Genomic DNA, 53,593 nt, shown 5'->3' on the forward strand with positions numbered 1-53,593 from the left:
GGTCCGCGGCGAGACCAGGATGAACGGCGCCACCTCGCCCTTGGTCATCAGGGCCTTGAGCTGCTTGTTGACGTCCAGCGTGCCGAACCACGCCTTGGCCGAACCCGGGTAGCCGGGCAGCAGTTCGACCACGGGGAACTTCTTGTCCGCGAACGCCGGGTCCTTGTACTGCGGCGGCAGCCACACGTAGACCTCGGCCTCGACGGCCGACTGCGGACCCTTGAGGGTGGTCTCCTGGACGCCCTCGCCCATCTTGCCGTCCGAGGCGGGCTCGAACTTGGTGAGCAGCTTGACCTCGGGCGCGGGCGGCGGCGCCGGCTCGCGGGCCTCGGTCACGTGGCCGCCGCCGGTGCCGAGGAAGTCGTCCCAGGTGTCGTAGAGGCTGTTCGCGTTGTTGACCATCACGAAGACCATCAGGATGGCCGTCGCCTGGCAGGTCACCAGCATGAACAGCCGCGCGACGATCTTGACCGGTTTGGGTCCGGGGATGCGGTTCCACGCGATCATGGCCGCCGCGACGGCGGCGATCGCGAGCACGATGGTCGTTATATAGAAGGGCGTACCGGTCAGGCTCACTGTGGTCTTCCAGGGTGATTCAGCGACGGTCCGGACACGGTCAGTCGGTGGTGGGTGGGGACATGTGTCGGCCGAGCCAGCCGAGCAGGTCGGGGATCATCCGCTTGAAATGCGAGGTGAGATGCCTGCCACCGGGCTGCTCGTAGTACTCGATGCGCACGGGTGGCGCCGCCTTGGCGACGAAGGCCTTGACCAGCCGGACCTCGGCCGGATCCCCGCCGCCCGCGGTCGCGAGCACGTCGATCCCGGCCTTGCCCGCCGCGATGAGCTGATCCGGGCTGTTGGCGAGCCGTTCGGCCTCGTGGCCCTTCCACAGCGGCGAATCCGGGTTGAAGTAGCCGTCGATCGGCACCGCGACCTTGAACTGCTCCGGGTGTCGGAGTGCGAGCTTGACGCTGCAGAACGCGCCCGTGGACGCGCCCATCACACCCCATCCGGCCGGGTCGCGGAGCGTGCGGAAGTTGGCCTTGACCAGGTCGGGGATGTCCTGCGCCATCCAGGTGCCCATCTTCGGCTGACCCGGGATGTCGCTGCACTCCAGGCTGCGCTTCTCGTCCTTCTCCAGGTTCTGCACCGGCATCACCATGATGAACGGATGCGTCCGGCCGGCCTTGGCCTCCTGCACGTTCAGTTCCTGGATCGGCAACTGGTTGTCGGTCCAGGTGTTGTAGCCATTGCTCTGGCCACCCGCGTACAGGGTGAGCACCGGGAAGCCGTGCTTCGCGTAGGCCGGGTCGTGGTACTCCGGAGGCAGCCACACCCACACCTTGCCGGTGACCCCCGACTTGGGGCCCGTGTACGAGGTCATCAGGATCGGCCCGACCGAAGTGGTCGTGGCGGTCGTGAAGTTCGTGGCAGGTCCGGTCGGCGTGACGACCTTGCTCGGCAGCGCGGGCTTCGCGGGCGGGTTCACCGGGTGGCCGCCGGACTGGGTCGGCGCGCTCGTGGACTTGGCGTTCTCCGCCGATGAGTCGCCGGACGAGCCGCACGCGGACGCGGTCACCGCGACGAGTACGGCACCGGCCAGTGCCGTCGCGCGACGACGGCGTGCGGAAAGGGAGTTCAAGGGAAGGGCTCCGGCAGGCGTTCAGGGGGTGGTGCTGTTGACAAAAACGACCCTAACCGGACGGCGAGACGGTCCTTCGACGGCTCTGTAACAGCCGTCCATCGATCGGTGGGACGAAAACAGCGTTTTCGTGATTTTACCGTGACCGAATCACTCCTTCGGTCGAGCACCGAGTGACATTCGGCGACGGCGGGGGTACCGGCGGAGACGCCCACGACGCCAGACAGGAGTCGCGTTTGTCTCTCACCGCACCCGTTCCGCGACCACCTTCGCCGGATTCGAGCCCGAGTTCGAGGTCGGCACCGATCCCGTCCACCCACGGACTGCGCGCGACGCTCGTGGTGGCGGTCGTGATGCTGCTCCTGATCGCGATCCCGTACCTGCTCAACCGCTCCGTCGTCGGGGCCGCGCCGGTGCACCTCGGCCAGGTGGTCACACTGGGCACGTTCCGGTACCACCCGGCACCCGGCTGGCAGATCGACCGGGGCGCTTCCCAGGCCGATCTGGTCAGCGTGTTGGTCAAGGGCGCGACGAGGTACCGGCTGACCCCGCTGGGTCGGCAATCCTCGGCGGCGAACGCGTTCAAGGCGGCGGCGCGGCGCTACGAGGCGACCGGGCGCGGGCGAGTCGGTGGCGATCCGGCCTCGGTGACCACCGCGCGCGGGCTCACCGGCCTGGTCGCGCCGATCAGCGGGAACACCGTGGCCGGCACGCTCACCGTGCTGGTCGGCGGCGGCCAGGGACTGGGCGTCTCGCTCACCGCGCGGCACACCGCGCCGCTGACCGAGGCGATCGCCGACGACGTGGTGACCATGCTCGACTCGGTGGAGGTGGTCGAGTCGTGAGCGTGGCTCCGCTGACCGACCGCCGGGGCCGGCGGGACGCGGGCAGCATCGTGCGGCCGGCGAGCGCGGCGTTCTGGCTGTATCCGATCGTGCTCGCGCCGGCCGCGGCGAGCGTGGTGCCCAACTTCATCCGGCTGTCCTCGGCGGCACCCTCCGGCGCGCTCGTACTGAGCGTGGTCATCCACACGATGTGGCTGATCCCGGCGCTCGCGGTGATCACCCACCTGGACCTGTTCGAGCGCGAGCCGCTGTCGTTCTGCGTGGCCGCCGTGTTGTGGGGCGGCGTGGTGGCGACCGGCTTCGCGCTCGTGGCCAACGACAACCTGCTCAGCTATCTGTCCAAGCTGGATCCCGCGTTCGCCACCGACTGGGGCGCCTCGATCTCGGCGCCGATCGTCGAGGAGACGCTCAAGCTGCTCGGCGTGGTGGTGCTGATCCTGATCAACCGACGAGTCTTCGAGAGCGTGCTCGACGGCTTCGTCTTCGGCGCGCTGGTCGGCCTGGGCTTCCAGGTGGTCGAGAACGTGATGTACGCGCTGAACGCCGCGATCCAGGCCGGCGAGACCTGGACCGGCGGGATCGTGGCCAGCTTCTTCGTCCGCGCCATCGTCAACGGGTTGTGGAGCCACGCGGCGTTCACCGCGATGACCGGCGCGGGTGTCGCGTACGTGGTGGTCGGGGTGCGGCGGCCGCTCGGGGTGCGGCTCGCGGCGGCCGGCGCGCTGTACGCGGTGGCGTGGGGCCTGCACTTCGTGAACAACTCGCCGCTCCTGGAGATCGTCCTGGGGCGCACCGACTGGTACCTGACCATCGTGCAGATCGTGCTCAACGGTCTGGTGGTGCTCGCCATCGCGAGCTTCGTCTATCGGCTCGCGGCCCGGCAGGAGTACCGCTGGTTCGCACACGCCGTGGGCGACGAGCCGGAACTGTTGCCGCTGCGCGAACTGGCCGCGCTCGCCTCGAACAAGACCCGCAAGGAGGCGGTGGAGGCGGCCCGACGCGAGCACGGCCGCAAGGCGGCCCGGGCGCAGAGCCGCTTGCAGCGCGCCCAGCTCGGCTACGGCGTCGCGCTGGCCAGGTCCACCGATCCGGACAACGACCCGGGTGTGGCCCGCTGGCACCGCCGGATCGACCGGGCCCGGGCCCAGGTGGTGGCCGCCGACGCGGAACCGCCCGACGCTCCCGACGCGCCGACGGCACACGCGAGAGTGCGCGGCGAACCCGACGCGCCGTAGCGCGCGTCGTCGGAGCCCGCGCTCGGTCGGGGCGGAAGCCGGAAGCCGACCCCGGCATCGGCGCCCGACCGGCCGTCGATGCCGGACCCGGCACCGCTGCCGACGCGTGGCGGGCTCTGCCCGGCCGAGTCAGCGGCAGGTGCGCGAGTCCGGCGCGGTACCGGCATCGGTCTGCCGAGGCCATTCGGTGTCCGGTGACCACTCGGCCGCGTCGAGGTCGGCGACGCCGTCCTCGCGCAGCAGGTCCCTGGGTGCGGTGCTGAGGTCGCGACGGCCGAGCGAGCGCACCACCAGGAGCACGGTCAAGCCGAGCAGACACGCGGACACGGCGAGCACGACGAGTCCGTCCATGGCGCTCCTCCCTACCTACATCTATAGGGCAGTTGCCCTCCATGGTCCCGTGCGAAGCCGGAGTTGTGAACCCGACCCCGGATGAACACCGGGCGACGGCTGTCGCGGCGGGCGGTCACCGGGCGTCCGGGGGATCACTGTCGGCCATGACCCGACGTTGTCGCTCGGTGCCCGTGTCGAAGAACGCGTCGAGGTACTCGGTCGGTTCCAGCGGGCTGTCCCGGGCCAGCGAGAAGACCTCCGTACCGTGTCCGACCTGCGCGTCGAACAGCCGGAACGCCTGCGCGAGACCCAGGTATTCGGCGTCGTTCACGTCGCGGGCGTATTCCAGCGCGTCCGCCTCGGCCAGCGCGATGGCCTCATCCAAGTCGGCGGCGCGCCACAGCGTGATGCGTTCCTCGTAGATGTCCGGCTGATGGCGGAACAGACAGCGCACGGAGTGCCAGGCGGGATCCTCGGCGGGGGTCGGGGCGTCAGTGGATTCGGTCACGCGGCCGAGTGTGCCGGCGCCCGGTCACGGGTTCGGCACGTTTGCCGGTCGAAGGGGTACGCCGGCGCTCCCGGAACCGGGCGGCCGGTGCCCGGTCGTTGCGGGGTTCGGGCGGGGCACCCGGTGACAATGGCCGGATGCGCGCACCGATCGAAGCCATGGACCGCAACCTTGCCGAGCACGCGTGCCACCTGCATCGGGTCACTCCCGGGATGCGGGTGGACGAGGACGACCGGGTGGTCCTCGCGGACAGCGGTCTGGCGCACGATTCGTACAACATCGTCGCGGGCGCGCGGCTGACCGCCGAGACGGTCGACGCGGCCGTCGAGCGCACGGTGCGCCGGATCGCGGCGACCGGGCGGCCGTTCTCGTGGTGGGTCACCCGGGGGTCGCGGCCGACGGACCTGGCCGAGCGGCTGGTGGCACACGGCCTGCCGGTCAACGAGACCGAGGTGGCCATGTGGGCGCGGTGGACCCGGAGCACGCCCGCCGAGGCCGCGCCGCCGGCCGGGTTGCGGATCGAACCGGTGCGCACGCGCACGGGGTTGCTCGACTTCGCCGAGGTGTTGTCGACGCTGTGGACGCCGTCCGCGGGTGATGTCGTGCGGTTCGTCGAACTGACCGCCGAGGCCGCGCTCGCATCGGCCGCGCGCTACCTGGTCGGGTACCTGGACGACCGGCCGGTGGCCACCGCCGAGGTGTTCGCGCACGCCGGTGTCGCGGGCGTGTACAACATCGCGACGTTGGCCACCCACCGCATGCGCGGGTACGGCGCGGCCCTGACCCGGGCCGCGCTGGACACGGCGGTCGACGAGGGGCATTCGGTCGCGGTGCTCCAGGCGTCGGCGGCCGGCGAACCGGTGTACCGGAAGCTGGGCTTCGAGGCACTCGGGCCGGTCACCGAGCACGCGTTCGCGAGGTGAGCGCGCGGGGCGAGCGTGAACCGGACGCGGGCCGACCGCGGGCCGAACCCGGACGCACGCGGGCCGGATCGACGCGTCGCCGGACAACGTGCGCTCCGACGACGCGCGGCCCGGATCGGTCCTACTTGAGCAGTTCCGGGTGCAGGGCCTCGACCATCCGGCGCATCCCGTCCCGCCAGTGCACGGTGGTGCGGCCGGTGATTTCGTGCATCCGGGTCAGGTCCAGCGTGACCGAGTCGATGGTCGCGTCGGTGGCGTTGAACTCGGGTGTCACGCCGGTGAGTTCAGCCAGGTAGCCGCACCATTCCTCGATGCTCACCGGGTCGCTGCCGCCCCAGTTGACGGTGGTGACCTCGGGTGTGGCCGCCGCGAACAGCGCGGGCAGCGTGCCGGCGATGTCGTCCACGTGGATCGGGTGGTAGACGCTCGGGGCGTTGGTGTGCACGTCGACGGGCGCGCCGCCGAGCATCATCTCCAAGTGGATGCCGGGCCAGCCACCGTTGTCGCCGTAGGGCACCGACAGGCGGGCGATCGTGGTCGGCAGCGCGAACCGGCGCGCACCCCAGCGGGCGGCGCCCTCGGCGGCGATCTTGCAGATGCTGTACGTCTCCAGGAACGACCACACGCCGTGGTTGTCTCCCAGAGCAGCGCTTTCCCTCAGTTCCTTGTGGCCGGCGGGCTGGTAGACGGCGGTGGAGGAGCAGTGCAGGAAGGCCCGGGCGGCCTGGTGATGCTCCATCAGGGACAGTACGCCGCCCGCGTTCGCGTCCAGGTCCACGTTCCAGTCGCCGTTCTTGGCCACGGCGAAGTTGACCACGTAGTCGGCGTCGGCGGGCAGCGCCGCGACGTCGCCGGCGGCCAGGTCGATCTTCACGCACGTGACGCCCGCGGCCTCCAGGCGCTCGCGGGCCTCGTCGTCGTGGAAGCGGGCGGCGCCGTACACGTCGTTGTCCCGGGCGAGGATCTTGGCGACCGGTTCGGCGACTTGGCCGGTGACACCGGTGACGACGATCTTCGCGCCGGTGAGGGTCGATGCCATGGGGACAACCTCCGTGCGGGTCGCTGCGCTGTGCGTGGGGCCGGATTCCGCCGCGAGTTCGGCGGACGCCGGTGGGGCCGGGTGGGTTCGGCCCGCGGTCGTGGTGTCCGGTGCACGGATCGTCCGAGGACGCCGGGCGGCCGGGTGTGCCGGCACGTTAGTGCAGGATGCGATCAGGGGGAAGGGAGGGAACGAGGGGCTTCCCTTATCCGCGGACGAATGCGGAACGGGTCTTCTCGGTTGGGCGTCTTCGGACGCGGGGGGATCGACGTTCGGGGGCAGCCATGAGTGTGACGGGGCACTGCCGACTATGTGGGACTCCGGTGGCGGACGAGCGCCACGGATACTGCGAGGGGCCGCTGTGCGGGGCCGATCTGGCCGGGCAGCGGGTGGGCGATCCGGCCCTCGCGGTGCAGGTCGGATTCGAACGGGCGCGGATCGCGGCCACCCCCGGGGAGGTGGTGGAGGCTCGGTTGCTGGTGCGCAATCGCGGGGGCGGGGCCGAGCGGTTCCGGGTCCGGGTGTTCGACCAGGAGCGGGTCGCGGTGGTGGAGCCGGAGCCGGGCGCGCCGATCGGCCCGGGCGCGGAGGTGGTGTGGACCGTGCGCTATCGGGTCCCGCGCGAGAGTGGTCCGATGGGCGCGGGGGCGTTCGCCGGCGCGGCCGGGCCGTATCACGCGGCGGTGCGGGCCGAGGCGGTACGCGACGGGCGGGTGGGCGCGGCGGCGGTGCTCGACGTACGCGTTCGCGACGAGGCCGAGCGGGCCGGGCCGGAGCCGGGCGGTGACCGGGCGCTCGGCGTGCCCGGTCGGGTGCATGGCGCGCGCCCGGGCCCCGCCAGGCGGGGACGCCGCCCTTGAGCGGCCGGGCCCGGGTCTGGCCGTAGCCCGCGCGCGGCCGGTGCAGGTCGCGCGCGAGTTGCCGGCCCGCATCCCGTACCGCGTTCGCACCGGCGTCGGTAGCCGCGGTGTATCGATGCCATCCGCTGCTCGTAACCGTCCACCGGGCCCTCTACGTGGGCGCCGTACGCCATCGGGCGGGACGACACCAACAGCGGGGCCGCGGCCGGCTCGTCGACCGGGACGAGCTTGCGGGTCCCCGCCACCGACAGGCGCAGCGACGGCCGCACGGACTCGGGTACATCCAGGCGCAGCGCGTCCCATGCGCCGGCCGGACGGGTGAGATTCGTGCGATCCATGCGGTGATTCCAGGAAGGCCGGCAACATGTCCGGAATGAAGGCATCGCTGTGGTTCACCTGGACCCTTTCGGGTTCCGGCTGGGCCGACTGCACCATCGCCGACACCACCGGGGAGGCGCAGTTGGTCGTCTCCTACATCACCGACGCGCCCGCGGAACTGATCGACGCGGCGACCCGGCTCGCGCTCGGCGAACCGGGCGACCACAAGGTGATGTTCGAGGCCGAACCCAACGGCTATCTGTGGCACCTGAGCCCGGACGGCGACGCGGTGGACATCAGGATCGTCGAATACGCCGACGCATCGATGCGGAACCGGCCCGGCGAGGTGTTGTGGGAGGCGCGCCACCCGATCGAACTGCTCGCGCGGAGCGTACTGCGCGGATTCGACCGGGTGGACTTCGACCTCGGCGAGGACCGCTGGTACGCGGACTGGCGGCGGCCGTTCCCCCGTCGCGAGCTGGAGGCCCTGCGCACGGCGTGGCACAAGCTCCGGTTGTGAGCGCGCGGTGGGCGCCGGGGCGTCGGATTTCCGCGAGCAGGGGTGGTCGAGTGGGGGCGTGGTGCGACGCTTGGGGGCATGACCGCGCCTCGTGATCCATCCGCTTCGGCCGTGACCGTCCATACCGGCGGTGCGCTGTGGCCCACGCCGGGGCAGTTGCGGGCCGAACTCCCGGAGGGGGCGCGGGAGGAGTTCGAGGTCGAGTACGGCCGGGCCCTGGAGCACGCGCGCGACGCGGGCGATCTGGCCCTGCTCGCGCACGTGTTGCTCCCGTGGCAGCGGCGGCTCGTGCATCACCGGAACGGCGACCACGAGGCCGTGTTGGAGCGGGCCCGGCGGATCCGGGAGGGCGATCTGTCCGGGGTCGTCCGGCCCCGGGTGGACCGGTTGTTCCGGGCGCAGCGGTGAGCTATGGCGTCGAGTACCACGTCGAGGCCGAGGCGATTCGGCGCACTCTGCCGACCGCCGCCCGCCGGGCCTGGATCGAACTGGAGCGGCGACTGCGCCACGACCCGTGGAACGCGGGCGCGCGGATGAGCGGTGGCCTCAAGGACACCCTGGAGGCGGCCTTCGCGGCGCACGGCTTCGCGACGTACATCGTGCAGGAGAACCGGGTGATGGTGAGTGTGATCAACCTGGTGTGGATCGGGTGACGGGCGGGTCGGTCGGCTCGGCCTCCCGGGTCTACCGGGTCCCTCGGCTTCCCTGGCTCCGCCGGCTTGCCTCGGTCGGCTGGGCGGTTCGATCGGCTCAGTCGGCTCTGAGGGTGAAGTGGTGGGTGGGGAAGGTCAGCGGGATGTCGGTCGGGCCGGTCGGGCAGGCCGCGCGCAGGGTGCCGGTCGGAGTCAGGGCGAGGGTGCCGGCGCGGAAGGACTCCGGTACCTGGAAGGCGAGTTCGACCGAGGCGGCGTAGAGGTCCGGCTGCGGGGAGGCGTTCAGAACCGGGACGCGACGGCCGTCGGGCAGCCGCAGCACCACCTCGTCGGCGAGCTTGTGGCCGTAGGCGAAGGTGCAACGGGCCGGGTCCGCACCGGAACCGGAACCGGAGTCGGGGTGGGCCGTCGGGCGCAGGGCCGCGTGCAGGCCGATCAGGACGAACATCGTGCCCTTCGGGGCGGTGCCGACCTTGGGCAGCCGGTCGGTGATCCGCGGCGGCTCGGGCGAAGTGGTGACGCCGACCGCCACCTCGAAGGTGATCGACCGGCCCTGCCACGGGACCGTGGCGGACACGACGCCGTCGGTGTAGCCGGTGACGGCTCGGTCCGGCGCCGCGGCCGCGGTGTCGCCGCACGCCGCGCAGCCGGCGGCGGCGAGCAGGGCAAGGGCCGACAGTTGCGCCGTGCCGCGTCGCGCGGGCACATTCGGCCGTCGCCTGGGCACGCGGTCCCTCCTCGATCCTGGTCGCCGCCCATGCAACCAGGGGTTCGGCCGAGGGGACACCTTTGCGGGCGGATCGGCGGGAAGTCCCTCACCGGGCACGGCCCGGCGCACGAGCGGCGGACCCCGGAAGGCCGAGCCGGTGGGCGGGGCGCCGGGACGGCGGTTTCCGGGTGTCATATCGTCTGGAATCCGTCGCTCACAGCGCCGGGGGAACGGGAACGGGAGAAAGCGAACGATGACGGAGCACGAACTGCTTGCCGAACGGTTCGAGGAGAACCGCAGCCATCTGCGGGCGGTGGCGTATCGCATGCTCGGCTCGCTCAGTGAGGCGGAGGACGCCGTCCAGGAGGCCTGGCTGCGCCTGGACCGCTCCGACATCAGCGATGTGCACAACCTCGGCGGCTGGCTGACCACGGTCGTCGGGCGGGTCTGCCTGGACATGCTGCGCTCGCGCAAGTCCCGGCGCGAGGACATGTGGGACACGCACGTGCCGGACCCGATCGTCTCGCACGCGGAGGGGGCCGACCCCGAGGAGCTCGCGGTCCTCGCCGACTCGGTCGGGCTGGCGATGCTGGTCGTGCTGGACACGCTGCCCCCCGCCGAGCGGCTCGCCTTCGTGCTGCACGACATGTTCGCGATGCCGTTCGACGACATCGCGCCGATCGTGGACAAGTCGACCGCGGCGACCCGGCAGCTCGCCAGCCGTGCCCGGCGTCGGGTGCAGGGCGCGGCGCCGGAGCCGGATCTGCCGCGTCAGCGCCGCGTCGTGGACGCCTTCCTGGCCGCCTCCCGGGCCGGCGACTTCCAGGCCCTGCTGGACCTGCTCGACCCCGACGTCCTGCTCCGTGCCGACACCGGCAGCGGCCCGATCGGTGTCTCCCAACTGGTCCGCGGCGCCCGCGCGGTGGTCGAGCAGGCGCTCACCTTCGCGCGCTTCGCGCAGTACGCCCGACCCGTGCTCATCAACGGGGCTCCGGGTCTGCTGAACGCGCCGGGCGGCAAGGCGTTCGGGGTGATGGACTTCACCATCGTGGGTGACAAGATCGTCGAGATCAACATCCTCGCCGACCCCGCCCGCCTGGCCCGTCCGGACATCAAGGACGTGGTCGGACCGGGAGACCCGGCCGAGTTGCGCGCCCTGGGGCTGCCCACGGAGTAGGCGCGAGGCGGCCGGGAGGGTTCGCGTACGAGCGGGTCGGCAACGGAGCGTCGCCGACCCGCTCGCGGACGCTCGGTTCGGCGCGGTCCGTTTCGGCTCGGTCGGGCTACCCCGGTGTGCCCGGGGTGATCAGGCCGCTCTCGTAGGCGAAGACCACCGCCTGGGCGCGGTCGCGCAGGTCGAGCTTGTCCAGGATCCGGCTCACGTGCGTCTTGACCGTCTGTTCGGCGAGCACGAGGTGGGCGGCGATCTCGCCGTTGGAGCGGCCCTGCGCGATCAGCCCGAGCACCTCGGTCTCGCGCGGGGTGAGGGTGCCCAGGCGGGTCGAACTCGCACGTGTGATCGGCCGGTTGCGAGCGAAGTCGGCGATCAGCCGACGGGTGATCGAGGGCGCCAGGAGGGCGTCCCCGGCCGCGACGATCCGCACGGCGGCGATCAGATCGGCGGGGGAGGCGTCCTTGAGCAGGAAGCCGCTCGCACCCGCGCGCAGCGCCTCGTACACGTAGTCGTCGATGTCGAACGTGGTCAGCATCAACACCCTGGGCATCGCGTCGAACGCGTCGCGTTCGCCGAGCAGTTCGCGGGTCGCGGCCAGGCCGTCCAGGATCGGCATCCGCACGTCCATCAGGACCACGTCCGGCCGGGTCTCCCGGGTCAGCCGGACCGCCTCGCGCCCGTCGGCGGCCTCGCCGACCACCTCCAGGTCCGGCTGGGCGGCGAGCAGCGCGGCGAAGCCGGCACGGATCATCGCCTGGTCGTCGGCGATCACTACGGTGGTCATGCCGCTCCGGGGGTGGTCGGGGCCGACGTGGCGTCGGCCGGCGGTAGGGGAAGCATGGCAGCGACCCGGAAGCCGCCGTCCTCCAACGCCCCGGTGTGCAACTCGCCGGCCAGCATCGCGACCCGCTCGCGCATGCCGATCAGGCCCTGGCCGGTGCCGGTCGGGCCGGAATCCTCGACCGGCCCGCGCGGCTCCACGGGCCTGCCGGCCGCTCCGGGAGCGGAGTTGACCACGGTCAGCCGCAGCGCCGAGGCGTCCGCGGTCACGGTGACCCGTACCGAGGCGCCCGGGGCGTGCCGGACCACGTTGCTGAGCGACTCCTGGATCAACCGGTACGCGGAGAGTTGTACGCCCACCGGGATTCGGTCCGGCGCGGGCACGGAGTCCTCGATCGACAGATGCGCCTCCAGGCCGGCCCGATGCGCGGTCTCGATCAGTACGGGCAATTCGGCCAGACCCGGTTGCGGGCTGTGCTCGGCGCCGGCGTCCGCGTCCTGGCGCAGCACGTGCAGCAGGCGGCGCATCTCGGTGAGCGAGCGGCGTGCCTCGGCGGCGATCGTGCCGAACTCGGTGACGGCCGCGGGCGGCAGGTCGACGATGCGATACGGCGCGCTGTCCGCCTGAACGGTGATCACCGACATGTGGTGGGCCACCACGTCGTGCAACTCGCGGGCGATCCTGGTGCGTTCCTCCAGGAGGGTGCGCCGGGCGTGTTCGGCCTGGCTGATCTCCTCGACCCGGACCAGTCGGCGCTGCACGGCACTTCGGCTGCCGATCGCCTCGGCGGTGAGTGGGGCGAGGGCGGACAGGACGGCTATCGGCAGCAGTTCGTCGACGTCGATCGGACTGCGGGTGAGCATCAGCACCGTGCCGGCCGCGAGCAGCACCAGCCACAGGACGACCAGCACCCGACGCGGCGCCCGCAGCGCGATCACGCTCAGGACGACGACCAGCGAGAACACCGAGGTCACCGCCCACGGCCACGGCTCGGAGTCGGACACCGGGTGGGTCGGCACCGCCGTCGCGATCGCCGCGGTCAGCGCCAACCACCAGGCAGCCGGCGGGCGATACAGGCACAGCAGCACCGGGACCGCGCGGGCGATGGCGGAGACGGTCGCGCCCGCGGCCGACACGTCGTAGTGCTGGTACAGGTCGAGCCAACCGGCCACGCCGATCAGCAGCGCGGTCAGCGACAACACCCGCCTCGCGCGGCGGGTGTTGGGCAGCGGGGCCACCGAGTCCAGGGACAACGCCTCGCGGAGCGTGGCCAGGACGGTCGGCGGTCGAACGATCTTCACGGTTGGTGATGCTATGCCCGGATGGACCGATCGGTCGGGCGGGGCGAGGGCGGTGTCCATCGCGGTCTCCGGGGCGGGAGCGGGAGCGGGCGGGCGAGTGCCTGCGTGGCGGTCAGGTCCGCGGCCCGAACGTTCGGCGGGCCACGGTCGCCGGTACGTCGGTGAGCGCCTTGATCAGGCACAGACACACCGCGAAGAAGGCGAGGCCGCCGATCGCGTGCACGGTCCAGACACCGGCCAGGGTCGGCCCGCCCCACGCGTCGTGGTAGTCGGTGTCGCCGTACCAGATCGGGTAGGTCAGGTTGCGCAGGGTGTTGCCGTACGCGTACCCGGCCAGGATCAGCGTCGGGATGCCCAGTGCGGCGTCGAGCACGCCGTCCCGGAGCACCCGGAGCGGGCCGGGGCCGGGCCGTCCGGTCGTCTCGTCCGACTTTGTGTCCAGGAACCGCCGGGCCGCCGCGAGCCGCACGCGGGCCGCGCGGGCGGGCCGGCCGCCGAGCACCAGGCCGATGCTCAGCAGACCGAGCGGCAGCGCGATCAGCGCGTACATCGAGCGCCGACCGGCCTCGCGCACCGAACCGGGCGCGAAGCGGCGGATCGTGCGGCGCGTCGTGCGCCGGCTCGGGGAGCGGGCGAGGGTTGCGGCGGCGGGGTGAGCGGTCGTGGATGTCATGGCGCAGTCCTCGGGGCTGTGCCCGCGAGCCGCGCGGGCGGGGCGATACCGGCGCGGGTGCGGCCGGTTTCGGCGTGTTCCCCAAGGTAGGAGTCGGGCCCCGCGGGGGCATCACACCGCGGCGCCAACTCCGGAGTGATACCCCGGTAGGGGGTCGGGGGCTGCGCGGTGGGGCCGAGGATGCCGACGCGACGGCGCTCCGGAGTCGGCGCGCTCGAACCCGTGTCGGTGCCGCGGTCGAAGTGCGGGAAACGACGCGACCGCCGGGTCGACGACCCGGCGGTCCGGTCCGGCCGCACTGTGCCGGGAGAAGCAGGCGGCCCGCCGAGATCGAGGCGGCCGCGGAGACCGGGACTCTGGGCCCCGTACATTTCACTGCCCTTGAAGGCTCCATGGAGTATCCGCGGCCTGCGCACCGGAAGGCCGCGGAAACCGTAGCGTGGCCCGCCGATTCGGGGCCAGGCGATTTCCTCCGGCGGGCCGGTCCACCCGGCTGCTCGGCCGGTGCCGCTCCGTCGGCCGAGTGCTCTCCGCGCGCGACGCCGGGCCGACCGCAGGCGCCCGAGGGTCAGCCCCGGCGACGTCCGACGCGATGGTCAGGACGAGGGCACCTGAGTCTCGGTGTCCTGCTTGGCGTAGTGCTCGCGCTCGCGCCGGTCCGCGCGCAGGATGCCGCGGATCACGAAGGTGAAACCGACCGCCACGACGAGGAAAGGGGTGAGTTCGGCGAGGGCGCCGAGGGCGTTCAACACGATGACTCCCAAAGGTGGTGCAGCCGGCCGACCACGCCACCGGCGACACCGATCGCGCGAACCGGACCCGGCTCGCTCCGCCGTTCGTCCTCCGAACGGCGCCACAACACTACCGCCCGCCCCCGCGTCAACCGCCGGCGACCACCGGTCCATGGCGGGTGGTGCCGGCGCGGACCGGTACGACGCCGAGCACACCCCGCGCGGTCAACGCGGGCCGCCGGCGGCCTCGGTGAAGCGGCGCAGGTCCTCGACGTGCGCACCCCAGCCGTCGCGGTGCGCGGCGGCCAGGCTCGGGCCGTCCCGGAGGCGACTCCAGCTGGTCTCGCGGACTTGGACCTGGGTGCCCGGACGAGCCCGGGCCGGCTCGATGGTCACCGTCGTGGACATCGCCCAGTCGTCGTCGGCCCAGGTGAAGCGCAGCAGGCGGCACGGTTCCAGTGCCCGGACCCGGCCGGTGGTCAACCGGGCCTCGCCGTCCGCTCCGCTCCAGCGCTCGCTGAGCCGACCGCCGACCCGCGCGTCCAAGTCGAGATAGCGCCACCACATCGCGCGCGTGTCCGCGTCCACGAGGGCATGCCAGACCGCCTCGGCAGGCGCGGCGATCACGACACTGACCTCGACGAGCGGTTCACGGACCATTCACCAACGGTAGATCTCGTCAACGTTCGCGTCAGCCTGCGGACGGTCCGCGAAAGGTCCGCTGAAGGTCAAGAATGCGCCGTGCGCGCGCCCTGTGCGCCTCCTCGGCCGAAGCCCGCCGCCCGAGCGGGCGGACGCCGGGCGTGAAGATGGACGGATTACCGAAAGTTCGGCTTTGTCGGGAATGCGATTCGGCTTGAACGTCCGCCCCGCGGCACCGCTACGCCCATCCGTGAATCGTTCGATTGGCGATCACCTCGGATGGGGAACGCACAGCCACAGGTGCGTATCGCGCATCGCCGGCCACCGGGAGGAATCCGCCCATGCCCCACCCGCCGATCGCAGCTCTGCGAAGCGCGTTCACCGCGTCCGCCAAACCGGGCAGCGAGGACTGGCCCACGCTCGCCGACTTCACCGCGTTCGCCGCGGCCGGCCGCGCCTGCGGCCGAGCGCCGCTGATCGGCCTGCCCGGGTGGACCTGCGACGACGCCGCGCGGGTCCTGGCGCTGGCCGAATTGGCCGCGCGTACGCCCGAGTGTGACCTGTCCGCGCACCTGCGCACCCTGTACTGGCGCGGCGACGCGCACGAACGTCGAGCCGTGTTGCGGGCCTTGCCCTACCTCGCGGTGTCCGAGCGTGATCCGGCCCTGGCCGGCGCGCTCGTCGAGGACGCGCTGCGCACCGGCGACCCGCAACTGATCGCCGCCGCCCGCTTCGCGGAGGTCGTCGCCGGCCCGGAACCGGCGGAGTCGGCACGATCGGACGCATCGCAAGGAGCGCAAGGATTGGATGGTTCGGACCGGGCGGTGGTGCAGCCGCGCCGGGCGGAACGGTCCGAACAGGCGGAGCAGTCCGTACAGCCGGTGCAGCCCGGCTAGCGCGTCCCGGGCCGGCCGACACGGTGCGGACCCGCCGGTGCGGAGCGAACCGCACCGGCGGGTCCGCACCATGCCGGCGACCGGGCACGGTCGCCGGGTGGGGACCGCCGAATCCGTCGGCCCGCAGCGGCCCGGCCGGGCGTGTGCTCGTGGCGGATCGCCGCGGGTACTTGTGGCGTGCCGGGTGCGCCGACCAGGCTTGACGTCGTCGAAGGAGGGGGAAGGCGATGCGACGCAGGAAGGCGTTGGCCGTGCTCGCGACCCCGGCGCTGATCGGCCTGGGAGCGGGCACCGGCCGGGCGGGTGGGCAACCGGTGGCGGAACGCATCGCCGGCGCGCTGGGCGGCGACCTCGAGGTGCGCGGGCGCGAACACGGCTCCGGCTGGACCCGGACCCGGCTGGAAGTACGGGACGCGGCGGTGCCGTTGGTGGTGGACGTGGTCGCCGACACCCGACACCTGCCGCGCCGGCTCGTTTACCTGCTGCCCGGCGGCGGCCTCGACTTCTCCTCGAACTTCTTCACCCCCACCGCCCACAACCTCACCCATCACCTGCGCGAACGCGGCTACCTGGTGATCGGCGTCTCGCCGCGCGAAAACGACGCGACGGCCGCCGACCTCGGCCCCGCGTGGGGCCTGGCCGCGCACAAGCGGGACGCGCGCAAGGTGATCGACGCGGTCGACGCGGCGCTGCGGGTGCCCTACGACCTGCTCGGCCACTCCGCCGGCGCCGCGCTCGCGCTCGACCTCGCGGCGGACCGATCGCCCAGGCTGCGCCGGGTGATGGTGCTGGACACCACCGGGCCGTACGAGGGCGAACTCGCGGTACGGGCCGCGCGGACCAGGGTCGCGCTCGACCGCGAACTCGCCGCCGGCAGCTACGCGAGCGACCCGGGACTGAAGGGCCTGCTCGCGCGGGCGGTCGGCGACCCGAACGGCGCCTCGCCGGTACCGCGACCCGTCGACCCGGGCACCCGCTTCACCAACGCGGCACTCGCGCACTTCGCGCTGATCCACACGAACAGCCTGCCGGGGCTCACCAACTGGGTCTACGAACAGGGCTTCGCCGCAGGCGACTTCACGTTCGGCGCGACGCCCGACCAGGACCGGTTCGCGCTCGCGCACGCGCCGCTGTCGGTGTGGGCCGAGGCCGGCGCCCGGTTCGGCGGCGGCCTGATCCCCACCGCGCTGATGCGCGACCTCACCGCGATCTGGGCCGGCGAGGACTCGGTGTATCGCATCGACTGGTCGGCCATCGACGCCGAGGTCACCTGGGTGAACACCGCCCTGGGACGCGGCGACCACCCCCGGGGCGCGGAACTGATCCGGGCCGGCGGCAACCCGAAGGTGGGCTTCACCGTCGTGGCGAACTACGGCCACGGCGACGCGACCTGGAGCCGCACGGCCGACGTCGACGTGTGGCGGCACCTGGTCTGACGAGGGATCCGGCCGGTTCGGCCGCAGGGCGGGTACGGGCCCGCCCGACGGCCGAACCAGGACCGGCTCAGGCCGCGAGTTCGTCCAGCGCCGTCGACCACGACGCGCACAGGGATTCCGCCAGCTCGCCCGGCAGGGCCGTGTCGACCGTGGCGCTCACGTACAACGTGTCCTCGAACGTGCCCAGGAACACTCCGAACGGCACACCCCGGGGCACACCGCCGAAGGGGACCGCACCCACCATCGAGGACCCGCGGAACGCGTACGGCCGGCGCAGCCACCCCTGAGCCGGCTCCGCCGCCACGTCCACCTGCCATGGCGACATCGCCGCGCGCAGCCCCCAGCGCACGCCCGACGCCGCGGGCGTCTGCGCGATCAGCGCCAGGCGCCGCGCGGGGTCCGCCTGGTCGCAGGGCAGCCGGACCCGGGTCGGCCGGGCGTGGCTGCCCGGTTCCGCACGGGCCCAGCCGCCGGCGGCGGACGGTACGAGGGCCCAGACCGGCTTCGGCCCGCGTCGCCACGGGACGCCCGGGCAATCCCGCAGCGCGCCGGTGAGGGCGGCGAGGAACAGCGCGTCCGGCTCGGCGCCCGTGTCGTGTACCGCCGCGCGCAGCCGCTTGGCGTCCAGGCCCAGCCAGGCCATCCGACGGGTACCGGTCAGCCCGCGCGTCGCGAACGGCCGCGTGCTCGGCGGAACCAGGCAGCGCAGCCGCTCGCCCGCGCCGAGCTCGTTCATCCCGGCCGCAGGCGTCGGGGCGGTGTCGATCGGCTCCACCCCGAACAGGCGCCGACCGACCTCGACCACCGACGCGCCGTCCAGCAGCGACCGATGAGCCTTGAAGACCACCGCCCACTCGTCCGCCGCGTACCCGTGCACGAGTCGGGCCTCCCACAGCGGCCGATCCCGAGGCAGCCGATCCGCGAGTGCTTCGTCGACGGCGGCGCCCAGGCGGTTCACGCCGGCCGGGTGCACGTGCACGTGCCGGGCCAGGTCGAGCGCTCCGCGCCGCCGGTACGCGCCGTCCACGCGATAGGCCAGCACCGGCACCCGCCACAGCCGGGCTGCGATCCCCTCGCGCAGATCCTCGACGCGCGGCGCGAGGCCGCGAAAACGCAGGACGCCGCCGAGCTCAAGTGCGTCGACCCGGTCCGCGCGGCCGTGCTCCCGATACACGTTCTCCGCCGCGTGGGCGCGCCGACCGCCGCGGCCGGGCCGGACGCAGTCCACGAGGTAGTCGCGATCCACGCCGATCCTCGAACGCGGCTCACCGAGCAGCGCGCGCACGCCCGAGTCGTCGTAGCCACGACGGTGTGTCAGATACGGCGTGAACGCCGTGTGCGCCTCGGCGAGCCGTTCCACCCCGGTCGGCCGCTCCGGCGGTTGGTCGACGAACCGCAGCCGGACCGGCAGGAATTCGGCGAGCACCTCGCGGACAACCCCGATCGGGACGTCGTGCGGATGCCGTACGTGGTAGACGTCCACGCCCCCGGAACCGGCGAGATCGGCGAGCCGGGTCATCACCCGCGCGGCCTCGTGCACGGGGACGAAATTGAGCCGGCCGTCCGGCGCCGCGGCCAGCCGCAACACCGGCCGCACCCGGCGCGGCAACCGGGCGGCCCAACCCAGGGCCGCGCAGCCTCCGGTCGCCTCCGCGCGTTCGACCATGTACCGCAGAACGTTTCCGGGCAGACCGGGCCGGTCGGAGACCAATGTGGTCGGCCGCAGGATCATCGCCGAGCGTCCGCACCGCGCGGCCCAGTCCCGCACGAGCACCTCGGCCTCGTACTTGGACCGCTCGTAGTCGTTCTCGAAACCACCCGAATAGTCGGGGAGTTCCTCCTTCACCGTGCCATCGCGCCGGCCGCCGGCCACGTACGCCGTGCTGATGTGCAGCACGCGCGGACGACGCCGGCCGACCTCGGCCAACTCCAACAGGTGTCGGGTGCCTTCGACGTTGGTCGGGCGCAACTCGGCCAACGGCGCGTCGATCCGGGAATCGCCGGCGCAGTGCCAGATCACGTCGACCGAGTCGGCCAGCGAGGCGAAGTCCGCCCGCGTCAGGCCCAGTCGGGGCAGCGTCAGGTCGGTCTCGACGATCCGCAGCCGTTCGGGGAGTCGCCGCACCAACTCGTCGGGAGCGGCGGAGACTTCCAGAAAGGCCCGAATCCGGTCGATCGCGCCGCGCGAACCCGCGTGGGCCAGGACGGTGATCGTACGGTGCCGGTCGAGCAGTTCGCGGAGCAGATGGAGACCGAGGAATCCGGTGGCTCCGGTGATGGCGACGCGCATGGCTCAGCAAACTCCTTGCAGGTTTTCCCGATTGGCCTGACGAGGCGTCACGTCGACGGTGTCGACGCGCGGCGAGTCCGGCCCGATGGCGCGCCGCGCCGGGGCATGCGTGGTCAATGTCTTCCCTGGGACGAGTGGGTTTCGTCAGGACGCTAGTCGCCGGATGGCCGGCACCCGGGCGGTATTGGGCCAACCGGTGTCGGCGTCACCCGATCGGGTTCGCGATCGTGGTCGCGGGATGATGCGGGGCCGACCGTGGTGTCGGCCGTGGTGTCGACCGGGACCCAACGATTGTGCCGTGGTCGGGCGGCGGATACCCCCGAAAGAAGCTTTCTTGACTGTTTTCGCGCGGGGGTACCGGTCGGGGGCACTACGGTCTGGAGCGGGGCGAGCGCCCGGGCCGGGCCCGAGGCATGCCGGGACCACAGGGGGCATACGCGGATGGACACTTCCCAGGCCGGGGCCACGGTGGCCGCGGTGGGAGCGATGGATTACGGCAGCCACTGCTGCTTCGTGTCGGCCGACGAGGCGGTGGTCCGGCTCGCGGTGCACAGCTACGTGCGGGACGGGTTGTCCGCCGACGAGCGGGTGATGTGCCTGCTCGGCCGGCGCGATCGATCCTGGCTGATGAGTACGCTGTCCCAAGGACCCACGCGGCCGGCCGAACGCGAGGCCGACGGCTCGCTGGTGGTCGTCGATGTCGGCCGAACACCGCTGTGGGAAGGTGAGTTCACGCCCGAGGGGATGGCGCAGACGTTCTTCGCGGCGGTGGACCAGGCGCTCGAGGACGGCTATCGGGGCCTGCGGGTGTGCGGTGACATGACGTGGGGCCGAGCCGGTGGCGTCGGGTACGACGAACTGCACGAGTTCGAGCGGCTCGCCGGCCTGGGCCTGCCCGGCCGCCGGGCGATGGGGATCTGCCTGTACGACCCGCGCGAGTTCAGCTCGGTGCAGATCGACGCCCAGGAACGATTACACCCGATCGTCGCGGGCACCGGGCGGGCCCGTCCGCCCAGCCTGCAGGTCACCGACACGACCAAGGGGCTGCGGCTGATCGGCGAGGCCGACGTGGCGACCCTGGGTCTGTTGGAGGAGGCGTTGCGGCGGGCCGCCGCGCAGCCGGGACGCGATCTGGTGGTCGACCTGTCCGCGCTGGAGTTCGCCGACCTGAGCACGATGGAAACGTTGTACCGGGCCGCCGCGGCGCTGGGCCCGCACCGGCGACTGGTCCTGCGCGCCGCCGGGCCGGCCGTACGCAAGGTGGTCGACCTGCTCGGCTGGAGCGGTGCCGGTGGCCTGATCGTGGACGGGGACCGACCGTCCGGCGAGCGTAGTGGGGGAACGCAGTGACCGGCCCGAACCGCGACCGCGCCCGCTCCGGTACCGGGGGCCCGGTGGAGGTGCTGCCGTTCGGCGCGTCGGACCTGTGCCTGGTGCGTGCCGTGGTGCGTCGGCACGCCGACGCGGTGGGCCTGGCCGACGACCGCCCCGACTGTCTGGTGCTCGCGGTGCACGAGATCGCCGCGTGCGCGGTCACGAACGGCTCGAAGCCGGCCCTGTTGCGATGTGTGCCCCGGGCGGGCCGGGTGGTCTGTGAGATCCACGCGAGCCGTGAGGAACAGAACGGCTGCCGACGGCGGAGTTTTCCGCGGCTGACCGACAAGCACGAGACCCCGGGGCGGGGATTGTGGATCGCCCGCGCGTTGTGCGACGAGGTCGAAGTGGCCGAGTGTGCCGAGGGTGTGGTCGTGCGGATCACGATGCACCTGGGCACGTCGGCGGGCGCGGCATCCCCCGAGGCGAGCGGTCGACCCCAGGCGGGAGGTCGAGCGGACGTGAGCGGTCGAGTGGACGCGGGCGGTCGACCGGAGGTGGAGGAGACCGCGGCGGCTTCGGGGCCGACCTCGATCGACCCCGACGGCCGCCGCAATTCGATGGGCCCGCCGCCTGCGGTGTGACACCGTCGATCGCGATGACGGACGAACGGGCGATTACGGTCGAGCAGGGGATGGCGGCCGAACAGGCCATGGTGGGCGAGTGCGCGGTGGCGGACGCACAGGTCATGGCGCGTGGGCGCGTGATGCCGCTCGGGCCGGCGATGCCGGACGGGCGCACGATCGAGTGGGCGGTGGGGTCGGGCGCGGCGGCGGTGGCAGCAGGGCCGGAGCGGACGGCGATCTTCGAGGCGGTGCGCGCGGACCGGGACGGACCGATGACGCGTGTGCTGCTGGGACTCGCGGACGCGGGAGCGGTCGAGATGCGCGTGCGTGCCATCGAACTGCTGTGCTCGTTGCGCGAGTTCGGACGAACCTGGCCGATTGTCGCCGAGCGTGCCGCGGCGTATGTGGTGGACCCGGAGCCTGCCGTCCGGATGGCGGCGGCACCGCTGTTCGTGGCGACGGGCGAGGTCGAGGAGGTTTCGGCGCGGCTGCCGGGGTCCGCCGATCCGGCGGTGCGGATGGCGGGCGTGAACGCCCTGCTCGGGACCGGTGACAGGTTCGCGGCCCTGTTCACGACGCTGTCGGAGGATGGCGACCCGACGGTCCGGGTGCCGGCGGTGCTCGGGTTGTCGGGCGCGGAGGGTGTTCCGTGGGCCCGGTCTCGTGCGCTGAACGACGCGATCCTGGCGGACCTGCCGGCGGCGGTGGACCGGATCGGCCTCGACGCTCGCTCGTGGGGCTCGACTTGGGCGTGGCGCCTGGCCCGCAACGACCACGAGGACGAATGCCACCGCGTCGTGAGGACGTTGCTCGCCGCCGAGGAGGAGGGCGTGCGGTGGGTCGGGGTGGAGATGGCGGCGGCGGCCGTCCGGCTGTGGCGGACCGGGCCGGTCGAGATCCTGCCCGCCCTGGCCGAGGTCGCGGCCGGCGCGGGTCCGGCCTTGCGCGAGGAGACGCTGCGGGTGTTGCGGCTGTCGGGTGATCTGTGGCGGGCCGCGGCCGAACGGTGGGCGGCGGGTACGGGTGAGGCGGACCGGCTAACGGCGCGCGAACTGGGCGAGCCACCGCGAGTCGACGCGGCCGTACCGGAGTTGCATGCGGTCTTCGCCGCCCGGCGGGTGGTGGGCGGGCGCGCCGGCGTCGACGCGTGGTTGGCGGAACAGCCGATCGAGGTGGTCGAGTCGCGGCGCAGGGCCGCTCGGGCACTGATCGGGTTGATGGCGTGCGGCGGCTTGACGGAACGTCAAGGCCGGCAGGCGATGAGCCTGTTCGAGCGTGGATCGGTGCTCAAGTACGAGTTGGCGAGCGTCGTTTGGCGAGTGCACGGTGTCGTGGACGCCGGGATCGCCGATCGTCTCGTCGGGGAATTTGCCGCGGTGGTCGGGGACCAGTACGTGGGGGCGCACGCGCTTCCGGTGCTTGCCGACATGGGCCGGCACGCGGCCGGCGCGCTGCCGAGGCTGACCACGTTGATCGACGCCCGGCGCCGACTTCCGGTGAACGAACCCGACACGGAGGCCGAGATCCGCTTCGACGAAACCAGGCGAGCCCAACTGATCGTTGTCCGTGATCGGATCGCCACCGACATCCCGTAGGGTCCTTCCGGGGCTCGTGCGGACATCTGTACGAAGTCGGAAGCGGACAAGGGGAGATGGGCATGCCGATAGGCAGGGTCGCCGTGGTCGGCGGAAGTATCACGGGCTGCGCGTTCGCGCTGGCGGCGGCGCGCGGCGGGGCCGAGGTCACCGTGTACGAGCGCACCACCGGCGAACTCGCCGATCGAGGTGTGGGCATCGCGCTGCACGTGGACCGTTACGTGGAGTTGGAGGCCGCCGGCTATGTCGACGACACCACCCCGTGGCGGGACGTGGTCGGGCGCAAATGGCTCGTCGACGACGGCGGTTCCGCGCGGGGCCGCTTGTTGTGGGACCAGTCGGCCGCGTTCCGGGTCTACAACTGGGGCCAGTTGTGGCAGGGGTTGCGCCGCCGGGTGCCGGCCGAGGTGGACTATCGCGGCGGTACGCCGGTCACCCTCGGCGCGGACGGCGACGTGGTGCTGCCGGACGGCACCCGGGAGCGCTACGACGTGGTGGTCGGCGCCGACGGATACGGCTCCGCCGTACGGACCGCGCTGTTCCCCGCCGCGGTACCGCAGTACGCGGGTTATGCGATGTGGCGCGGGAGTGTTCCGTGGGAGCACGAGCCGATCGACCACCTGATCTCGATCTGCATCCCGAACGGCCAAGGCGTCATGTACCGCATCCCGAGCAGCACGGGCGACCGCATGTCGTGGGGCCTGTACAGCGCGGTCGGCGGCACGGCCGACCCCCGGCCGGGGCTGCTCGCGCTGGTCCGCAAGTACTTCCCGCCGTTCTGGGCCGACCTGGTGACCGCCACCCCGGAGAGCGAGACGTTGATCCAGCCGATCAACGACCTGGTGGTGGACGCGTACACGAGCGGTCGCACGCTGGTCGCGGGCGACGCGGCGGCGATCGCACGTCCGCATGTGGCGAGCGGTGCGGTCAAGGGCATCCAGGACGCGGTGGCGTTCGAGAGCGCGTGCCTGGCGGTGGGGCCGAACGGGTCGTGGGACGACGTGCTGGCGCGCTATCAGGCGGACCGCTATCCGGCGGGCGCGGACCTGGTCCGGGTCGCCCGGGCGATGGGCTACGCGATGGTCGAGGACACGCCGGACTGGACCACGATGACGCCCGAGCGCATGGTCGACTGGTGGGCCGCCCAGCACGCGGACGACGGCTTCGGCGGACACGCGTTGGGGGCGTCGATCGGCACTCGGTGACGACGGCGGTGCGTCGGCGGCGCGATGCCCGCGCGATGCCTGCGGTCGGGCACGTCCGCCGACATCGTCCGGGAATCGGGCGATGTCGGGGGAGGGAGTGGTCGGAGTGCCGCGTGCCCGCTCGGGTCAGGAACCGTCCTCGAGGTTCCAGCCGATCACTCGCTCGGGGTGGATCCGCAACACCTCGTTGCTGAAGAAGTCGGCTGCGAACGGCGGTTCGTGGTCGCGGAGCAGCTCGGCCCGGCCGCGGATCTCGACGCCGCGACCCCAGCCCGGCCGATAGGCCCCCGGCTCGTCCGGCGTCATGTCGTCCACGACGAACGCCACCGCCGGATTGCGCTCGGCGTTGCGCCACTTCTGGCTCGTGCTGAGCTTGGGTCCGCCGATGTCGACGGTCCCGTCCTCGTTCAGCCGAAACCCGACGGGCCGCACCTGCGGCACGCCGTTCGGGCCGACAGTGGCCAATCGGCCCAGGCCCTGCCCGATCAGGTACGTACGTTCGACCTCGGTGTAGATCGCCATGTTCGCCGCGCTCCGTCCGTGTGGGCCGGGGCTCCCGAGGCCCCGGATGCTCGTCTGGAGCCTAGAAGTTCAAGTCGCCTTGATGTCAAGGCTCGATGGCTTGGGCGGGCGGGCGGGCGGATGGATGCGTGGGTGGTGGGTGGGTGCGCGTTGGGCGCGTTGGGTGCAGGGTGCCGGCCGACCTCAGGCTTCTTCCAGCACCGTTCGGATGACGTGTCGGGCGTTGCGGGTCATGGTCGGGTTGGTGGTGCGGTAGTACGGCAGGGCGATCAGGGCCTGGGAGAGCGTTCGGCCCCGGCCGCGCCGCCAGGTCGCGTCGTCCACGTCGAGTGCGTTGCGAAAGGTCTTTCCGGCCTCGATCGGCAGCAGGTTCCAGGCCGGGAACAGGTCGCAGGCCGGATCGCCCACGCCCAGGCAGCCGAAGTCGATCACCGAGGTCAGCCTGCCGCGATCGTCCACCAGGAGATTTCCCGGCATCAGGTCGGCGTGCAGCCACACCGGCGGCCCGTCCCAGGCGGGCGCCCGGAGTGCGTCCTCCCATACGGCGGTCACCGCATCGCAGTCGATGCCCTCGTCCGGGATCGTGCGCAATGCCTCGATCGCCGCCCGGGTCGAGGTGTCGAGTGCGGTCAGCGGCCCGCCGCGATGGGCCCGCGGTGCGCCGGGCAGGGTGATGCCTCGCATGGCCGTCACGAAGCCGGCCAGATCCTCGGCGAGCGCCGTGGGCTGGGTCAGCGCCCCGGCCTCGGGGTTGGCGCCCGGCTGCCACCGGTAGATCGACCACGACCACGGGTAGCCTTCGGCCGGCTCTCCGGCGCCGAGCACCTCCGGGATGGCCGTCGGTAGCAAGGGCGCGAGTCGAGGCAGCCACTCCCGTTCGAGGGCCACGTCCCCGGCACCGCCCTTCACCAGCGGCAGCCGTACGACCAGGTTCGGTCCGAGCCGGTACATGGCGTTGACCGTGCCGCCGGAGGGGAATCGCCGTACGGCCGTCGCGGACCATTGGGGGAACTGCCCGGCGAGCAGCCGCCGTACCAGGTCCTCGTCGACGGGGTGCAGATCGGGATGCATCGGGGCGGTGCTCATGGATGGCCATCCGACCGGCGGCGGGGGCGAGCGTCAAACCATTTCCGGCCGGCGGCGCGACGAGGCGCGGCGCCGGCCGGTTGGTTGTGGCTCGGGCAGGTTCGGCCCGGAGGGCGGTTCGGCCACTGGTGCGGTGCTCGCCGGGGGCTTTGCTCGATGGGCGGTTCGCTCGCCGGGCGCTTTGCTCGCCTTCGCTCGCCGGCGGTTCGCTCACTCGGGGTCGAGCGAGCCCTCCCACAGGAGCCGTTCGTGTCCGCGCGGGTCCGGGACGATCTCGTTCACCGGCTCGTTGTCTCGGCGGAAGGTCATGACCGGGCGCTGTGTCGTGTCGTACGCGGGCCAGTCCGTCGGTGCGCCGGTCAGGATGAACTCCACCCAGCGCCGGTGCATTTCGTCGGCGAGATCGCGGGGAGGACTGACGACGAGTTCGTCCACGCCGGAGGCGTCGAGGGATTGCCAGATGAACGGGATCTCCGCGATGTGGCATGCCCCGAAGGGCCGGGAGTCCTCGCGCGTCTTGGGCGAACGCCGGCCGAACTCGTATACGTGGGTGGTGGCGGAGGATGGCTTCGACACTCTCGGCCTGACCGAGGTGCATGCCACCGTGGCCGCGTCGAACGATGCCTCGCTGGTCCTGCTGGACAGAATCGGCTTCGAGCATGTCCGCGACATCGAAGAGGACGACGGCCACATCACCCGCGTGTTGACCCGCCGTGCGACGGCGATCGAGAACGCGCCGCTCGGCCAATAGGGACCGGCCTGCCCTGGTGACCGTTCAGCGGTGAGGGCAGGCGAGTTGGTGGAGGATTTCCTGGGTCAGGAGGTCCTCGCGGCCCTTCAAGGCGTCCGCCGGTTGTGGGTTCAGGGGGAAGACCATTTCCGCCGCGACGTTGTCCTGGACGATTCGGGCCAGGTTGTCGAGGGCGACGTGGATGGGGTCGGTGGGTGGTTGGGCCGTCTGGAGGTCGATCAGGTGTGAGTCGGCCCTTGCGGGGTCCATGAAGTGTTTGACGATGATCGAGTTCTGGTTCTGGGCGGACGTCGTCCAGATGGACAGGACGACGATGTACAGGCCGGGCCAGTCCGCTCGGCCGACCTTGTCCCGCCAGCGCCCCATGAGGGCTTCCACGCCCTCGATCTGGGCGCGGGACGCGTGCTTGATGTTGGTTTCGATGGCGTCGTTCAAGCCGCCTGTGAAGGTCTCGAAAGACGCCATGTCGAACGAGCCGCGCCGCGCCGACTCGTCGATGAACTCGATCGCGGCGTCGAGGATCCGTACGCAGGACGCTTCGAGTTCGCGCGCCATGCGCGCGTTGCCGAGCTGCCGCCGGGCGGTGGTCAGGGTGGCACCGAAGTCCTGAAGCGGGCTGATCCATCCGTTCGTTCCCGGGCCCTTGAACGCCACCATGTCCAGGTCGTGCTGGTCGAGGCGGGCGGAGCTGGGGAGTTCCGGGATTCGGCGGCTCAGATACGGCGCGATGATCGAGTAGATGCCCAGGGGCGCGTGGGCGACCGACTTGGCCAGCTCGAACATGTCGGAGACGGGGTGCAAGGACTCCCGCTCGCCGTTGTGGATGAGCGTGTACCGGCCGCCCCGGTAATCGTTCTCGATGACGATGACCGGGCCGAGCTGCTTGATCACCTCGGCCCGGAGCGCGTCGTAGCTCTCACGCATGGCGGTGTCGATCGCGAAGATCGCTTCGCGGGCCCGCAGTTCCGGTGCCGGCCCCGGATCGCCCGTCGCCGCGGACGCGGTCCGGGTGCCGCCGAGATACGCGCCGGCACCGACCGCGGTGGCGATGCCGAGGAATCGTCTGCGTGTGCTCCTGCTCCGCCCCCACAAGCCGTTCGGAACGATCCCACCCGACCCCGAAGTTCCCATGCCGACTCAACGGCGACGCGATCTCCTAGGACACGGCCCGACCGCCGAACCTCCGAGAGCCGTCCGGCGGAACCTGGTCGATGGCCGTCAAAAGGCTGCCCACCAGCGGGCTGTCGTCCTCCTTACGCCACGCGACGGCGACCCGGGTGCGGGGTGCGTCCGGGTCGATGGTGCGGAAGGCGACGCCCCTGAGGCGGATGCGTCGGATGCTCGCCGGGGCCAGGGACACCCCCAGGCCGGTTTCCACCAGGGCGCAGACGGTCTGCCATTCCACCGTGTGCCGGGTCACCTGTGGTGAAGCCCGACGCGGTGCACAGGCCGATGATCCGGTTGTAACGAGCCGTGTTGGCCGGTGCTGCGCCGCTGCTTCGGCGAAGTGCGACCGGCCGCCACGATGTTGATGTGCGGCCTTGCCGATCCCCGGATGAGGATCGAGATCGAGGTGTACGCGCGGCGGGCCATCGCGTAGTGGCCCGCCGCCCGTGGGGTGGCCGCGCGTGGATCGGGGGGTGGGCCCGAGGGACCGCCTCCTCGGGCTCAGCCGGAGTGGTCGGAGTCGTTGAAGGCGTCGATGTCGCCGAAGGAAAGGGCGATGCGGCGGCGCTCGCGGTCCATTTCGGTGATGGTCACACGTACTCTCTCGCCCGCTTCGACCGCCGGGTCGGCGGGTCCGGGCATACCGTCAATCGCGCGCGTGGCGTCAACCGGGCGCCCGTGGAGCGGATTTCGGCTCCGCCGGCGAGCCGGTGCCAGCGAAACGCGTTGCCTATGCGGTGCTCTTCCAGAAGCTCCGGGCCTCGGGCGGCGACCAGTTCGCTCAGTTCGGCCCGGAGTCCGTCGTCCGCGGTGCGATCGTCGGAATGGAACCCGTTCGCCACCGGATTGTCGATCGCCAGGCGATGGATGGCGGCGTCGAGGGCGAATCCGGCTGTCGCGGCGGTGTACGCGGTCGCGATGGCCTCGCGCGCGTCGTGCCGGATGCGGGTGCGGGTGGGAATACGGCCGGAGGTCGAGTTTGCCGCGGCCGGGTCGTACGGAGTGATGCGGTCCACGAAAGGCGCCATGTCAGCGCCCGGTGCGGCTCGAAGGTGCCCTGAGGGCCGGTCGCGGGTGGACAAGGAGAATGATCACCGGCGCAGCGTAGTGGCATGGGGCGGACGACGACCAGCCATTGCGACGCTGGGCCGTATGGGGATGGCATGTCCCCGATCGGGTGGTAACAACCGGGAGGTATGGCGAGTTCGGGGCCCGGGTCAGGAGCATGGCGGCGTCGCGGCAGATCGCCGTTGCCGTCTCGATTATCTCGAGTGCTTCGATTGTGGAGTAACCCATGATGCGCATGCGTACCCTGGCGCTCGCCGCCGCTCTGTCCCTTACCGCCCTGTTGCTGCCGGCGACGAGTGCGAGTGCGGCGCCGGCCGCGCCGCCGTCCTGCAACGACGGCTCGGTGTGCTTCTGGACCGGGGAGGGTTTCCACGGCAACACGTGGGAGTGGACCGCGCGCAGTGGCTACCGCGATATGCCGCCGGCCTTCCACGATCACGTCGGATCCGCCGTCGCGAGCACCAGGGCCTGTTTCATCAACTGGAGCCCGGTGGAGAAGCGCGACGTGTTCAACGGTGACTGGCGCTCGAAGTACCTCGGCGACTTCGGCGGTCGGATCGACGGTGTCGGGCCGGGCGCCTGCTGAGGTCTGTTGCGGTGGCAACGGCCGGTGTCCGAGGGGCACCGGCCGTTGCGTGGGCGAATTCGGGCTCGACCTTGGCCCCGGTCGCCGCCTTGGCCTCCGTTCTCGGCCTCGGCCTCGGCCTCGGCCTCAGTCGCGGACCGGCACCGTTACCGTGGACGGGTCGTTCGCCGGTGACGAGAAGGCGAGTCCGGCGGCGAACGGGTTGTGCTCCAGGTACAGCGGGTCGACGGTGTCCACCACGACCGCCAGGCGGTGGCCCGCCGGGACGTCGTAGGCCGTCGCGAACATGTCGATGTCGACCGGGAAGGCCACACCCGGCGTCCTGCCGTGGAAGCTCAGCGGCGAGTGGGTCACCAATTTGCCGATACCCAGCGGGCCGACGTCGTACAGGTAGGCGAAGATCGTTCCGCTTTCGTGCGACGCGGTGACGGTGGTGTGCAGCTTGGTTGTACCGCGCACCTTCGTCTGCGTGTCGTAGCGGTCGCTCTGCCACACGCCCGCGAACGCCCTGGGCAGCAGCGGGATCGAGGCGACCGGCGGGACCTGGAGGAACTGGTCGAGGATGCTGGACAGGAAGATCGTGCCGCCGTTCGCCCCGGAGTCGATGTTCGCCAGGACGCGCTGGGTTCCGTTGAGCGCGATGGTGCGGGTCGAGGACGGTACGGCCGCCCAGCTCGAAAAGCCCTCGTAACCGCCCTCACCTGTACGGGACTTGAGCTGCACGGGCTGCTCGCGGTCGATGCCGTTGTCGACGCCCTTGAGGTGGTGGTCGAACCAGCGGGTCGAGTCGGCCCACATGTCGTTGGGAAGTCCGAACAGGCCGCCCGCCTCGGCGGTGGCGTGGTCGCCCGGACGGAATTCCAGTCGCTTGGGGCCGGTCAACTTCCCATAGAAGTCGGCGTATTGGTTCGGCGGGAAGAGCGAGTCGCCCCACGCGTTGCCGAGCATGATCGCGGCGCCGTTGGCGTTGATCCGGTCGAGGTAGGTCGCGGGTGAGCGCTTGGCGCCCCACGCGATCATCTCCGCCTCCTTGGCCAGGTTGCCGGAGAGGAAGTTCTTCAGGATCTCGGTGAGTTCGGCGCTGGGACGACCGGTGAGGAAACCGGCACCGCCCAACAGCGTGGCGGCCTGGGCGTGTTCGGTGCGACCGCTGTAGATGGAGTCGATCAGGTCGGCCCAGCCGCTCATCGCGACCACGGCCTTGATCCTGGGATCGAACGCGGACGCGAGCAGGCTGATCCCGGCGCCGTAGGAGACGCCGGCCATGCCTATCCGGGCCGGATCCGCGGGCGTGTTGGCCAGCGCCCAGTCGATCACCCTGGACGCGTCGGCGATGTCCTTCGGGCCGGCCGTCTCGATCTCGCCGCCGGACTGCCAGAAGCCGCGCGAGTTGTAACCGACCACGACATAGCCCTTGTCCGCGAGCTTTTGCGCGGGGACGACGTACTCGATCTGGGGCATCGCCCAACTGGTCGGCAGCACCACGATCGGGTAGCGGGTGCCGGGGGCGCCGCCGGTCGGGGTGGTCACGTTGGCGGCGAGCTTGGTGCCGCCGTCGCCGGGGATGTCGACGAAGCGCAGGGACGTCCCGGCGGCGGTCTGCACGGCGGCCGCCGGGGCGCGAGCGACGGTGGTGCCGGCCGAGGCGGCCGGACCGAGGGCGGTCCCGGCGAGAATCGCGGCCGAGACGACGGCGACCGCACGAGCGCGTGGGCGCACACCAGCGCGTGGGCGCATGCGGAATTGACCCATGAGGGTCTCCTGACGTCATGGTCGGGGCGTGGCCCGACCAGCGGGAATGCGTGGCGAAGCGACGCCCTGGGACGGCGTCGGAGGGTGACTCACGAGTAAGTTACGCGCCGGTAAACCAAGACGGAAGAGCCATGGACCGCTCCGCTGCGGCAACCGGAAGGTTCGGCTGCGCGCCCGCCGGACACACCACCGGAAGCAACGGTTCCGGCACGAGGAGGCACCGCCGGCGAAGCGACGGGGTGCCCGAGGGGCGGGCGGGGAGGTGTGTCGATAGACCGGCGGAGTGGCGGAGTGGCGGGCGCGGTTGGTGGGGTGGTGGGGGCGGGAGTGAAGTGGTCTATCGGCGAACCGGTGGGGTGGTGGAGCAGCGGGTCGATCGGGCGATCGGGCTGTGATGCGCCCGGACGGTGGGCAGCGGCGTGGGCGGGTCGACGTGCCGGCGGTGTGGTGGGTCGGGTGGGGGGTGGAGTGGTGGCATGGGGCGGTGGGATTCGGCCGCGGTTGTGATGGCGCGTTCGTTGGGGCGAGTTCGTGCCCCGGTACCGTGGTTTCGGCGTGCGGGGGCTAGCGGGGGGTGGGCGTGGAGGATGTCGACGCGGAGACGCGGCGGGCTCGGGAGCGGGGTGAACGCGGTCGGGCGCGGTGCGCCGAGGCGTTGGCGGCCGAGTCGGGCGAGGGCGGCCCGGACGCCGTGCGGGAGTTGTTCGCCGAGGCGATCGAGTTGCTGACCGAGGCACTCGGCACGCTCGACGGCGCCGACGCCCGGTGGCCGGAATTCGCCTACGTGGCGGGCGTCGCGTACGCCGCGAGCGCGGCACCCGTCGGCGACTGTCGGGCCTGGGACCAGGCGCGGCTCTGCTTCCGGCGCGCGGATCGGGCCGCGCCGGCGGATGCCCACCTGCTCCGGGCCGCCGCGCAGGTGGCCTCGGCCCGGATCGGGCTCGACCCGCGCGGCACCCCGTGGCGTACGCTCCTCGACCCGCCGTCGGCCGCCGAGATCGCCGCCGCGCTGGTTCGGCTCGGTCACGACGTGCTGGTGCAACTCGTTCCCGGAGCCGCGGTGATCACCGGCACCGACGGCGCGACGCGGGTGCTCGACCTGCCCGAACTCGAATACGGCCTGGACCTGGGCAGGGGCGATCGGGAGAACTGGGCCGACCTGCTCGACGCGCTGTGCGAATGGGCCTGGGCAGCGGTGATGGCACCGGTACTGACCGCGCTGCCCGACGCGTTCGGCCACACGCCGTCCCTGGTGCTGCTGCCCGCCGGACCGTTCGGCATGGTGCCCTGGCACGCGGCTTGGACGGTCGTCGACGGCCGCCGCCGGCACGCGCTGCAGAGCACGCGCATCTCGTACATCGGCGCACCGCGGTTGTTGTGCGACGTCGCCGCGCGGTCGGTGGGCGACCTCGACAGGCGGTACCGGGTCGAGGTCGGCCGCGCCGCCGGCGATCCGATCGCCTTTGTGCCGGCGGGTGGTCACGACGAGAACTGGCGACGGGCCGCCGAGTACCTGACGGCCGGCAGCCACACCGTGGTGTCCACGCTGTGGCCGGTGGACGAGACGATCACGGCGCTGGTGCTGTACATGGCCCGCCACTACCTCGACCGCCGCGACCTGCCGCCGGCTCAGGCCGTACGCACAGCCCAGTTGTGGCTGCGCGACCCCAAACGCGGCATCCCGGCCGCGATGCCGCCCGAACTCGCCGCCAGGGCCCGCGCGATCGCCCCGGACGCGCTGACCGCCTGGGCGGGCTTCACCCACTCGGGATGGTGAGCGCGTGGGCGTGCTGTCACCCACTCCGGGTGGCGGCGGGCGTGTGTTCACCCACTCGGGGTGGTGAGCCGCGAAGTCCGTTCACCCGCCCGGGGTGGCCGGCTCGATGGGCAACAGCGTTCACCCACCAGGGGAGGTGGGCGCGAGGGTGTGTTCACCCACTCGGGATGGTGGGCGCCTTTGTGTACACCCACTCGGGATGGCTGGGCGCGAGCCTGTGCTCACCCACTTGGGATGGCGGGCGTGAGGGCTGCGTGCAACCACTCCGGACGGCGGTCGCGGGCCAGGGTGCACCCCTCGGGAAGGCCGACGCGAGCCGGGGTTCACCCCCTCGGGAAGGCTGACGCGGGCATGGTGCTCACCCACTCGGCATGGCCCGCGCGAGCATGTGTTCACCCATGCGAGGCGGCCGGCGTGTGCGTGTGTTCGCCGGCGCGAGGCGGCGGGCGCGAGCGTGTGTTGGGTCACCCCGCCTTCCCAAGCGACCCGCGAGGCGCGTACTGTTCGCCACGCCATCGCGGGAGCTCGGACCAACCGGGCTGAGAGGGCGGCATGGGGTGTCGGCGTAGCGCCGGCGCATCCGGGGCCACCGACCGCTTGAACCTGTCCGGGTAATGCCGGCGTAGGGAGAGCAGGTAGAGCCATGTCGGCTCCGGTCATCGACGACGCGCGCCCCGAGACACCGCACGGCGGCGTCGAGGCGCCTCTGGTCCTGGACACCGCGCCGCCACGTACCCTCGGGTTCCGTGACCAGGCGGCGTTCTGGGCCAACCTCGGAGTGAGCCTGCTCGGCTTCTCCGGCGCCCTGTTCGTGCTCGCCCCGGCCGGCTATCCGCAACTGTCGATGGTGGCCGCGATCGTCGCGGCCGTCGGCGGCACGCTGATCGGCACACTCATGGTCGCCGTCGCCGGCATCCCCGGTGCCCGCAGCGGCGCGCCCGCGATGACCGTGCTGCGTGGCCTGTTCGGCACGAAAATCTCCTACGTGCCGACGGTGTTCAACATCGTCCAGTGCATCGGCTGGGGCACCTTCGAGCTGTTGGTGATCTCGATCGGCATCGAGGCGATGACCGACGGTGACGGCCCGCATTGGCTTTACATCGTCGCCGCCGGCGCGGTCACCACGGCGATGACGCTGCGTCCGCTGGGCATGCTGCGGATCCTGCGCCGCTACGTGACGATCGCGGTGGGCATCGCGATGCTCTACTTCTCCATCCAGTTGTGGCGCGAGGGCCTGCCGCCGATGACCGAGGGGTCGTGGTCCGGGTTCTTCCCGGCGATGGACGCGGCGCTCGCGGTCGCGGTCTCCTGGGTTCCGCTCGCGTCCGACTACACCCGCCACTCGCGCGGCACCAAGCCCGCGTTCTGGGCGGCGTTCAGCGGATTCTCGATCACCAGCATCTGGTGCTACCTGCTCGGCCTGGTCGCGCTGGCCCAGGTCGGCGGCGACGCGGACAAGATCTTCGACTCGTTCCTGGGCGTCACCGCCGGATGGGTGTTCTTCGCCGTGCTGGTCGTGCGCGAGGTGGACCAGAGCTTCGCCAACGTCTACAGCACCGCGATGTCGATCCAGAACCTGGCGCCGCGCGTGGACCGCCGGGTGTTGTGCCTGGGCGTGGGCGCGCTGGTCACCGCGTTCGCGCTGATGGTGAACGACTTCGACACCTACGCGAGCTTCCTGTCGCTGATCGGCTCGATCTTCATCCCGCTGCTCGGCGTGCTCGCGGTGGACCTGTTCGCCGGACGCGGCCGAGCCGGCTGGGACCTGGGCGACCGCGCGCCGGCCCGCTGGGTGATGGTCGTGCCGTGGGTGCTGGGGTTCTGCATGTATCAGCTGATCAACCCGGGTTCGGTCGAGTGGTGGGCGAAGTTCTGGGGCCGGCTCCAGGACGCGCTGCACATCCACGCGCAGACGTGGACCTCGGCCTCACTGTTCTCGTTCGCGCTCGCGGGCGTGACCGCGTACCTCGCGGTCGCGTGGGACCGGCGGCGGGCGGTCGCGGCGCGTTGAGGTGGGCCGGCCGCGTCGGTCGGGTGCCTCCTCCCGACGCGGCCGTGATCCACCGCCCGGGCGGACCCCGGTGTCCCGGACCGGAACGCAGACGCCCCGACCCGCCCCGACCCACGCCGCCCCGAGCCGACCCGCCCCGACCGGCCTCGTCTAGCTGCCCAGGGCCTTGGCCAATTGCGCCTTGTTCATCGACGAGCGGCCCTTGATGTTGCGGCGCTTGGCATCCGCGTAGAGCTGGTCGTACGTGGGTGCCTGCGAACCCTTGTGCGAGTTCTTGCCGCCCCGCTTCGCCGAGGACATGTCGTGCAGCGACGAGCGGCTCGCGGTCTTGGCCTCGCCGGAGCGGGCGCGCTCCTTGTTGACCGTGCGGGCGGCGATCTCCTCGGCCCGCTTCTCGCCGGTGCCGCGCTGTTTGGCGCTCTCCTTGATGTGCTCGTACTGACGTTCGCGCTTGGGGCTGGATCCGCGTGGCATGGTCGTCCACCTCACTCGTATTACTCGCCACTCGATGCCATGTCGGCCTTTTTCGCGGCCTCCTTCATCGGCCTGTTTCGGCTACCCGCACTGGCGTCGATCACCCGTGCCGACCGACCGCAGTTGACCTTCGAGCAGGTCGAAGCCGCAGACTCGCTGCCATGGACGACGACACGAACAACGAGGTACGGGACGCACTGGTGGGCATCGGCGCGTTCGCGCGGCGGGTCGGGCTGAGCCCGAGCGCGTTGCGCTACTACGACGACTGCGGTGTGATGCGGCCCGCGTCGGTGGACCCGGGTACGGGCTACCGCTCCTACGCGCCGGAGCAGGAGGCGCGGGCGCTGCGGCTGCGGGCGTTGCGCGAGGCGGAGGTGCCGCTGCCGGAGGCGGTCGCCGTACTGGACGGTCCACCGGAGCACGCCGAGGCGCTGCTGCGCACCCACCTGGACCGCATGCGCGAGCGCGCCGACACCGCGCGGGTCGTGGTCGAGGGCGTGCTGCGCTCGCTGACCACGACCGGTACGCGGGCGAGCATCGGCGGGGCCGAATGGGCGAGCGCGGTGCGGCAGGTGGCGCCGGCGGCGGGTGCGGGGGAGCCGGCGGTGCTCGGGTGTGTGCTGGTCGAGGTGGCCGACGGGGAGGTACGCCTGGTGGCGACGGATCGCTACCGGCTGTCCGTTCGTACACTGCGCCCGGGTCGGATCGAGGGCGGCCCGGGACAGGCGCTGGTCCGGGTGGGTGACCTGATCGCACTCGGCCCCTGGGCGACCCGACACCGCGAGATCGACCTCGAACTCGACGCCGACGGCTTCCGCCTGCGCGCCGGCGACGAGGTCCACGAGCCGGCGACGTCCGCCGACACCTACCCGGCCTACCGCGACATGCTCGCTGCGTTGGCCACGCCGCAGACCCGCGTCGTGGTGGACCGCGCGGCCCTACGCGAAGCGCTGCTCGGCGAGGGCCGGGGCCTGGGCCGAGGGCGGGACGAAGACGAGAACCACGACCCGGGCGAGGACCACGACCATGGCGAGGACCGGGACCAAGGCCGGAAAGAGGACCAAGGCCGAGACCCCAGCCCCAGCCCGAGCCCGAGCCGGGTCCGAGTGTTGACCACGACCCTCGACGGGATCCGAGTCGACGCCGGCGCCCTGCCGGCGATCTGCGCCGGCCCCGCGACCCGACTCGCCTTCGACCCGGGCACACTCGTACCCGCCCTGGACGCCGGCGTCGGCCCGGACGTGCTCCTCGACATCGCCGCCCCCGATCTACCGGTCCTGGTCCGCTCCGCCGATCAGGGCAGCTTCACCACATTGGTGATGCCGGTGGCCCTCCCGAAAGCCGGGAACCCGAAATAGGGCCGATCTCGTCCGGAGGCCGCGGGCGGGCCGAAGCATCGATCCGCCGACGTGGCGTCAGGCGCCCTTGTGGCGGCGGCGTCCGCTGCTTTCCAAGTAGCGGGCAAGGCCGGAGAGAAGCATGCACATGCCGATGTAGATCGGGGCGATCACGATGACGACCGGGATGAAGGGGAGGCTGTAGTCGAGGTTGGTGGCGATCTGCTTGCCGGCGTAGAGGAATTCCTCGTACGAGATCAGGTAGCCCAGCGAGGTGTCCTTGAGCGTGACCACCAACTGGCTGATGATCGTGGGCAACATGGTGCGGATCGCCTGGGGGATCAGGATGTGCACCATCACCGAGGTCTTGCGCATGCCCAGTGCGTAGGCCGCCTCGCTCTGGCCCTTGGGGACCGCGTTGACGCCGCCGCGGAAGACCTCGGCCAGGACCGAACCGTTGTACAAGGTAAGGCCGGCGATCAGGGCCAGGCGGGGTTCGACCTTCATCGCGATGAAGATGAAGAAGATCATCACCAGCACGGGCATGGCCCGGAAGAACTCCACCACCAGGCCCGCGCCCCAGCGGATCACCCGGTGTTCGGAGAGCCGACCGGCCGCGAAGAAGGCGCCGAAGGCCAGCGAGAGCACCGCCGCCCACGCGAAGACCTCGAGCGTGTTCCTCAGGCCGCGCAGCAACAGCTTCTGTACGCCCACGTATTCGAAGGGTGCCCACTTGTCATGGGCGAACTGTCCGGTGTCGATCAGCTTGTAGATCACCCATGCCAGCACACAGATCAACAGCGCGGTGACGATCCAGCCGTAAGTGCGGTGCCGGGCCAGGGCCTTCGGGCCGGGGACGTCGTACAGCGCCGAGGTCTCGGTGCTCATCGGGCCACCTCCAGGCGCTTCTCCAGGAAGCGGAACAGGGCGCTGATGGACAGCGTGATGATCAGGTAGCCCACGGCGATCCACAGGAACGTGACGACGATGTCGTAGCCGAGTTCGTTGAGGGTGCGGTATGTGCCGAGCAGTTCGGTGACGCTGAACGAACCGGCGATCGCGGTGTTCTTGGCGAGCGCGATCAGCGTGCTGCCCACCGGTGGGATCACCGCGCGCACCGCCTGTGGCAGCACGATCAGTTGGAGCGTCTGGCCGAAGTTCATGCCCAGACTTCGGGCCGCCTCGCCCTGGCCGACCGGCACGGTGTTGATGCCGGCGCGGACCGCCTCGCAGATGAACGCCGAGGTGTAGCAGCCCAGGGCGAGCACCGCGAGGGTGAAGAAGGGGAGCACCACGCCGAATCGCGGCAGACCCAGCACGACCGCGAAGAACAGCAGGGTGAGCGGGGTGTTGCGGAGCACGGTCACCCACGCGCCGCCGATGATCCGCAGCGGACGGACCGGGGAGACCCGGCAGGCGGCCATCAGCACGCCGACCACGAGGGCGATCGCCGAGGCGGCCAGGGTCAGTTCGACCGTACCCACGAAGCCCTTGCGGAACAGGGTGAAGTTGTCGAGCAGCACATTCATCGTCGTCGACGCCCTCCGCTAGTACCGGTCCACCGGCGGCGGCGGGGGAGCCGGTACGCCGGAGAGGCCGAGGGTCGAGTCGTAGGCGCGCTTCCAGTCGCCGTTCGCCTCGTGTGCGACGATCGCGTCGTCGATCGCGAGGCGGAAGTTCCGGTCCCCGCGCGGAACACCGATTCCGTACGGCTCCTGGGAGAACGGCTCGCCGGCGAGCCGGAGTTGGTCGGGCACCTTCGCGGCGTAGCCCTTGAGGATGGTGTCGTCGGTGGTGACCGCGTCGACCTGAAGGCTGATCAGGTTGTCCACGCACACCGAATAGCTGTCATAGGCGACGGCGGTGGCCTTGGGATAGTTGGCCACCAGCCGCTGGTACGGCGTGGAGCCGGAGACCGAACAGACCTTCTTGCCGGCCAGGTCCTGCGGGCCGTTGATGTCCTTGTCGTTCTTGCGGACCAGGAGCGCCTGGCCGGCCATGTAGTACGGCCCGGCGAAGCCGACCAACTTCTTGCGGTTGTCGTTGATCGTGTACGTCCCGACGTAGTAGTCGACTTCGCCGTTCTGCAAGGACGTCTCGCGGTTGGCGGAGGTGATCGTCTTGAACTCGACCCGGTCCGCCGGGAAGCCCAGTGACGCGGCCACCATCTTGGCGATTTCGACGTCGAAGCCCGAGTAGTAGCCGCTCGCCGGGTCCTGCGCGGCGACGTAGGGCTGATCGGCCTTGGTGCCGACGATCAACCGGCCGCGCGCCTTGGCCGAGCGGAAGGTGGGCGAGTCGATGTCGACGTCGGTGGCGACCTGGTACGAGGGCAGATCCTTGGGCTTGGGGCCCTTGGGCGGGGGTGTACCGGACCTGCCGCAGGCGGCGAGGAGGAGTGCGGCGAGGAGGAGGGCGAGCAGGGTGGCTGCTCGGGGGGTGTTTCGGAGGGTGGCGCGGGTGCGGGCGCGGGTGCCGGCGTAGACGCAGGCGTGGGGGCCGGGGCCGGCGTGTGTGCGGGTGCGGGTGCAGGCGTGGGTGCGCATGTGCGATCCCCCGTCAGTGCTTGAGGATCTTGGACAGGAAGTCCTTGGCCCGGTCGGTCTCCGGGTGGTCGAAGAAGTCCTCGGGCCTGCGCGACTCCATGATCCGACCGTCCGCCATGAACACCACACGATTGGCCGCCGAGCGGGCGAAGCCCATCTCGTGGGTGACCACGACCATCGTCATGCCCTCGACCGCGAGCGTCCGCATGACCTCCAGGACCTCGTTGATCATCTCCGGGTCGAGTGCGGACGTCGGTTCGTCGAACAACATCACCTTGGGATCCATCGCCAGTGATCGGGCGATGGCGACCCGCTGCTGCTGTCCGCCGGAGAGTTGCGCCGGGTACTTGGGCGCCTGGTCGGAGAGGCCGACCCGGTCCAGGAGTTCGCGCGCCTTCTTCTCCGCCTCGGCCTTGCTGCGCTTGCGCACCTTGATCTGCGCGAGGGTCAGGTTTTCCAATACCGACTTGTGGGCGAAGAGGTTGAACGACTGGAACACCATGCCGACATCGGAGCGCAGCCGGGCCAGTCCGCGACCCTCGGCGGGCAGGGGCCGGCCGTCGATGGTGATGCTGCCGGAGTCGATCGTCTCCAACCGATTGATCGTGCGGCACAGCGTCGACTTGCCGGAACCGGAGGGGCCGATCAGGACGACCACCTCGTTGCGCGCCACGGTCAGGTCGATGTCACGCAGGACGTGCAGCGACCCGAAGTGCTTGTTCACACCGGAGAGGACGACGAGCGGGTCTTCCGAGGTCACAGGTATCCGACTCGCCTTCGACACGGGGGCGGGGGCCGCGCGAGAGCGCACGTGCCCGATGCATCCACCTCGGCGGGTGGGTTCAGTCGCATCGCCACCGCCAACCCCTCTAACGGCCGATAGAGTCCCCTCGCGTGGGTGACGCACGGGTGACACGTGCGTGGTCGGCGGCCAGGCCGGTGCCCGAGCGGGACCGGTCGCGCGGACGTGTGGACTGTGAATGTGCCATTGCGCGGTCGTGTGGTCGTGGGGTCGCGCCGGCGGGCGTCGGGTTCGGGTGGAGCGGGTCGAGTCGAGGGAGCCGTCGATGGCGAAGGTCAACATCAGCCTGGACGCGAACGTCGTGATCGAGGTCATGGTCCTGTCCGGCGTGCGCAACGCGCAGGACGCGATCGAGGCGATCGTGCTCGACTACATCGCGCGCGGGCACCGTACCGAGGCGCTGACCGGCAACGTCGAGGAGCACCGGCGCACGGTCGAGGAGCGCGAGCGGCGCAACCCGGTCACCGACTAGGCGATTCGGCTCGGTCGGTGCGCGAATGGGTCGGTCCGGTATGCGCCGAGTTGTGCCGCCCGGCCGGTCCGCTTGTGTCGAGCCGCTGCGCGCGTCCGGAAGGTTCTGCGCGAGAATGATCCCGACCCCGTGTGGCGCTGAGCCGCAGGTCGGGGTCGTGGTCCGGGTCGGCGGGGGACGAGGTGCTTACGCATGCGGTTGTGGCTGAGTTATTTCGCGTTCATGTCCTCGATAGGCCTGACCAATCGCACCACCGACATCTGGCGCAGCGCGCGGGTGGCCGACGACATCGTGCTCGCGTTTCGGTTGTTGCCGCTCGGTGACCCGGCCCGGCGTGGGCTCGTTCGCGCGATGGCGCTGGTGGCGATCCAGATGTGGTGCGTGTCCGTCGTGATCGCGGTGTCGCCGTGGTTCGCGGCGGAGGGGGAGAGCCCGGCCGCGTTCTGGGGTTATCTGTCGATGGTCGCGATCCTGGTGCTGCTGGCCGTCGCGGTGGTCGAGGCGACGGTGATCCTGTTCAATCGGCCGCGCAATGTGGTCGCGCCGCATATGCGGGCGGAGCGCGGGTTGCTGCGCTGAGGGTGCGGCGGGGCGGGCGGGGCGGGGCGGTCTGCGCCGAGCGTCCGGCGGGCGGTTCCGCGAGCGTCGGGGCGAGCGGCCGGGCGGGCGGTCTCGCGGGTCGGGCCCGCGCGACGGCCGAACCGGTGGGTGGTCCGGGCCGGCGTGCGGGTGGGTACGGGGTACGGGGTGCGATCGGACGGCCTACGGCAGCAGCGCACAGCCGCCGTAGCCGAGTACGTGTTCGCGCAGCAGGTCGCTCGTGGCCGGGTCGCGGCGGCGGAAGGCGGCGACGATCGGCTCGTGGTCGGCGGCGTTCTCGTGCAGGTCCATCCGGTAGACCCGGATCGACAGCGTCGTCCAGACCTCGATGCCCAGCGCCTCCCAGACCGAGCGCAGGAGCGCGTTGCCGGACGCGGCGACGATCTCGCGATGGAAGGCCACTCCGTGCCGGATCTGCGCGCTCGCGTCGCCCGCCGCCGAGGCCGCGTGCAGCGCGGCGACGTGCCGATCGAGCGCGTCGAGCCGCTCGTCGTCGATCCGGGGCAGCGCGAGCCGCGCCGCGGTCTCCTCCAGGCCGGCCCGTACCGGATAGATCTCGCGTAGGTCGCTCTCGCTGAACGAGCGCACGCGTACTCCCCTATTGGGCTCCGACTCGACCAGGCCCAGTTGTTCAAGCTCGCGCAGCGCCTCGCGTACGGGTGCCTGGCTGACGCCCAGTTCCACCGCCACACGACGCTCGACGATGCGCTCGCCGGGCGCCCAGCGGCCGGCGACCACGGCCTCGGTGACGTACTGGCGGATCTGCTCGCGGAGCGGGCGGCGTTCCAGGGTCGGGCGAGGCGGCTCGGTCATCGGGTCAGTCTAGGGCGCAGCAGGCGTCTTTGCGCAATGATCGATCATTGCGCAGAATGGAGGTGCAACGAAGACGCAATGAGGACGCGATGAAGAGGCTTCGCCGCGGGGCTTCACCCGGATGTCCGTCTCGGAAGTTCCCACCTTGGGAGTCCGCACCGGACGTCCCGACTCGGGAAGTCCGCACCGGACCTCCCCACCGGGAAGTCCGGACCCGGAAGTTCCACCCGGGGAGTCCGCACCCGGCAGCCTCACCGACACGAAGGAGGGCGGCCCGGATGTCACACCACACGTCGAGCCGTACCCCGAGCGGGCAGCTCGACCAGCTCCCCGACCGGGACCCCGAGGAAACCGCGGAATGGATCGAGTCGCTCGACGCCGTCGTACGCGCCGCCGGCCCCGGCCGCGCCCGCCTGCTGCTGGCCCGCCTGCTCGAACACGGCGAACACCGCGGCCTGGACCTGCCGCCCGTAACGCGCACGCCGTACGTCAACACCGTGCCCACCGCTGCCGAGCCGAGCTATCCCGGCGACCCGGACATGGAGGAGCGGATCACCGCGTACAACCGGTGGAACGCGGCGGCGATGGTGACCCGGGCGAGCCGGTACGGGCTGGGCGGGCACATGGCCACGTACGCGTCGGCGGCCTGGCTGTACGAGGTCGGCTTCCAACATTTCTTCCGGGGGCGGGCCGACGGCGGGTCCGGTGATCAGATCTACTTCCAGGGGCACGCGTCGCCCGGCGTGTACGCCCGGGCCTTCCTGGAAGGGCGCCTGACGGTCGATCAGCTCGACCGGTTCCGGCGCGAGGTGGGCGGCGGTGGGCTGCCGTCCTATCCGCATCCGCGATCCCTGGGCGGCTTCTGGGAGTTCCCGACGGTGTCGATGGGATTGGGACCGCTGGCCGCGGTGTACCAGGCGCGGTTCAACCGCTACCTGCACAACCGGGGCCTGGAGGACACCTCGGGCAGCCGGGTGTGGGCCTTCCTCGGCGACGGCGAGATGGACGAACCCGAGGCCACCGCGGCGCTCACCCTCGCCGCGCGCGAGGGGCTGGACAACCTGGTCTTCGTGATCAACTGCAACCTTCAGCGACTGGACGGCCCGGTGCGCGGAAACGGGCGCGTGGTCCAGGAGTTGGAGAGCGTGTTCGCGGGCGCCGGATGGCATGTGGTCAAGGCGCTGTGGGGCAGGGACTGGGACGATCTGTTCGCGCGCGACCACGACGGCGAGCTGATCCGCCGGTTGGAGCACACGCCCGACGGCCAGTTCCAGACCTACTTGGCCGCCGACGGCGGGTACATTCGGGACAACCTGCTCGGCGGCGATCCCGATCTGCGCGGCGTGGCGGCGCACCTGGACGACGCGCGGCTCGCGGAACTGATCGGGTTCTCCCGCGCGGGCCACGAACCGCGCAAGGTGTACGCGGCCTACCGCGCGGCGATCGAGCACCGGGGCGGGCCCAGTGTGGTGTTGGTGCAGACGGTCAAGGGTTGGACGCTCGGGCCGGGCTTCGAGGCGCGCAACGCCAACCACCAGATGAAGAAGCTGCGCCAGGACGAGTTCCGGGTGATGCGCGACCGGCTCGACCTGCCGGTGGCGGACGCCGACCTCGACGGCGAGTTGCCGCCGTACCTGCACCCGGGCCCGGACTCGCGCGAGGCCCGCTACCTGGCCGACCGTCGCCGCGCGCTGGGCGGCCCGGTACCCGCGCGTCGCGTCGCGTTCACCCCGCTTCCGGAGCCGCCGGCGTTGACCGAGGCGCCGTTCGCCGCGCTGCTCAAGGGGTCCGGCAAGCAGGAGATCGCCACCACGATGGCGTTCGTGCGACTGGCCAAGGAACTGATGCGCGATCCGGTCGTGGGTCGGAGCTGGGTGCCGATCGTGCCGGACGAGGCGCGCACGTTCGGGATGGAGTCGATGTTCCCGACCGCCGGGATCTACTCGCCGCACGGGCAGACCTACGATGCGGTGGACCGCGAACTGCTGCTGTCCTACCGGGAGGCGGTGGACGGACAGATCCTCAACGAGGGCATCACCGAAGCCGGCGCGGTCGCCTCGTTCACGGCGGCGGCCACCGCGTACGCCACGCACGGGCGGCCGATGATCCCGTTCTACGTCTTCTACTCGATGTTCGGCTGGCAGCGGGTCGCCGACCAACTGTGGGCACTGGCCGACCAGATGGGCCGAGGCTTCCTGATCGGAGCCACCGCCGGCCGCACCACGATGACCGGTGAGGGGCTGCAACACGCTGACGGACACTCGCAGTTGATCGCGTCGACCAATCCGGCGTGCATGTCCTACGATCCGGCCTTCGCGTACGAGATCGCGGTCATCGTGCGGGACGGCCTGCGCCGGATGCTGACCGCGACGCCGGGACACCCGAGCGGCGAGGACGTCTTCTACTACCTCACCGTATACAACGAACCGCTTCCGCAACCGGCGATGCCGAGCCCGGACGCGGCCGAGGGGATCCTGCGGGGCATCCACCGCTGCGCGCCCGTCCTCGACGTGGCTGCCGAAGTACATGCCGGCGCGGGTGCCGACGCGGCTGCGGGCGCGGGCGTTGACGTTGGTGCCGGCGCGGACACCGGTGTCGGCGCCGACGCCGAACTGCTCGCGAGTGGAACGGCGGTGCGGTGGGCGCTGGAGGCGCAACGGCTGCTCGCGGAGGACTGGGGGGTGTCGGCACAGGTGTGGTCGGTGACCTCCTGGACCGAGCTTCGCCGCGAGGCGCTTGCCGCAGGGGAGGACCAAGTTCCGTATATAGAACGGGTTTTGGCGGAGGCATCCGGGCCGGTGGTGGCGGTGAGCGACTGGATGCGCGCGGTGCCCGACCAGATCGCGCCGTGGGTCCGGCAGGACTGGACCTCACTCGGCACGGACGGCTTCGGCCTCTCCGACACCCGAGCCGCCACCCGCACCCATTTCGCGGTGGACGCCCCATCGATCGCGATCCGCACGCTGAGCGCGCTGGCCCGCCAGGGCAAGGTGAAGCCGGGAGTGGTGAGGGAGGCGATGGAGCGGTACGGGCGCACGGAGGGGTGACGCGTCGCGGGCGCGCCTCGCGGGGGCGCGCGTTGCGGGGATGTCGGGAGCGCGGAGGGCGGGCGCGGTGGGTGCGGCGCGGGAGCTCGGCGGATTGGTGCGTTGCGCGAGTGGGCCTAGCCAGGACACCTTGCGAGTGCCTCGGGCGTATGCGTGAGACTGCGTCCATGACGATCACATCGGTGACTGTGCGCCGACATGTACCTGACCTGGACGCGGCGATCACGTTCTACGAGCGGCTGACCGGCGAACCGGCAACCCGATTCGCCTTCGCCGGACTGGAGTTGGCGGCCACCGGACCGTTCCTGGTCTTCACCGGCCCGCCCGAGGCGGCGGCCCGCTTCAGCGGCGTGGCCGCCACCCTCGGCGTCGAGGACCTGGACGCGACGTTCGCCGACCTGATCACCCACGGCGCCGAACCCATCGCCGAGCCGACACCCACCCCGAATGGCCGCCGCGCGGTGCTTCGCCACCCGGACGGCGCGGTCTTCGAGTACGTCAGCCGCTGACCCTGGTCGGATCGGGGCCGCCACCACCACCATCGGCGGCGGCCCCGACCGTCCTTCGACTCAGCTACCGGCGATGAGTTGGGCGGGTCCGAAGACGTTGCCGTTGGTGTCGGGGGCTTGCCCGGGGTAGGTGTAGACGTTGCCGTTGGCGGCGCGGGCCCAGAGGTCGGCCTTGCCGTCGCCGTCGAAGTCGCCGTCGGAGGACACCTGGGGGTAGGCGGTGGTGTCGAATCCGGTGGCGATCAGGGTGGGCGTGCGGCTGTAGGCGCCGAGGTCGGCGGTGCCGTCCGGGTTCTTGGCGGAGGTGTATTGGTAGACCTTGCCGTCGGTGCGGTCGCGGGCCCACAGGTCGGCGAGGCCGTCGCCGTTGATGTCACCGGGGGAGGAGAACTCCTGGTTGCGACGGTCGATGTGGTCGAAGACGGTGGCCCGGTGGAAGTTCTCGGAGTGCAGCCACAATGCCTGCGCGCCTGTGGCGTCTTCTTCGACGGTGAACAGGTCGTCGCGTCCGTCCCCGCTCGCGTCACCGACGGCTACGAGTTGCTTTGTCCGTGACCAATCGTCCGTGAAGTCGACGCACTCCCGATCCGCCCGGGCGAGATCGGTGCACAGGAATGCGCGGTTGACGACGAGGGCGTTCTCACGCAGGAAGTACCCGTCGGTCGCGTCGAACGTGTTGAGATACACCAAAACGCTCGCGCCGCTGAAGACGTAGAGGTCGTCCGTGCGCCCTTCGCCGCCACGATGGCTGATCAGGGCACCGGTCCAGGTGTGGTCGTCCATCGGCCCCTGCCGGGCCGACGACGCGAGGTGGCCGCCCGCCGCCGGAGAGTCCCCCACGCTGTAGAGCCGAACGGCGCCTCCTGCGTCCACGCGCAGCACATCCACGTTGCCGTCGCCGGTGATGTCACCAGGCTTGGGTGCGGGCGGGTTGGGGTCGCTCGGCGTGAAGAAGGCATAGAGCCTCGGCTGCGAGGTGTTGCCCGCTCGATCGACGGTCTGCGCGGAGAGTGTGTTGGATCCCCAGTTGGTGACTGTCAGGGCGGGGGTTCGCCAGGTACCGGAAGGTGCGTCGTAGATCGCGCGCGCCGCCCCGCCGACCGGGATCGGCCCGTTGAGCGAGTATTCGACCGCTGTGACGTCGGGGCCGGCGGTGCTGGTGTCGAAGATGAAGACGCCTTGTTGTCCGGCGTATTTGCCGCCGCCGTTCTCCGGGAAGTCCTGGCTCGTGACGACCGGCAGTCCCGGTGGGGTTTTATCGAAGGTGAAGGTGCAGCCTGTGGCGCGGACCGGGTCGGATTGGTTTGCGCGACCCGACTCGACGCTCCACACGTAGGTTTTTCCGTCGGTGAGGGTGGTACTGGGAATCCGCGCCTGGGCCACGTGGGTGCCGTAGGCCTCCGAGCCCCAACCGCTGTCCCAGGTGGTCGGGTTGCCGTTGCCGACTTCGTGGAGTTCGAAGTGTGCACCGACCAGTGGCCCGTTGGGCTCGCCGACGGTGGCGAACAGGTCGATGGTGCCGACGGTGGGGTTCAGGGCGCCGACGTAACCGCAGCTGTCGGTCGAGCCGTTGACCGGGACCGGGTTCATCCGCAGGTTTGTGGGGCCCGAGGTGGCGTCTGCGGCGGAAGCGGGTGCGGTCAGCAGGCCGCAGGCGAGGGCGCCGGCAGCCAGGGCGGAGAGTCGACGGCCTTTGGTGCGGGGTTTCCTACGGGGCATGGGTGTACTCCTCGTGTCGCCGGGATCACCGGACTGCGGTAGGCAACCAGGCGACTGGGACACCCGCAACGGGTATGAGGGGCCGCGGACTTGCCGTGGTGACGGAAGGTGGCGAGAGGGAGGCGTGAAGTTATGTTTGGCTTCCGGGATTTCCTGCCGTGCCCGGTTTGGCGGTGGGCGTGACACTTGGCGCGGCCAACAGGTTGTAGTGAGAGATGGCACATCGTGGAGGTGGGTTGGTGGCGGGTGGGAAAACCTGTGGCTGAGGGTGGGGGAGGCCGGCAGCGTGTCGGGGCATGGTGATGTTGCGTCAGATTCGGGCCGATTTCGATGCCGCGTCGATTGTGGTGTATCAGGCCTACGCACCGGCTATTGCCGAACCCGCTTTGCGGGAGGGGCGGTTCGTGGCGCCGTTTTCGTTTGGGCGGATGACGTGGGTCAAGCCGTCGTTCCTGTGGCTGATGCACCGTAGTGATTGGGCGCGGAAGGCGGGCCAGGAGCGGGTGTTGGCCGTGCGGATCAGTCGGGCGGGGTTCGAGGACGCGCTCGGGCGGGCGGTGTCGACCGAGGGGTCGGTGGCCGGTGCCGACGTGCATGTGCAGTGGGATCCGGAACGGTCGTTGCGTGGCGCGGCGTTGAATCACTACAGCATTCAGGTCGGGATCGGGCGGGATGTGATCCGGATCTTCAACGACGAGTGGATCGTCGGAATCGCCGACCTGACGCCGGTGGTGCGGCGGGTGGCGGGGCTGCTCAAGGAGGGCCGAGCGGCGCAGGCTCAGCGGTTGTTGCCGGTCGAGAGGCCGTACCCACTGGCTGGGCCGCCGGCTCGACGGGTCGGGGCGGACGGCTGAGGTTTGTGTGTGAGCGGCGTGCGGATTCGCTGCGGGTGCGGGTGCGGGTGCGGTGGCTGCGTGGTCTGGGGCGTGAGGCCGGGTACGCGGTTGCCGGGAGGCGCGTGCGTACCCGGATGCCGTCAGGCGTGGGTGCCGCCGTCTACTCGGATTTCGGTGCCGGTGATGAAGGCGCCGTCTTCGGAGGCGAGCATCGCGATGACGCCGGCGATGGCGTCGGGGCCGGCCATCGCGGCGCCGCCGGATTCGAGGTCGGTGGCCAGGATGGGCGAGAGCTTGGCGAACAGCTCCCAGTCGGTGTCCGCCGGGAGGTAGCCCGAAGTCGCTTCGGTGATACCGGACTTGATGCTGCCGGGGGCGACGTTGACGGCGCGCAGACCCTGCTTGCCGTATTCGAGGGCCAAGGCGTGGGTGAAGGACTGGATGCCGCCCTTGCTCGCCGCGTAGGCCGCCATGTACGGGTGGGCGAAGGCTGCCGAGGTCGAGCTGAAGTTGACCACGACGCCGTTGCCGGTGGCCAGGAGGGCGGGCAGCGCCTCGCGGGTGACCAGGAACGTGCCGGTGAGGTTGACCGTGATGATCCTGTTCCACAGCACAACGAGTGGCCGAAGCGCTCCGCCGAGGTATCCGCTCCGGCGAGTTCGCGCCCGGCGATCGCCTGCCCTCCCGTCGCCAGGTCGCCGACGAATACCGGGTGGGCCTCAGAGTCGCGCAGCTCGCGCTCGAAGTCCTCCGCGACGCAGGCCTCGCCGAGGGGACACAGCGCCACCAGCCCGCGGTGGCGCATCCTCCAGCAGTGGGAGTCCTGACCGACCCGGCCGCAGCTTGGCCCCACGAGATAGGGGAGCGGCAGCTCTCCCGAGCCGCCGCAACAGGCGATGTCGCCGTCCTGCTCGGGCTCGCCAACGGCACCCGGGTCCAGCGCGAACGCACCGAACTCATCGACCCCGACGGCCGAACGAGCCACCTGCTCGTCAGGTACACCCGGCGCCTCCGGTCAGCACCCGGAAGTGGCGAGCACGCCGATACGTCGGCGCGGGCCGCAGCCCCGGGAGAGGCCGGCATGCTCGGCGTCGCCATCGGATCGATCCTCCTTGTCGTGCGGGTGGTCAGGTACGCGCGGGACGGTTGCCCCGCTGCGGTCGACGAGCTATTGCTGCCGGCGGACCGGTGGCGGGTGAGGCTCGGGCCCGCCTACCGGAGCGTGTGACCCTCCCGGTAGGCCGCGGGCAGCCAGTCCGGCACGGGCATCGCCCTGTATCTGGCGGCCATGGCTTCGTCGTTCCGCTTGACCTCCGCGCGCAGGATGTGGGTGCGCTCGTTCTGGTCCGCGTGCGCCAGGACCGCCTGGACGAGCGCCGGGAGCGTGCCGGGGGGGATCGCGAGCGTCTCGGACTCGTACGACCCGTCGGGCAACTCGTAGTGCGCGATGAGCAGGTCGGGGTCGTAGGTGTACTCGCGAAGCTTCCAGTCGCGCTGCGGCATGGCCTCGTCTCCGTGGTGCGGGCGGTGAGTGGTGGTGCCTCGCCCGGCCGGCGCGCTGGGCGCGATCTTCCCCGGCCGGGCGAGGCGTTGGGGGCCCGGCAGCGATACCAGCGCCACCGGGCCGAGTCGCCCGCGAACGGTCGGGCGACGGGGCCGGTCCCGCTACCGCGCCGGTGGCGGCAGGACCGGAGTCGAGGGCCCGGCGGTGTCATACTCACCGCCGGGCCGGGCCGTCCGCCGGGCGAAGGGCGAACAGCCGGGGGTGCCGCCGCGGATCGATCGCGAGCGGCGTCGGGCGGGGCTCAGCCGCCCGAGTTCGACATCCGCCGCACCGGCGGACCGGGGACCGGGTAGAGCAGGTACGCCCGGATCTCGTGCTGGAGCGCGATGAGTTCGTCGTGCGTCATGTCCATCACCCTGCCGTCCGAGAGCGCGGCTCGGATCGGACGGTGCGGGTCACCCGACGCAGTGACACACGGCCGATCGGGCTGTTCGGTGACGATCATGATCGCTCGCCTCTACGCTAAGTGAACTGATACCGCAACGCTACGAGCAGCCCCAACGGCGCGGCAGTGACCGCCGGTACGGGTTGTCGAGCCATCCGGAGGGCCCATGACCCCCGCCCCCACCGAAACCCTGACCGACACGCAGGGTTCCGCCGGCCGGACCCGCGGCGGCGTCATCTCCGGGTACGTGATGCGGTGCATCCGCGAGCAAACCGGACTCACCCAGGAGGGCCTCGCCGAGCAGTTCGGCGTGAGCGTCGACACCGTCGCCGCATGGGAGACCGGGCGCCGTCCGATCACCGCCGTACCCGTCGGCCACATGCTCGTCTACCGCAACCGGTTGCTCCAGGCGGGCGCTTCGCCCGACCTGCTCACCGCACTCGACCGGGCCATGGAAGCGGACGTCCTCCTGGCAGGCGTCCTCGAGGGCGGCTCCGCCGGACCGCATCACCCCCTCGGCTCCACCGTGCTGCAGCGCAACGTGGTCGAGATGCTTACCTGGCCGCTCACCGGCCGCGCGCCCGCCACGCTCGACGCCCTCCCCAAGCCGAAACGCCGCGGCCCGGTGGCCACCAGTCCGGAACTCCCCGCCGCCAGCTGTCGCGCGTTCTTCACCGCGGTCCGCCGCGCAGCCGAGACTGCGACGAGACCGGCCGACATCCTGACCCGCCGACAGGCGCTCTACCTCGTCAGCTACGACCCGGCCCCGGACACCACGCCGTGGATACAGCACCAGCAGCGGGGCCGGCGAAGCCAGGGCTGGCTGGCGGACGGGCTCGACGCCCGTTCCGTGGCGTCCGTCGCAGTGCGCCAGGGCGACACCGAGAGGATGACGCGGTTCATCGAGCGCACCCTCGTGGACAGCGACCCCGGCGAGACCGCGAACCTCAACTACTGGGCCTACTGGGTGGGCGAGCTGCCCCGGCTCCACGGCGATGACGCGTTCATGGCGGCGCCGGTCACCCCCGGTGCCTGGTGCGGGCAGCGCCTCCTCGCGCACCTCGTCGACCACCTCACGCCCGGGCTCGGCTTCTCCGAGCTGTACGTCCACACCCTGTGGTCGCTCCTCGCGGTCCGCCCCCACCTCCTCCAGGCGGCGGGCGTCGACACGGACGCCCTGCGGAATCGGGTCGATCTCCTGTTGGATGGCGGGACGTTGTCCGCGCAGGCGCGGCGCGAGCTGGACGGAGTCCGCTACGCCATCCGCCTGTCGAGGACGTAGACCACAGGCAAGGGGCATGGGGTGGCTGACGAAGACCGCGCGGTGGCGAACTTCCTTTTCGAGGCAGGCTCGTTGAAGTTGCACAAGCGGACCGGGTGGTGGATCGCCGGCGTCAAGGACCCGGAGTCCGTCGCCGAGCACTCGTGGCGTGCCGCCCTCCTGGCGTCGATCATCGCCGAACTCGAGGGCGCCGACCCGGCGCGGGCGGCGCTGCTGAGCGTGTGGCACGACACTGGGGAGACCCGCACCGGGGACCTTGCGCACATCAGCCAGAAGTACGTCGGCAAGGGCGACGCGGAGAAGATCGCCGCCGACCAGTCCCAGGGCATGCCGGCCGCTCTGGGCGCGCTTATGCGGTCGATCATCGGCGAGTACGAGTCCCGCGAGACACCCGAGGCGATCTGCGCGGGCGACGCCGACAAGCTCGAATGCCTCGTCCAGGCCATCGAGTACCAGGACCAGGGGCACAAGAATGTCGACCGCTGGATCGTGAACTCCCAGAAGCGGATTCGGACCGAGTCCGCGAAGCGCATCGCGGCCGAGCTGCTGGAGACCGGCTCGCTCACGTGGCTCCGCGAGGCCATGGGCGAGTCGTAGCATTCGAGCCCCCTGCGGCTGCCGGGCCAGGCCGGAACCGGGCAACCGGATCCCCCACCCACTGCGGTGGCGGCGACCCCGGAGCCGCAGGGCGCACACCGGGTCGCGTACCCCACGCGAGTGCGCCGGCTACCGATCACCGCGGCAGCGATGCCACGCTGGGCGCATGGACGAGCAGACCACCGACCCCCGCCGGCCCCAGCACACCATCGGCTTCGGCGGCCCCGAACACGCCACCCCCGCAGAGCTACGCGCCGAACTCCCCGACGACCTGCGCATGGAGTTCGAAGAGGAATACCAGGCCGCCCTCAACGAGGCCAACGCCAACGGCAACCTCCAGGCGCTCGCCGACATGCTGCCCCTGTGGCAAGGCGAACTCGCACGGCGCCGCTCCCCGGACTGGCCCGAGATGGAAGAGACCATCCGCCGACTCAACGCAGGCCTGCCCGTCGACACCGTGCCCGCCGACCGCACCCAGTGGGGAGACCCCGGATGAGCTACCGCGTCGACGCCTCGTACAGCACCCAGCAGTGGCTGAAGGGCAAGCCCTCCCATGTCCTGTCCGCCTACGACGGCATGGTTCGGCAGCTCGCGTCCGACCCGTGGCGAGTCGGCCACCCGACGCGATCCTCGAACATGCGCGAGTACGCGTTCTGCGTCGAGGGCATCGCCACGTTCGTGATCACCGATACGCACGTGACGGTCACCATCGTCGGCGTCCGGTAGCCGCCACCCGGACGCCGGCCGCGCCCACGAGCCCGGTGTCGAATCCGGCGGGTAGCGTCGGACGGATGCACGACTCGCACGACACCACGCTCGACGCTGCGGTCAAAGCCCGCGCCCAGCTCGGCCGGCGGAACGATGCGGTGTCGCCCGAGGACATGCTTGCCGGCTCCTACACTCGTGCTCGATGCCGTGTGTGCCGCAACCGGAACCCCTCGGTCCTTTTTCGAGGTGGATCCCGACGACCTCCCGGCCGATACCCTCGCCTTCCGCAAGACGGCGAGTTCGTCGGTTACCGAGGTCGAGCGTGTCAGCGCCACCGTCCGCGAGGCATACGGGGTTTCCGCCCGACTGCTCACCGAGGTCGGCATGCGGCGAGCCGTCCTGCCACGCGCCGAGGGCGACCTCGACGGGGACGACATCGAACGCCTTGCGGAGGAAACACGAGATGCCCTGGGCATCGCGCGGGACTCCGTCATGCAACATCTGACCCGCACCTGCGAGCGAGCCGGTATCCCGGTTGTGCCCATGATGCTTCTCGATCGCGGAGGTAACGCCGAGGACCGCGTCATCGGACATTTCGGCGCCTCGTGCTGGCGAGGCACGGAAGACCCGTCGCTGATCAGCTACTTCAGCGCATCGAGTGGCGACCGGCAGCGCTTCACCATTGCCCATGAACTCGGGCATCTGGTGCTCCATCCCGCGCGCAGACACATCTCTCCCAAGCTCGCAGAGCAAGAGGCCCACCGATTTGCGGGCGCCCTCCTCGTTCCGCGAGAGCGTGCCTACGAGGCGTTGGAAGCTCCCTTCCAGCTACGTGAACTACTGAGCTTTGCGGATTCGGTTGTTGTTGGTTCGTCATGTCAGGTCGGTTGCTGCGAGGAAGCCGTTGAGGAGCGCGGGATGGTTTTGGATGTG

56 protein-coding genes and 3 pseudogenes (1 of these 59 running past the window's edge) are annotated in these 53,593 nt (G+C 71.2%); 31 read left to right on the top strand and 28 right to left on the bottom strand.

Annotated features, from left to right (window positions below):
- Both ACZ4FV_RS09240 and ACZ4FV_RS09245 read right to left on the bottom strand, forming a co-directional pair.
- Positions 1-576, bottom strand: partial view of an alpha/beta hydrolase gene (locus tag ACZ4FV_RS09240; RefSeq protein ID WP_395873881.1) — the 5' portion only. The gene continues 519 nt to the left of window position 1, outside the view; only the first 576 of its 1,095 coding nucleotides appear in the window; it begins with the start codon at positions 574-576; its stop codon lies beyond the left edge, outside the window.
- Between the two features lie 40 nt (positions 577-616).
- Entirely contained in the window at positions 617-1,642 is a 1,026-nt protein-coding gene (locus ACZ4FV_RS09245) for an alpha/beta hydrolase (protein ID WP_395873882.1), read from the bottom strand.
- Between the two features lie 350 nt (positions 1,643-1,992).
- Here ACZ4FV_RS09245 and ACZ4FV_RS09250 point away from each other — a divergent pair, with 350 nt between their 5' ends.
- Positions 1,993-2,487, top strand: a complete 495-nt coding sequence (locus tag ACZ4FV_RS09250; protein ID WP_395873883.1) for a hypothetical protein — start codon at positions 1,993-1,995, stop codon at positions 2,485-2,487.
- Positions 2,484-3,722 carry a PrsW family intramembrane metalloprotease gene (locus tag ACZ4FV_RS09255; protein ID WP_395873884.1) on the top strand — a complete coding sequence of 413 codons (1,239 nt, stop codon included), beginning with the start codon at positions 2,484-2,486 and terminating at the stop codon, positions 3,720-3,722. Before ACZ4FV_RS09250 ends, ACZ4FV_RS09255 begins: the two co-directional genes overlap by 4 nt.
- 129 nt (positions 3,723-3,851) lie before the next feature.
- Here ACZ4FV_RS09255 and ACZ4FV_RS09260 read toward each other — a convergent pair whose 3' ends face one another.
- Together ACZ4FV_RS09260 and ACZ4FV_RS09265 are read right to left on the bottom strand one after the other, a co-directional pair.
- Entirely contained in the window at positions 3,852-4,073 is a 222-nt protein-coding gene (locus ACZ4FV_RS09260; RefSeq protein WP_395873885.1) for a hypothetical protein, read from the bottom strand.
- Positions 4,074-4,188: 115 nt separating this feature from the next.
- Positions 4,189-4,563: a hypothetical protein gene (locus tag ACZ4FV_RS09265; RefSeq protein ID WP_395873886.1), complete on the bottom strand. Its 375-nt coding sequence runs from the start codon at positions 4,561-4,563 to the stop codon at positions 4,189-4,191.
- 158 nt (positions 4,564-4,721) lie between these two features.
- Between ACZ4FV_RS09265 and ACZ4FV_RS09270 the strand changes: the two genes are divergently transcribed.
- Positions 4,722-5,486, top strand: a complete 765-nt coding sequence (locus ACZ4FV_RS09270; protein WP_395873942.1) for a GNAT family N-acetyltransferase — start codon at positions 4,722-4,724, stop codon at positions 5,484-5,486.
- Between the two features lie 121 nt (positions 5,487-5,607).
- On the opposite strand, the gene ACZ4FV_RS09275 is transcribed toward ACZ4FV_RS09270, so the two are convergent.
- Entirely contained in the window at positions 5,608-6,525 is a 918-nt protein-coding gene (locus ACZ4FV_RS09275) for an NAD-dependent epimerase/dehydratase family protein (protein ID WP_395873887.1), read from the bottom strand.
- Between the two features lie 323 nt (positions 6,526-6,848).
- Here ACZ4FV_RS09275 and ACZ4FV_RS09280 point away from each other — a divergent pair, with 323 nt between their 5' ends.
- From ACZ4FV_RS09280 to ACZ4FV_RS09295, 4 genes are all read left to right on the top strand, one after another.
- A complete protein-coding gene (locus ACZ4FV_RS09280) occupies positions 6,849-7,385 on the top strand; it encodes a hypothetical protein (RefSeq protein WP_465322274.1) in 537 nt (178 codons plus the stop codon).
- A gap of 373 nt (positions 7,386-7,758) precedes the next feature.
- Positions 7,759-8,223 carry a hypothetical protein gene (locus tag ACZ4FV_RS09285; protein ID WP_465322276.1) on the top strand — a complete coding sequence of 155 codons (465 nt, stop codon included), beginning with the start codon at positions 7,759-7,761 and terminating at the stop codon, positions 8,221-8,223.
- Positions 8,224-8,334: 111 nt separating this feature from the next.
- Entirely contained in the window at positions 8,335-8,631 is a 297-nt protein-coding gene (locus ACZ4FV_RS09290) for a DUF6247 family protein (protein ID WP_402236519.1), read from the top strand.
- Positions 8,628-8,876 carry a type 2 periplasmic-binding domain-containing protein gene (locus ACZ4FV_RS09295; RefSeq protein ID WP_395873891.1) on the top strand — a complete coding sequence of 83 codons (249 nt, stop codon included), beginning with the start codon at positions 8,628-8,630 and terminating at the stop codon, positions 8,874-8,876. The genes ACZ4FV_RS09290 and ACZ4FV_RS09295 overlap by 4 nt, the downstream gene beginning before the upstream one ends.
- 97 nt (positions 8,877-8,973) lie before the next feature.
- Here the strand turns inward: ACZ4FV_RS09295 and ACZ4FV_RS09300 are convergent, their stop codons facing one another.
- Entirely contained in the window at positions 8,974-9,603 is a 630-nt protein-coding gene (locus ACZ4FV_RS09300) for a hypothetical protein (RefSeq protein WP_395873892.1), read from the bottom strand.
- 235 nt (positions 9,604-9,838) lie between these two features.
- Between ACZ4FV_RS09300 and ACZ4FV_RS09305 the strand changes: the two genes are divergently transcribed.
- Positions 9,839-10,762, top strand: a complete 924-nt coding sequence (locus tag ACZ4FV_RS09305; RefSeq protein WP_395873893.1) for a sigma-70 family RNA polymerase sigma factor — start codon at positions 9,839-9,841, stop codon at positions 10,760-10,762.
- Positions 10,763-10,868: 106 nt separating this feature from the next.
- Here ACZ4FV_RS09305 and ACZ4FV_RS09310 read toward each other — a convergent pair whose 3' ends face one another.
- The 5 genes from ACZ4FV_RS09310 to ACZ4FV_RS09330 all read right to left on the bottom strand — a co-directional run bounded on the left by ACZ4FV_RS09310 (position 10,869) and on the right by ACZ4FV_RS09330 (position 14,905).
- Positions 10,869-11,543, bottom strand: a complete 675-nt coding sequence (locus ACZ4FV_RS09310) for a response regulator (RefSeq protein ID WP_465322279.1) — start codon at positions 11,541-11,543, stop codon at positions 10,869-10,871.
- Positions 11,540-12,841 carry a sensor histidine kinase gene (locus ACZ4FV_RS09315; protein ID WP_465322280.1) on the bottom strand — a complete coding sequence of 434 codons (1,302 nt, stop codon included), beginning with the start codon at positions 12,839-12,841 and terminating at the stop codon, positions 11,540-11,542. Before ACZ4FV_RS09315 ends, ACZ4FV_RS09310 begins: the two co-directional genes overlap by 4 nt.
- A 112-nt stretch (positions 12,842-12,953) precedes the next feature.
- Positions 12,954-13,514: a hypothetical protein gene (locus ACZ4FV_RS09320; protein WP_395873896.1), complete on the bottom strand. Its 561-nt coding sequence runs from the start codon at positions 13,512-13,514 to the stop codon at positions 12,954-12,956.
- Between the two features lie 596 nt (positions 13,515-14,110).
- The gene (locus tag ACZ4FV_RS09325) at positions 14,111-14,266 is read right to left on the bottom strand and encodes a hypothetical protein (RefSeq protein WP_395873897.1); all 156 of its coding nucleotides are present in this window, start codon (positions 14,264-14,266) and stop codon (positions 14,111-14,113) included.
- Between the two features lie 204 nt (positions 14,267-14,470).
- Positions 14,471-14,905, bottom strand: a complete 435-nt coding sequence (locus tag ACZ4FV_RS09330) for an SRPBCC family protein (RefSeq protein ID WP_465322282.1) — start codon at positions 14,903-14,905, stop codon at positions 14,471-14,473.
- Between the two features lie 323 nt (positions 14,906-15,228).
- Between ACZ4FV_RS09330 and ACZ4FV_RS09335 the strand changes: the two genes are divergently transcribed.
- Positions 15,229-15,783: an EboA domain-containing protein gene (locus ACZ4FV_RS09335; RefSeq protein ID WP_465322284.1), complete on the top strand. Its 555-nt coding sequence runs from the start codon at positions 15,229-15,231 to the stop codon at positions 15,781-15,783.
- 227 nt (positions 15,784-16,010) lie between these two features.
- Positions 16,011-17,219 (top strand): hypothetical protein, encoded by a 1,209-nt coding sequence (locus tag ACZ4FV_RS09340; RefSeq protein WP_465322285.1) that lies wholly within the window; start codon positions 16,011-16,013, stop codon positions 17,217-17,219.
- Positions 17,220-17,286: 67 nt separating this feature from the next.
- On the opposite strand, the gene ACZ4FV_RS09345 is transcribed toward ACZ4FV_RS09340, so the two are convergent.
- Positions 17,287-19,509 carry an SDR family oxidoreductase gene (locus tag ACZ4FV_RS09345; RefSeq protein ID WP_465322287.1) on the bottom strand — a complete coding sequence of 741 codons (2,223 nt, stop codon included), beginning with the start codon at positions 19,507-19,509 and terminating at the stop codon, positions 17,287-17,289.
- A gap of 441 nt (positions 19,510-19,950) precedes the next feature.
- On the opposite strand from ACZ4FV_RS09345, the gene ACZ4FV_RS09350 reads away from it, so the two are divergent.
- From ACZ4FV_RS09350 to ACZ4FV_RS09365, 4 genes are all read left to right on the top strand, one after another.
- Positions 19,951-20,859, top strand: coding sequence for an MEDS domain-containing protein (locus ACZ4FV_RS09350; RefSeq protein WP_395873902.1), 909 nt, complete (start codon positions 19,951-19,953; stop codon positions 20,857-20,859).
- Positions 20,856-21,467 (top strand): ATP-binding protein, encoded by a 612-nt coding sequence (locus ACZ4FV_RS09355; RefSeq protein WP_402236497.1) that lies wholly within the window; start codon positions 20,856-20,858, stop codon positions 21,465-21,467. Before ACZ4FV_RS09350 ends, ACZ4FV_RS09355 begins: the two co-directional genes overlap by 4 nt.
- A 14-nt stretch (positions 21,468-21,481) precedes the next feature.
- Positions 21,482-23,044 (top strand): hypothetical protein, encoded by a 1,563-nt coding sequence (locus ACZ4FV_RS09360; protein WP_465322289.1) that lies wholly within the window; start codon positions 21,482-21,484, stop codon positions 23,042-23,044.
- A 62-nt stretch (positions 23,045-23,106) separates the two neighbouring features.
- Positions 23,107-24,249, top strand: a complete 1,143-nt coding sequence (locus ACZ4FV_RS09365) for an FAD-dependent monooxygenase (RefSeq protein ID WP_395873905.1) — start codon at positions 23,107-23,109, stop codon at positions 24,247-24,249.
- A gap of 126 nt (positions 24,250-24,375) precedes the next feature.
- Here ACZ4FV_RS09365 and ACZ4FV_RS09370 read toward each other — a convergent pair whose 3' ends face one another.
- From ACZ4FV_RS09370 to ACZ4FV_RS09380, 3 genes are all read right to left on the bottom strand, one after another.
- Positions 24,376-24,771, bottom strand: a complete 396-nt coding sequence (locus ACZ4FV_RS09370; RefSeq protein ID WP_402236491.1) for a PPOX class F420-dependent oxidoreductase — start codon at positions 24,769-24,771, stop codon at positions 24,376-24,378.
- Between the two features lie 183 nt (positions 24,772-24,954).
- Positions 24,955-25,857, bottom strand: a complete 903-nt coding sequence (locus ACZ4FV_RS09375; protein WP_402236489.1) for an aminoglycoside phosphotransferase family protein — start codon at positions 25,855-25,857, stop codon at positions 24,955-24,957.
- A 210-nt stretch (positions 25,858-26,067) separates the two neighbouring features.
- A complete protein-coding gene (locus tag ACZ4FV_RS09380) occupies positions 26,068-26,460 on the bottom strand; it encodes a carboxylesterase family protein (RefSeq protein WP_465322291.1) in 393 nt (130 codons plus the stop codon).
- Here ACZ4FV_RS09380 and ACZ4FV_RS09385 point away from each other — a divergent pair.
- Positions 26,423-26,608: pseudogene (locus tag ACZ4FV_RS09385) on the top strand (GNAT family N-acetyltransferase); the annotation flags it as partial. The gene ACZ4FV_RS09380 and the pseudogene ACZ4FV_RS09385 overlap by 38 nt on opposite strands.
- A gap of 24 nt (positions 26,609-26,632) precedes the next feature.
- Here the strand turns inward: ACZ4FV_RS09385 and ACZ4FV_RS09390 are convergent.
- Both ACZ4FV_RS09390 and ACZ4FV_RS09395 read right to left on the bottom strand, forming a co-directional pair.
- Positions 26,633-27,739: a hypothetical protein gene (locus ACZ4FV_RS09390; protein ID WP_402236483.1), complete on the bottom strand. Its 1,107-nt coding sequence runs from the start codon at positions 27,737-27,739 to the stop codon at positions 26,633-26,635.
- A 25-nt stretch (positions 27,740-27,764) separates the two neighbouring features.
- The gene (locus ACZ4FV_RS09395) at positions 27,765-28,013 is read right to left on the bottom strand and encodes a LysR substrate-binding domain-containing protein (protein WP_402236480.1); all 249 of its coding nucleotides are present in this window, start codon (positions 28,011-28,013) and stop codon (positions 27,765-27,767) included.
- A gap of 63 nt (positions 28,014-28,076) precedes the next feature.
- On the opposite strand from ACZ4FV_RS09395, the pseudogene ACZ4FV_RS09400 reads away from it, so the two are divergent.
- A pseudogene (locus tag ACZ4FV_RS09400) lies at positions 28,077-28,208 on the top strand (RidA family protein); the annotation flags it as partial.
- A gap of 157 nt (positions 28,209-28,365) precedes the next feature.
- Here ACZ4FV_RS09400 and ACZ4FV_RS09405 read toward each other — a convergent pair.
- On the bottom strand, positions 28,366-28,791 hold the full coding sequence (locus ACZ4FV_RS09405; RefSeq protein ID WP_395873910.1) for a hypothetical protein: 426 nt from the start codon (positions 28,789-28,791) through the stop codon (positions 28,366-28,368).
- Between the two features lie 278 nt (positions 28,792-29,069).
- On the opposite strand from ACZ4FV_RS09405, the gene ACZ4FV_RS09410 reads away from it, so the two are divergent.
- Positions 29,070-29,429: a peptidase inhibitor family I36 protein gene (locus ACZ4FV_RS09410; RefSeq protein ID WP_395873911.1), complete on the top strand. Its 360-nt coding sequence runs from the start codon at positions 29,070-29,072 to the stop codon at positions 29,427-29,429.
- A gap of 126 nt (positions 29,430-29,555) precedes the next feature.
- On the opposite strand, the gene ACZ4FV_RS09415 is transcribed toward ACZ4FV_RS09410, so the two are convergent.
- A complete protein-coding gene (locus ACZ4FV_RS09415) occupies positions 29,556-31,181 on the bottom strand; it encodes an alpha/beta fold hydrolase (RefSeq protein ID WP_402236476.1) in 1,626 nt (541 codons plus the stop codon).
- A 580-nt stretch (positions 31,182-31,761) separates the two neighbouring features.
- Between ACZ4FV_RS09415 and ACZ4FV_RS09420 the strand changes: the two genes are divergently transcribed.
- The gene (locus ACZ4FV_RS09420; RefSeq protein WP_465322294.1) at positions 31,762-32,958 is read left to right on the top strand and encodes a CHAT domain-containing protein; all 1,197 of its coding nucleotides are present in this window, start codon (positions 31,762-31,764) and stop codon (positions 32,956-32,958) included.
- Positions 32,959-33,601: 643 nt separating this feature from the next.
- Positions 33,602-34,969, top strand: a complete 1,368-nt coding sequence (locus ACZ4FV_RS09425; RefSeq protein ID WP_395873914.1) for a purine-cytosine permease family protein — start codon at positions 33,602-33,604, stop codon at positions 34,967-34,969.
- Positions 34,970-35,119: 150 nt separating this feature from the next.
- Here the strand turns inward: ACZ4FV_RS09425 and ACZ4FV_RS09430 are convergent, their stop codons facing one another.
- Entirely contained in the window at positions 35,120-35,443 is a 324-nt protein-coding gene (locus ACZ4FV_RS09430; protein ID WP_395873915.1) for a plasmid stabilization protein, read from the bottom strand.
- A 161-nt stretch (positions 35,444-35,604) separates the two neighbouring features.
- On the opposite strand from ACZ4FV_RS09430, the gene ACZ4FV_RS09435 reads away from it, so the two are divergent.
- The gene (locus ACZ4FV_RS09435) at positions 35,605-36,801 is read left to right on the top strand and encodes a MerR family transcriptional regulator (protein ID WP_395873916.1); all 1,197 of its coding nucleotides are present in this window, start codon (positions 35,605-35,607) and stop codon (positions 36,799-36,801) included.
- A gap of 57 nt (positions 36,802-36,858) precedes the next feature.
- Here the strand turns inward: ACZ4FV_RS09435 and ACZ4FV_RS09440 are convergent, their stop codons facing one another.
- The 4 genes from ACZ4FV_RS09440 to ACZ4FV_RS09455 are packed head-to-tail and all read right to left on the bottom strand — an operon-like array spanning position 36,859 to position 40,092.
- A complete protein-coding gene (locus ACZ4FV_RS09440; protein WP_465322296.1) occupies positions 36,859-37,668 on the bottom strand; it encodes an amino acid ABC transporter permease in 810 nt (269 codons plus the stop codon).
- A complete protein-coding gene (locus tag ACZ4FV_RS09445) occupies positions 37,665-38,309 on the bottom strand; it encodes an amino acid ABC transporter permease (RefSeq protein WP_395873918.1) in 645 nt (214 codons plus the stop codon). Before ACZ4FV_RS09445 ends, ACZ4FV_RS09440 begins: the two co-directional genes overlap by 4 nt.
- 18 nt (positions 38,310-38,327) lie before the next feature.
- Positions 38,328-39,326 (bottom strand): glutamate ABC transporter substrate-binding protein, encoded by a 999-nt coding sequence (locus ACZ4FV_RS09450; protein WP_395873919.1) that lies wholly within the window; start codon positions 39,324-39,326, stop codon positions 38,328-38,330.
- Positions 39,327-39,339: 13 nt separating this feature from the next.
- Positions 39,340-40,092, bottom strand: coding sequence for an amino acid ABC transporter ATP-binding protein (locus tag ACZ4FV_RS09455; protein WP_395873943.1), 753 nt, complete (start codon positions 40,090-40,092; stop codon positions 39,340-39,342).
- Between the two features lie 301 nt (positions 40,093-40,393).
- Here ACZ4FV_RS09455 and ACZ4FV_RS09460 point away from each other — a divergent pair, with 301 nt between their 5' ends.
- Both ACZ4FV_RS09460 and ACZ4FV_RS09465 read left to right on the top strand, forming a co-directional pair.
- Positions 40,394-40,600, top strand: a complete 207-nt coding sequence (locus tag ACZ4FV_RS09460) for a DUF2191 domain-containing protein (RefSeq protein WP_395873920.1) — start codon at positions 40,394-40,396, stop codon at positions 40,598-40,600.
- 192 nt (positions 40,601-40,792) lie between these two features.
- Positions 40,793-41,179 (top strand): hypothetical protein, encoded by a 387-nt coding sequence (locus ACZ4FV_RS09465; RefSeq protein ID WP_395873921.1) that lies wholly within the window; start codon positions 40,793-40,795, stop codon positions 41,177-41,179.
- 183 nt (positions 41,180-41,362) lie between these two features.
- Here the strand turns inward: ACZ4FV_RS09465 and ACZ4FV_RS09470 are convergent, their stop codons facing one another.
- On the bottom strand, positions 41,363-42,013 hold the full coding sequence (locus ACZ4FV_RS09470; protein WP_465322298.1) for a GntR family transcriptional regulator: 651 nt from the start codon (positions 42,011-42,013) through the stop codon (positions 41,363-41,365).
- A 278-nt stretch (positions 42,014-42,291) separates the two neighbouring features.
- Between ACZ4FV_RS09470 and aceE the strand changes: the two genes are divergently transcribed.
- Complete coding sequence (aceE, locus tag ACZ4FV_RS09475; RefSeq protein ID WP_465322299.1) at positions 42,292-45,060, top strand: pyruvate dehydrogenase (acetyl-transferring), homodimeric type; 2,769 nt, start codon at positions 42,292-42,294, stop codon at positions 45,058-45,060.
- Between the two features lie 167 nt (positions 45,061-45,227).
- Positions 45,228-45,569: a VOC family protein gene (locus tag ACZ4FV_RS09480; protein WP_395873924.1), complete on the top strand. Its 342-nt coding sequence runs from the start codon at positions 45,228-45,230 to the stop codon at positions 45,567-45,569.
- A gap of 60 nt (positions 45,570-45,629) precedes the next feature.
- On the opposite strand, the gene ACZ4FV_RS09485 is transcribed toward ACZ4FV_RS09480, so the two are convergent.
- Entirely contained in the window at positions 45,630-47,288 is a 1,659-nt protein-coding gene (locus ACZ4FV_RS09485) for an FG-GAP repeat domain-containing protein (RefSeq protein WP_465322301.1), read from the bottom strand.
- Between the two features lie 296 nt (positions 47,289-47,584).
- Between ACZ4FV_RS09485 and ACZ4FV_RS09490 the strand changes: the two genes are divergently transcribed.
- A complete protein-coding gene (locus ACZ4FV_RS09490; protein ID WP_402236466.1) occupies positions 47,585-48,142 on the top strand; it encodes a DUF4291 domain-containing protein in 558 nt (185 codons plus the stop codon).
- A gap of 122 nt (positions 48,143-48,264) precedes the next feature.
- Here the strand turns inward: ACZ4FV_RS09490 and ACZ4FV_RS09495 are convergent.
- Positions 48,265-48,735: pseudogene (locus tag ACZ4FV_RS09495) on the bottom strand (SDR family NAD(P)-dependent oxidoreductase); the annotation flags it as partial.
- An 8-nt stretch (positions 48,736-48,743) separates the two neighbouring features.
- Between ACZ4FV_RS09495 and ACZ4FV_RS09500 the strand changes: the two are divergent.
- Positions 48,744-49,352, top strand: a complete 609-nt coding sequence (locus tag ACZ4FV_RS09500) for a GntR family transcriptional regulator (protein ID WP_402236463.1) — start codon at positions 48,744-48,746, stop codon at positions 49,350-49,352.
- Here ACZ4FV_RS09500 and ACZ4FV_RS09505 read toward each other — a convergent pair.
- Positions 49,337-49,627 (bottom strand): hypothetical protein, encoded by a 291-nt coding sequence (locus tag ACZ4FV_RS09505; protein WP_465322302.1) that lies wholly within the window; start codon positions 49,625-49,627, stop codon positions 49,337-49,339. The genes ACZ4FV_RS09500 and ACZ4FV_RS09505 overlap by 16 nt on opposite strands.
- Positions 49,628-50,239: 612 nt before the next feature.
- Here ACZ4FV_RS09505 and ACZ4FV_RS09510 point away from each other — a divergent pair.
- The 5 genes from ACZ4FV_RS09510 to ACZ4FV_RS09530 form a co-directional block, all read left to right on the top strand.
- A complete protein-coding gene (locus ACZ4FV_RS09510; RefSeq protein WP_402236459.1) occupies positions 50,240-51,355 on the top strand; it encodes a helix-turn-helix domain-containing protein in 1,116 nt (371 codons plus the stop codon).
- Between the two features lie 21 nt (positions 51,356-51,376).
- Positions 51,377-51,952 carry an HD domain-containing protein gene (locus tag ACZ4FV_RS09515; protein ID WP_395873933.1) on the top strand — a complete coding sequence of 192 codons (576 nt, stop codon included), beginning with the start codon at positions 51,377-51,379 and terminating at the stop codon, positions 51,950-51,952.
- Positions 51,953-52,118: 166 nt separating this feature from the next.
- Complete coding sequence (locus tag ACZ4FV_RS09520) at positions 52,119-52,448, top strand: DUF6247 family protein (protein ID WP_402236457.1); 330 nt, start codon at positions 52,119-52,121, stop codon at positions 52,446-52,448.
- Positions 52,445-52,678: a hypothetical protein gene (locus ACZ4FV_RS09525; RefSeq protein ID WP_395873935.1), complete on the top strand. Its 234-nt coding sequence runs from the start codon at positions 52,445-52,447 to the stop codon at positions 52,676-52,678. The genes ACZ4FV_RS09520 and ACZ4FV_RS09525 overlap by 4 nt, the downstream gene beginning before the upstream one ends.
- 228 nt (positions 52,679-52,906) lie before the next feature.
- A partial coding sequence (locus ACZ4FV_RS09530; RefSeq protein ID WP_465322304.1) for an ImmA/IrrE family metallo-endopeptidase occupies positions 52,907-53,593 on the top strand: 687 nt, incomplete at its 3' end.

It is taken from the genome of Embleya sp. NPDC025285, from assembly GCF_055558835.1.

Excerpts from the sequence above, each read along its gene's own strand:
- ACZ4FV_RS09370 (WP_402236491.1), bottom strand. The coding sequence starts at position 24,771 with ATGGCGATCTACACCGAGGTCGAACGTACGTACCTGATCGGGCAGGGC.
- ACZ4FV_RS09330 (WP_465322282.1), bottom strand. The coding sequence starts at position 14,905 with ATGGTCCGTGAACCGCTCGTCGAGGTCAGTGTCGTGATCGCCGCGCCT.
- ACZ4FV_RS09340 (WP_465322285.1), top strand. The coding sequence starts at position 16,011 with ATGCGACGCAGGAAGGCGTTGGCCGTGCTCGCGACCCCGGCGCTGATC.
- ACZ4FV_RS09430 (WP_395873915.1), bottom strand. The coding sequence starts at position 35,443 with ATGCCACGCGGATCCAGCCCCAAGCGCGAACGTCAGTACGAGCACATC.
- ACZ4FV_RS09465 (WP_395873921.1), top strand. The coding sequence starts at position 40,793 with ATGCGGTTGTGGCTGAGTTATTTCGCGTTCATGTCCTCGATAGGCCTG.
- ACZ4FV_RS09485 (WP_465322301.1), bottom strand. The coding sequence starts at position 47,288 with ATGCCCCGTAGGAAACCCCGCACCAAAGGCCGTCGACTCTCCGCCCTG.
- ACZ4FV_RS09520 (WP_402236457.1), top strand. The coding sequence starts at position 52,119 with ATGGACGAGCAGACCACCGACCCCCGCCGGCCCCAGCACACCATCGGC.
- ACZ4FV_RS09350 (WP_395873902.1), top strand. The coding sequence starts at position 19,951 with ATGGACACTTCCCAGGCCGGGGCCACGGTGGCCGCGGTGGGAGCGATG.
- ACZ4FV_RS09470 (WP_465322298.1), bottom strand. The coding sequence starts at position 42,013 with ATGACCGAGCCGCCTCGCCCGACCCTGGAACGCCGCCCGCTCCGCGAG.
- ACZ4FV_RS09365 (WP_395873905.1), top strand. The coding sequence starts at position 23,107 with ATGCCGATAGGCAGGGTCGCCGTGGTCGGCGGAAGTATCACGGGCTGC.
- ACZ4FV_RS09440 (WP_465322296.1), bottom strand. The coding sequence starts at position 37,668 with ATGAGCACCGAGACCTCGGCGCTGTACGACGTCCCCGGCCCGAAGGCC.
- ACZ4FV_RS09505 (WP_465322302.1), bottom strand. The coding sequence starts at position 49,627 with ATGCCGCAGCGCGACTGGAAGCTTCGCGAGTACACCTACGACCCCGAC.
- ACZ4FV_RS09425 (WP_395873914.1), top strand. The coding sequence starts at position 33,602 with ATGTCGGCTCCGGTCATCGACGACGCGCGCCCCGAGACACCGCACGGC.
- ACZ4FV_RS09415 (WP_402236476.1), bottom strand. The coding sequence starts at position 31,181 with ATGGGTCAATTCCGCATGCGCCCACGCGCTGGTGTGCGCCCACGCGCT.
- ACZ4FV_RS09270 (WP_395873942.1), top strand. The coding sequence starts at position 4,722 with ATGGACCGCAACCTTGCCGAGCACGCGTGCCACCTGCATCGGGTCACT.
- ACZ4FV_RS09490 (WP_402236466.1), top strand. The coding sequence starts at position 47,585 with ATGGTGATGTTGCGTCAGATTCGGGCCGATTTCGATGCCGCGTCGATT.
- ACZ4FV_RS09285 (WP_465322276.1), top strand. The coding sequence starts at position 7,759 with ATGAAGGCATCGCTGTGGTTCACCTGGACCCTTTCGGGTTCCGGCTGG.
- ACZ4FV_RS09410 (WP_395873911.1), top strand. The coding sequence starts at position 29,070 with ATGATGCGCATGCGTACCCTGGCGCTCGCCGCCGCTCTGTCCCTTACC.
- ACZ4FV_RS09275 (WP_395873887.1), bottom strand. The coding sequence starts at position 6,525 with ATGGCATCGACCCTCACCGGCGCGAAGATCGTCGTCACCGGTGTCACC.
- ACZ4FV_RS09360 (WP_465322289.1), top strand. The coding sequence starts at position 21,482 with ATGACGGACGAACGGGCGATTACGGTCGAGCAGGGGATGGCGGCCGAA.
- ACZ4FV_RS09510 (WP_402236459.1), top strand. The coding sequence starts at position 50,240 with ATGACCCCCGCCCCCACCGAAACCCTGACCGACACGCAGGGTTCCGCC.
- ACZ4FV_RS09345 (WP_465322287.1), bottom strand. The coding sequence starts at position 19,509 with ATGCGCGTCGCCATCACCGGAGCCACCGGATTCCTCGGTCTCCATCTG.
- ACZ4FV_RS09525 (WP_395873935.1), top strand. The coding sequence starts at position 52,445 with ATGAGCTACCGCGTCGACGCCTCGTACAGCACCCAGCAGTGGCTGAAG.
- ACZ4FV_RS09480 (WP_395873924.1), top strand. The coding sequence starts at position 45,228 with ATGACGATCACATCGGTGACTGTGCGCCGACATGTACCTGACCTGGAC.
- ACZ4FV_RS09260 (WP_395873885.1), bottom strand. The coding sequence starts at position 4,073 with ATGGACGGACTCGTCGTGCTCGCCGTGTCCGCGTGTCTGCTCGGCTTG.
- ACZ4FV_RS09335 (WP_465322284.1), top strand. The coding sequence starts at position 15,229 with ATGCCCCACCCGCCGATCGCAGCTCTGCGAAGCGCGTTCACCGCGTCC.
- ACZ4FV_RS09450 (WP_395873919.1), bottom strand. The coding sequence starts at position 39,326 with ATGCGCACCCACGCCTGCACCCGCACCCGCACACACGCCGGCCCCGGC.
- aceE (WP_465322299.1), top strand. The coding sequence starts at position 42,292 with ATGTCACACCACACGTCGAGCCGTACCCCGAGCGGGCAGCTCGACCAG.
- ACZ4FV_RS09460 (WP_395873920.1), top strand. The coding sequence starts at position 40,394 with ATGGCGAAGGTCAACATCAGCCTGGACGCGAACGTCGTGATCGAGGTC.
- ACZ4FV_RS09435 (WP_395873916.1), top strand. The coding sequence starts at position 35,605 with ATGGACGACGACACGAACAACGAGGTACGGGACGCACTGGTGGGCATC.
- ACZ4FV_RS09320 (WP_395873896.1), bottom strand. The coding sequence starts at position 13,514 with ATGACATCCACGACCGCTCACCCCGCCGCCGCAACCCTCGCCCGCTCC.
- ACZ4FV_RS09310 (WP_465322279.1), bottom strand. The coding sequence starts at position 11,543 with ATGACCACCGTAGTGATCGCCGACGACCAGGCGATGATCCGTGCCGGC.
- ACZ4FV_RS09445 (WP_395873918.1), bottom strand. The coding sequence starts at position 38,309 with ATGAATGTGCTGCTCGACAACTTCACCCTGTTCCGCAAGGGCTTCGTG.
- ACZ4FV_RS09305 (WP_395873893.1), top strand. The coding sequence starts at position 9,839 with ATGACGGAGCACGAACTGCTTGCCGAACGGTTCGAGGAGAACCGCAGC.
- ACZ4FV_RS09390 (WP_402236483.1), bottom strand. The coding sequence starts at position 27,739 with ATGGGAACTTCGGGGTCGGGTGGGATCGTTCCGAACGGCTTGTGGGGG.
- ACZ4FV_RS09375 (WP_402236489.1), bottom strand. The coding sequence starts at position 25,857 with ATGAGCACCGCCCCGATGCATCCCGATCTGCACCCCGTCGACGAGGAC.